This window comes from Synechococcus sp. CC9605 (genome assembly GCF_000012625.1).
Lineage (GTDB): Bacteria > Cyanobacteriota > Cyanobacteriia > PCC-6307 > Cyanobiaceae > Parasynechococcus.
Genome location: NC_007516.1, coordinates 2,232,839 through 2,286,892, shown reverse-complemented (window position 1 = coordinate 2,286,892; position 54,054 = coordinate 2,232,839). Strand labels below are relative to the sequence as shown.

58 protein-coding genes (2 of these 58 only partly in view) are annotated in these 54,054 nt (G+C 63.5%); 36 read left to right on the top strand and 22 right to left on the bottom strand.

The window, feature by feature from the left end:
• The 5 genes from SYNCC9605_RS12390 to SYNCC9605_RS12375 all read left to right on the top strand — a co-directional run.
• A protein-coding gene (locus SYNCC9605_RS12390; protein WP_011365408.1) for a GSCFA domain-containing protein crosses the window boundary here: on the top strand, window positions 1-554 show its 3' portion. It extends 505 nt beyond the left edge of the window; 554 of the gene's 1,059 nt are visible here — the last part of the coding sequence; its start codon lies off the left edge, out of view; its stop codon occupies window positions 552-554.
• The gene (locus SYNCC9605_RS14955; RefSeq protein WP_011365407.1) at window positions 551-1,348 is read left to right on the top strand and encodes a hypothetical protein; all 798 of its coding nucleotides are present in this window, start codon (window positions 551-553) and stop codon (window positions 1,346-1,348) included. Before SYNCC9605_RS12390 ends, SYNCC9605_RS14955 begins: the two co-directional genes overlap by 4 nt.
• Window positions 1,349-1,743: 395 nt before the next feature.
• Window positions 1,744-2,370 carry a hypothetical protein gene (locus tag SYNCC9605_RS12385; RefSeq protein WP_011365406.1) on the top strand — a complete coding sequence of 209 codons (627 nt, stop codon included), beginning with the start codon at window positions 1,744-1,746 and terminating at the stop codon, window positions 2,368-2,370.
• A gap of 45 nt (window positions 2,371-2,415) precedes the next feature.
• Window positions 2,416-2,727 carry a DUF6825 family protein gene (locus tag SYNCC9605_RS12380; protein ID WP_011365405.1) on the top strand — a complete coding sequence of 104 codons (312 nt, stop codon included), beginning with the start codon at window positions 2,416-2,418 and terminating at the stop codon, window positions 2,725-2,727.
• Window positions 2,727-4,379, top strand: coding sequence for an ABC1 kinase family protein (locus SYNCC9605_RS12375; RefSeq protein ID WP_011365404.1), 1,653 nt, complete (start codon window positions 2,727-2,729; stop codon window positions 4,377-4,379). The genes SYNCC9605_RS12380 and SYNCC9605_RS12375 overlap by 1 nt, the downstream gene beginning before the upstream one ends.
• A gap of 17 nt (window positions 4,380-4,396) precedes the next feature.
• Here SYNCC9605_RS12375 and eno read toward each other — a convergent pair whose 3' ends face one another.
• On the bottom strand, window positions 4,397-5,689 hold the full coding sequence (eno, locus tag SYNCC9605_RS12370; protein ID WP_011365403.1) for a phosphopyruvate hydratase: 1,293 nt from the start codon (window positions 5,687-5,689) through the stop codon (window positions 4,397-4,399).
• A 112-nt stretch (window positions 5,690-5,801) separates the two neighbouring features.
• Here eno and gloA point away from each other — a divergent pair, with 112 nt between their 5' ends.
• The 8 genes from gloA (at window position 5,802) to rplL (ending at window position 12,509) form a co-directional block, all read left to right on the top strand.
• The gene (gene gloA, locus SYNCC9605_RS12365) at window positions 5,802-6,200 is read left to right on the top strand and encodes a lactoylglutathione lyase (RefSeq protein ID WP_011365402.1); all 399 of its coding nucleotides are present in this window, start codon (window positions 5,802-5,804) and stop codon (window positions 6,198-6,200) included.
• Window positions 6,201-6,208: 8 nt separating this feature from the next.
• Complete coding sequence (locus tag SYNCC9605_RS12360; RefSeq protein ID WP_011365401.1) at window positions 6,209-8,983, top strand: ATP-dependent Clp protease ATP-binding subunit; 2,775 nt, start codon at window positions 6,209-6,211, stop codon at window positions 8,981-8,983.
• 70 nt (window positions 8,984-9,053) lie between these two features.
• A complete protein-coding gene (secE, locus tag SYNCC9605_RS12355) occupies window positions 9,054-9,296 on the top strand; it encodes a preprotein translocase subunit SecE (protein WP_041435259.1) in 243 nt (80 codons plus the stop codon).
• 21 nt (window positions 9,297-9,317) lie between these two features.
• Window positions 9,318-9,986: a transcription termination/antitermination protein NusG gene (gene nusG / locus SYNCC9605_RS12350; protein ID WP_011365399.1), complete on the top strand. Its 669-nt coding sequence runs from the start codon at window positions 9,318-9,320 to the stop codon at window positions 9,984-9,986.
• A gap of 109 nt (window positions 9,987-10,095) precedes the next feature.
• Window positions 10,096-10,521, top strand: coding sequence for a 50S ribosomal protein L11 (gene rplK, locus SYNCC9605_RS12345; RefSeq protein WP_011365398.1), 426 nt, complete (start codon window positions 10,096-10,098; stop codon window positions 10,519-10,521).
• A 71-nt stretch (window positions 10,522-10,592) separates the two neighbouring features.
• Window positions 10,593-11,300, top strand: coding sequence for a 50S ribosomal protein L1 (gene rplA, locus SYNCC9605_RS12340; protein ID WP_011365397.1), 708 nt, complete (start codon window positions 10,593-10,595; stop codon window positions 11,298-11,300).
• 237 nt (window positions 11,301-11,537) lie between these two features.
• Window positions 11,538-12,065, top strand: a complete 528-nt coding sequence (gene rplJ / locus SYNCC9605_RS12335; RefSeq protein WP_006851480.1) for a 50S ribosomal protein L10 — start codon at window positions 11,538-11,540, stop codon at window positions 12,063-12,065.
• Between the two features lie 54 nt (window positions 12,066-12,119).
• Entirely contained in the window at window positions 12,120-12,509 is a 390-nt protein-coding gene (rplL, locus tag SYNCC9605_RS12330) for a 50S ribosomal protein L7/L12 (protein WP_011365396.1), read from the top strand.
• 273 nt (window positions 12,510-12,782) lie between these two features.
• Here the strand turns inward: rplL and SYNCC9605_RS12325 are convergent, their stop codons facing one another.
• On the bottom strand, window positions 12,783-13,511 hold the full coding sequence (locus SYNCC9605_RS12325; RefSeq protein ID WP_011365395.1) for a DUF3747 domain-containing protein: 729 nt from the start codon (window positions 13,509-13,511) through the stop codon (window positions 12,783-12,785).
• 51 nt (window positions 13,512-13,562) lie between these two features.
• Between SYNCC9605_RS12325 and rnhA the strand changes: the two genes are divergently transcribed.
• From rnhA to SYNCC9605_RS12310, 3 genes are all read left to right on the top strand, one after another.
• A complete protein-coding gene (gene rnhA / locus SYNCC9605_RS12320) occupies window positions 13,563-14,321 on the top strand; it encodes a ribonuclease HI (RefSeq protein ID WP_011365394.1) in 759 nt (252 codons plus the stop codon).
• Between the two features lie 8 nt (window positions 14,322-14,329).
• Entirely contained in the window at window positions 14,330-15,511 is a 1,182-nt protein-coding gene (locus SYNCC9605_RS12315) for a quinone-dependent dihydroorotate dehydrogenase (RefSeq protein ID WP_011365393.1), read from the top strand.
• Window positions 15,512-15,586: 75 nt separating this feature from the next.
• The gene (locus SYNCC9605_RS12310; protein ID WP_011365392.1) at window positions 15,587-16,660 is read left to right on the top strand and encodes a threonine-phosphate decarboxylase; all 1,074 of its coding nucleotides are present in this window, start codon (window positions 15,587-15,589) and stop codon (window positions 16,658-16,660) included.
• A 1-nt stretch (window position 16,661) separates the two neighbouring features.
• Here SYNCC9605_RS12310 and SYNCC9605_RS12305 read toward each other — a convergent pair whose 3' ends face one another.
• Window positions 16,662-17,738: a UDP-N-acetylglucosamine--N-acetylmuramyl-(pentapeptide) pyrophosphoryl-undecaprenol N-acetylglucosamine transferase gene (locus tag SYNCC9605_RS12305; protein WP_011365391.1), complete on the bottom strand. Its 1,077-nt coding sequence runs from the start codon at window positions 17,736-17,738 to the stop codon at window positions 16,662-16,664.
• 58 nt (window positions 17,739-17,796) lie between these two features.
• On the opposite strand from SYNCC9605_RS12305, the gene SYNCC9605_RS12300 reads away from it, so the two are divergent.
• Window positions 17,797-18,534 carry a hypothetical protein gene (locus tag SYNCC9605_RS12300; protein ID WP_041435256.1) on the top strand — a complete coding sequence of 246 codons (738 nt, stop codon included), beginning with the start codon at window positions 17,797-17,799 and terminating at the stop codon, window positions 18,532-18,534.
• Here SYNCC9605_RS12300 and SYNCC9605_RS12295 read toward each other — a convergent pair.
• The gene (locus SYNCC9605_RS12295; protein WP_011365389.1) at window positions 18,531-19,418 is read right to left on the bottom strand and encodes an NAD(P)-dependent oxidoreductase; all 888 of its coding nucleotides are present in this window, start codon (window positions 19,416-19,418) and stop codon (window positions 18,531-18,533) included. The two genes, SYNCC9605_RS12300 and SYNCC9605_RS12295, sit on opposite strands and share 4 nt — an antisense overlap.
• A gap of 72 nt (window positions 19,419-19,490) precedes the next feature.
• Here SYNCC9605_RS12295 and SYNCC9605_RS12290 point away from each other — a divergent pair, with 72 nt between their 5' ends.
• Window positions 19,491-19,856: a hypothetical protein gene (locus tag SYNCC9605_RS12290; protein WP_198002456.1), complete on the top strand. Its 366-nt coding sequence runs from the start codon at window positions 19,491-19,493 to the stop codon at window positions 19,854-19,856.
• A gap of 8 nt (window positions 19,857-19,864) precedes the next feature.
• Here the strand turns inward: SYNCC9605_RS12290 and pgk are convergent, their stop codons facing one another.
• On the bottom strand, window positions 19,865-21,070 hold the full coding sequence (pgk, locus tag SYNCC9605_RS12285) for a phosphoglycerate kinase (protein WP_011365387.1): 1,206 nt from the start codon (window positions 21,068-21,070) through the stop codon (window positions 19,865-19,867).
• A 118-nt stretch (window positions 21,071-21,188) separates the two neighbouring features.
• Between pgk and ylqF the strand changes: the two genes are divergently transcribed.
• Window positions 21,189-22,055, top strand: a complete 867-nt coding sequence (ylqF, locus tag SYNCC9605_RS12280) for a ribosome biogenesis GTPase YlqF (protein ID WP_011365386.1) — start codon at window positions 21,189-21,191, stop codon at window positions 22,053-22,055.
• Complete coding sequence (locus tag SYNCC9605_RS12275) at window positions 22,052-23,053, top strand: RluA family pseudouridine synthase (protein WP_011365385.1); 1,002 nt, start codon at window positions 22,052-22,054, stop codon at window positions 23,051-23,053. Before ylqF ends, SYNCC9605_RS12275 begins: the two co-directional genes overlap by 4 nt.
• 4 nt (window positions 23,054-23,057) lie before the next feature.
• Here SYNCC9605_RS12275 and SYNCC9605_RS12270 read toward each other — a convergent pair whose 3' ends face one another.
• On the bottom strand, window positions 23,058-24,698 hold the full coding sequence (locus tag SYNCC9605_RS12270) for an ABC transporter ATP-binding protein (RefSeq protein WP_011365384.1): 1,641 nt from the start codon (window positions 24,696-24,698) through the stop codon (window positions 23,058-23,060).
• 20 nt (window positions 24,699-24,718) lie between these two features.
• Between SYNCC9605_RS12270 and SYNCC9605_RS12265 the strand changes: the two genes are divergently transcribed.
• The gene (locus SYNCC9605_RS12265; protein ID WP_041435861.1) at window positions 24,719-27,052 is read left to right on the top strand and encodes a RelA/SpoT family protein; all 2,334 of its coding nucleotides are present in this window, start codon (window positions 24,719-24,721) and stop codon (window positions 27,050-27,052) included.
• Here the strand turns inward: SYNCC9605_RS12265 and SYNCC9605_RS12260 are convergent.
• Window positions 27,049-27,522: a DUF2062 domain-containing protein gene (locus SYNCC9605_RS12260; RefSeq protein WP_049749503.1), complete on the bottom strand. Its 474-nt coding sequence runs from the start codon at window positions 27,520-27,522 to the stop codon at window positions 27,049-27,051. The genes SYNCC9605_RS12265 and SYNCC9605_RS12260 overlap by 4 nt on opposite strands.
• A 54-nt stretch (window positions 27,523-27,576) precedes the next feature.
• On the opposite strand from SYNCC9605_RS12260, the gene mnmE reads away from it, so the two are divergent.
• From mnmE to SYNCC9605_RS12235, 5 genes are read left to right on the top strand one after another with little or no spacing between them, the layout of a single operon-like run.
• Entirely contained in the window at window positions 27,577-28,929 is a 1,353-nt protein-coding gene (mnmE, locus tag SYNCC9605_RS12255) for a tRNA uridine-5-carboxymethylaminomethyl(34) synthesis GTPase MnmE (RefSeq protein ID WP_011365381.1), read from the top strand.
• A 23-nt stretch (window positions 28,930-28,952) separates the two neighbouring features.
• Window positions 28,953-29,792, top strand: a complete 840-nt coding sequence (gene nadC, locus SYNCC9605_RS12250) for a carboxylating nicotinate-nucleotide diphosphorylase (protein WP_011365380.1) — start codon at window positions 28,953-28,955, stop codon at window positions 29,790-29,792.
• Between the two features lie 43 nt (window positions 29,793-29,835).
• A complete protein-coding gene (gene argS / locus SYNCC9605_RS12245; protein ID WP_011365379.1) occupies window positions 29,836-31,608 on the top strand; it encodes an arginine--tRNA ligase in 1,773 nt (590 codons plus the stop codon).
• Window positions 31,605-32,723 (top strand): pyridoxal phosphate-dependent aminotransferase, encoded by a 1,119-nt coding sequence (locus SYNCC9605_RS12240; protein WP_011365378.1) that lies wholly within the window; start codon window positions 31,605-31,607, stop codon window positions 32,721-32,723. Before argS ends, SYNCC9605_RS12240 begins: the two co-directional genes overlap by 4 nt.
• Window positions 32,720-33,703 carry an asparaginase gene (locus tag SYNCC9605_RS12235; RefSeq protein ID WP_011365377.1) on the top strand — a complete coding sequence of 328 codons (984 nt, stop codon included), beginning with the start codon at window positions 32,720-32,722 and terminating at the stop codon, window positions 33,701-33,703. The genes SYNCC9605_RS12240 and SYNCC9605_RS12235 overlap by 4 nt, the downstream gene beginning before the upstream one ends.
• Here the strand turns inward: SYNCC9605_RS12235 and SYNCC9605_RS12230 are convergent.
• From SYNCC9605_RS12230 to prfB, 7 genes are all read right to left on the bottom strand, one after another.
• Window positions 33,687-34,409 (bottom strand): MBL fold metallo-hydrolase, encoded by a 723-nt coding sequence (locus tag SYNCC9605_RS12230; protein ID WP_011365376.1) that lies wholly within the window; start codon window positions 34,407-34,409, stop codon window positions 33,687-33,689. The two genes, SYNCC9605_RS12235 and SYNCC9605_RS12230, sit on opposite strands and share 17 nt — an antisense overlap.
• A 26-nt stretch (window positions 34,410-34,435) precedes the next feature.
• Window positions 34,436-35,506, bottom strand: a complete 1,071-nt coding sequence (locus SYNCC9605_RS12225; RefSeq protein WP_011365375.1) for a hypothetical protein — start codon at window positions 35,504-35,506, stop codon at window positions 34,436-34,438.
• A gap of 14 nt (window positions 35,507-35,520) precedes the next feature.
• Window positions 35,521-36,114 (bottom strand): anthranilate synthase component II, encoded by a 594-nt coding sequence (locus SYNCC9605_RS12220; RefSeq protein ID WP_011365374.1) that lies wholly within the window; start codon window positions 36,112-36,114, stop codon window positions 35,521-35,523.
• A gap of 14 nt (window positions 36,115-36,128) precedes the next feature.
• Entirely contained in the window at window positions 36,129-36,536 is a 408-nt protein-coding gene (locus SYNCC9605_RS12215) for a diacylglycerol kinase family protein (protein ID WP_257930035.1), read from the bottom strand.
• A gap of 122 nt (window positions 36,537-36,658) precedes the next feature.
• Entirely contained in the window at window positions 36,659-37,159 is a 501-nt protein-coding gene (gene ybeY / locus SYNCC9605_RS12210; RefSeq protein WP_011365372.1) for an rRNA maturation RNase YbeY, read from the bottom strand.
• A gap of 2 nt (window positions 37,160-37,161) precedes the next feature.
• Complete coding sequence (locus tag SYNCC9605_RS12205) at window positions 37,162-37,344, bottom strand: DUF3285 domain-containing protein (RefSeq protein ID WP_011365371.1); 183 nt, start codon at window positions 37,342-37,344, stop codon at window positions 37,162-37,164.
• A protein-coding gene (gene prfB, locus SYNCC9605_RS12200) for a peptide chain release factor 2 (protein WP_156783134.1) occupies window positions 37,331-38,459 on the bottom strand; the annotation gives its coding sequence in 2 pieces (ribosomal slippage) (window positions 37,331-38,383 and window positions 38,385-38,459; 1,128 coding nt in all). Before prfB ends, SYNCC9605_RS12205 begins: the two co-directional genes overlap by 14 nt.
• A 77-nt stretch (window positions 38,460-38,536) precedes the next feature.
• On the opposite strand from prfB, the gene grxC reads away from it, so the two are divergent.
• Both grxC and gshB read left to right on the top strand, forming a co-directional pair.
• Entirely contained in the window at window positions 38,537-38,794 is a 258-nt protein-coding gene (gene grxC, locus SYNCC9605_RS12195) for a glutaredoxin 3 (RefSeq protein ID WP_011365369.1), read from the top strand.
• Between the two features lie 3 nt (window positions 38,795-38,797).
• The gene (gene gshB, locus SYNCC9605_RS12190; RefSeq protein WP_011365368.1) at window positions 38,798-39,721 is read left to right on the top strand and encodes a glutathione synthase; all 924 of its coding nucleotides are present in this window, start codon (window positions 38,798-38,800) and stop codon (window positions 39,719-39,721) included.
• On the opposite strand, the gene SYNCC9605_RS12185 is transcribed toward gshB, so the two are convergent.
• Entirely contained in the window at window positions 39,688-41,094 is a 1,407-nt protein-coding gene (locus tag SYNCC9605_RS12185; protein WP_011365367.1) for an isochorismate synthase, read from the bottom strand. The genes gshB and SYNCC9605_RS12185 overlap by 34 nt on opposite strands.
• A gap of 70 nt (window positions 41,095-41,164) precedes the next feature.
• Between SYNCC9605_RS12185 and menA the strand changes: the two genes are divergently transcribed.
• The 3 genes from menA to SYNCC9605_RS12170 are packed head-to-tail and all read left to right on the top strand — an operon-like array spanning window position 41,165 to window position 44,237.
• Window positions 41,165-42,109 (top strand): 2-carboxy-1,4-naphthoquinone phytyltransferase, encoded by a 945-nt coding sequence (gene menA / locus SYNCC9605_RS12180; protein WP_011365366.1) that lies wholly within the window; start codon window positions 41,165-41,167, stop codon window positions 42,107-42,109.
• Window positions 42,106-43,074: an o-succinylbenzoate synthase gene (menC, locus tag SYNCC9605_RS12175; protein WP_011365365.1), complete on the top strand. Its 969-nt coding sequence runs from the start codon at window positions 42,106-42,108 to the stop codon at window positions 43,072-43,074. Before menA ends, menC begins: the two co-directional genes overlap by 4 nt.
• A complete protein-coding gene (locus SYNCC9605_RS12170) occupies window positions 43,071-44,237 on the top strand; it encodes an AMP-binding protein (RefSeq protein WP_011365364.1) in 1,167 nt (388 codons plus the stop codon). Before menC ends, SYNCC9605_RS12170 begins: the two co-directional genes overlap by 4 nt.
• Here the strand turns inward: SYNCC9605_RS12170 and SYNCC9605_RS12165 are convergent.
• The gene (locus SYNCC9605_RS12165; protein ID WP_011365363.1) at window positions 44,208-44,657 is read right to left on the bottom strand and encodes an acyl-CoA thioesterase; all 450 of its coding nucleotides are present in this window, start codon (window positions 44,655-44,657) and stop codon (window positions 44,208-44,210) included. The genes SYNCC9605_RS12170 and SYNCC9605_RS12165 overlap by 30 nt on opposite strands.
• A gap of 59 nt (window positions 44,658-44,716) precedes the next feature.
• On the opposite strand from SYNCC9605_RS12165, the gene SYNCC9605_RS12160 reads away from it, so the two are divergent.
• A complete protein-coding gene (locus SYNCC9605_RS12160; RefSeq protein ID WP_011365362.1) occupies window positions 44,717-45,394 on the top strand; it encodes a hypothetical protein in 678 nt (225 codons plus the stop codon).
• A gap of 4 nt (window positions 45,395-45,398) precedes the next feature.
• Here SYNCC9605_RS12160 and SYNCC9605_RS12155 read toward each other — a convergent pair whose 3' ends face one another.
• Entirely contained in the window at window positions 45,399-45,761 is a 363-nt protein-coding gene (locus SYNCC9605_RS12155; protein ID WP_011365361.1) for a DUF2752 domain-containing protein, read from the bottom strand.
• A 24-nt stretch (window positions 45,762-45,785) separates the two neighbouring features.
• Window positions 45,786-46,970: an NAD(P)H-quinone oxidoreductase subunit H gene (locus tag SYNCC9605_RS12150; protein WP_011365360.1), complete on the bottom strand. Its 1,185-nt coding sequence runs from the start codon at window positions 46,968-46,970 to the stop codon at window positions 45,786-45,788.
• A 54-nt stretch (window positions 46,971-47,024) separates the two neighbouring features.
• Here SYNCC9605_RS12150 and rsmH point away from each other — a divergent pair, with 54 nt between their 5' ends.
• Window positions 47,025-47,909 carry a 16S rRNA (cytosine(1402)-N(4))-methyltransferase RsmH gene (gene rsmH, locus SYNCC9605_RS12145; protein WP_011365359.1) on the top strand — a complete coding sequence of 295 codons (885 nt, stop codon included), beginning with the start codon at window positions 47,025-47,027 and terminating at the stop codon, window positions 47,907-47,909.
• Here rsmH and SYNCC9605_RS12140 read toward each other — a convergent pair.
• Entirely contained in the window at window positions 47,906-48,715 is an 810-nt protein-coding gene (locus tag SYNCC9605_RS12140; protein WP_011365358.1) for a hypothetical protein, read from the bottom strand. The genes rsmH and SYNCC9605_RS12140 overlap by 4 nt on opposite strands.
• A 33-nt stretch (window positions 48,716-48,748) precedes the next feature.
• Window positions 48,749-49,882, bottom strand: a complete 1,134-nt coding sequence (locus SYNCC9605_RS12135) for a cysteine desulfurase family protein (RefSeq protein ID WP_071813069.1) — start codon at window positions 49,880-49,882, stop codon at window positions 48,749-48,751.
• A 65-nt stretch (window positions 49,883-49,947) separates the two neighbouring features.
• Between SYNCC9605_RS12135 and SYNCC9605_RS12130 the strand changes: the two genes are divergently transcribed.
• Genes SYNCC9605_RS12130 through SYNCC9605_RS12120 form a run of 3 tightly spaced genes read left to right on the top strand, consistent with a single transcriptional unit; the run spans window position 49,948 to window position 52,169 of the window.
• Window positions 49,948-50,448, top strand: a complete 501-nt coding sequence (locus SYNCC9605_RS12130) for a hypothetical protein (protein WP_257929473.1) — start codon at window positions 49,948-49,950, stop codon at window positions 50,446-50,448.
• A 39-nt stretch (window positions 50,449-50,487) separates the two neighbouring features.
• Window positions 50,488-51,225: a response regulator transcription factor gene (locus SYNCC9605_RS12125; protein WP_011365355.1), complete on the top strand. Its 738-nt coding sequence runs from the start codon at window positions 50,488-50,490 to the stop codon at window positions 51,223-51,225.
• On the top strand, window positions 51,222-52,169 hold the full coding sequence (locus SYNCC9605_RS12120; protein ID WP_011365354.1) for a pseudouridine synthase family protein: 948 nt from the start codon (window positions 51,222-51,224) through the stop codon (window positions 52,167-52,169). Before SYNCC9605_RS12125 ends, SYNCC9605_RS12120 begins: the two co-directional genes overlap by 4 nt.
• Here the strand turns inward: SYNCC9605_RS12120 and bchM are convergent.
• On the bottom strand, window positions 52,133-52,846 hold the full coding sequence (bchM, locus tag SYNCC9605_RS12115) for a magnesium protoporphyrin IX methyltransferase (RefSeq protein ID WP_011365353.1): 714 nt from the start codon (window positions 52,844-52,846) through the stop codon (window positions 52,133-52,135). The genes SYNCC9605_RS12120 and bchM overlap by 37 nt on opposite strands.
• Window positions 52,847-52,873: 27 nt before the next feature.
• Window positions 52,874-54,054, bottom strand: the 3' portion of a protein-coding gene (locus SYNCC9605_RS12110; RefSeq protein ID WP_011365352.1) for an N-acetylglucosamine-6-phosphate deacetylase. 7 nt of this gene lie beyond the right edge of the window; only the last 1,181 of its 1,188 coding nucleotides appear in the window; the start codon falls outside the window, past its right edge; the stop codon is at window positions 52,874-52,876.

Below are 54,054 nucleotides of genomic sequence, written 5' to 3'. Positions count from 1 at the left end.
TTGGCCTCACTGAGATGTGGGTGGATAAAAAGTATGGGACTGTATACCCAACAGCTCCTGGGGTTATTGCTGGTCAATTCGATGAAGATAGTTTTGAGTTTCAAAATCCCAATTTTCGATCGATCAATCGTGATATGCGTGAGTTTGTGAAAGTCATGAAGCGTATTCGAAAAAACAAAGATTTTAAGATGATTTTGACAGTTTCTCCCGTGCCGTTGACTGCTACTGCGAGTGGTAATCATGTACTCTCATCTACTGTCTATTCGAAATCGGTTTTAAGGGCGATAGCGGGGTATTGGGCTGAAAAAGATTTTGTTGACTACTTCCCTTCTTATGAGATAGTGACAAATCCGAGAAACCACTCAACTGGATTCTCCGATAATTTGAGATCAGTGAGGAGTGAAACTGTTGATGTGGTTATGAGGCATTTCTTTGCTAGTCATTCAATTATTAAATCCTCAAAAAATTCATTTTTTGAAACAATGAATCTTGATAAAGCCCAGGATGATGGTGTTGAGTGTGAGGAGGAGTTGTTGGAGGTATTTGGGCCGTGAGCAATTTTCTCGCTATAGGATCCTCGCAATTAGCTGGTTTTCTAAAGGGATTTCGTCTCTTCGACAAGAAGTTGGCTGAAACCTTTGACTTTGCAGCTTTGTGGGAAACAGGTTTTGGATACTTGAATTTAGAGTTAGACGGTTTGATCCGTGCTCCCGATCTTGTGCCAAATGTTAACAATCGATATAAATATAATCTCCAAGATGTATGGTGTATAGCAGATTCTTGTGGTAATAAGTACAAGGGGAAAGTGCCTTGCATTCATGATTACCAGAAAATTTTTATCGTGGCTTCTCCGTGTAAATATTTTGCGCCATTTTATTACCCGAAGAATAGCACTCCTTTTTTGCTCTCTCCCTCTGTTGTTGAGTCGTGTTTCGATTCATGGCAGATTGATAGACAATTCGAGTCTATTAATCCTTGGCAATTTCGAGTATCTCCTGTTGTTAGACAACTCATTCGGAGTTGTCCCGATAAAGTAGTTTTTATTGGCGCTCCATTGCCGTTAGAGCATTTAGAGCCAGAATATTTTGAACCCTTGCGAGAGGTTTTAAAGAGTGACAGTGTTTTAAAAGACGTTCATTTTCAGAATGTCGAATCTATTCGTCTTCTATGTAATCGCTATCAAGCAGATTCACGGAATGCATGTGATGTGGTTTTGCCATCTGACGAGCTTTTGTGCGGCCTAAAATTAACTACACGATCGATCTATTCTGAGGGAACTGTGTGGCACGCGGGATCTGAGTACTGGCGTAAAATGATTGCGAAAATTATTGATCTTTACGTTTCCTGAATTTCTATATGTCAAAGTGTAGGTGTATTCTTAGTAAGAACTTCCATGATAATCGTACTTATTTTGAGTGCTATGGCTCTCTGTTGTTTGCGGCTAAAAATTCGGTTTGATTGCGGTTAATTTTTGCTGTTGATATTTTTTTAATGTCGCATTCGGCGCGTCTTTGTGGCTCGTGCAACCGAGTCAACGCCGTAAATTTTTTTGTCACCTCTTCCCTTTGACGAATTTAGTTTGTGAGAGGTTGTGTTGGGTTAAGGCTGCCCTATTGCGACGGCGGTTGGGTTGTTGATGCATGGCCATGCGAATAGGGTCAGGGTCTGTAAAACGGTTGCGATTGCATAGATTTCCTTGTCCTTAGATCTCTGTCACAATCCAAGTCTCCGTCAGACCCATTCGTGGACCAGACCAGCTCCCCTGACGCTCCTGAAGAAACCCAGTCCCGTTTCTGGGTGGCCCCCCTTGTGGCTGGTTGTTGTTTCGCCCTCGGTTACGGCATCACCGAGCGGGTGCTGACACTTCAGGCCAATGCTCAGGACCCTGTCCCCGAGGCCTTCACCCCGCTCGCGTTTCCAGGGGATTCTCTGCAGGAGATTCGGGACCGGTTAAATGACAACGATTCATCCCTGCAAGTGGATGTCACAGCCCTAGAGGCCGCCGAGGCTGCGAGCCGCCCGGCCCAGCCAGCGGTCAAGGAGACGCCCAAGCCCGATATGGCTCTGCAGACGCCCCAACCCCCGGTGTGGACGGCCCCAGCCTGGTCTGACCCCCAAACCATTGCCCCCGACCTTGAGGGAGACGACGGGGCCGCTCCCTCATCCGCCCAGGAGCCCGCACTTGAGCTTGATGAAGGCAATGCCGATTCCCTGGTGCTCCCTGAGGAGTCCATCGAGGTGATGCCTGCTGTGGTTGTTCCAGACGGTGAGTCACCGGTCTTGGTGGCTGAGCCGGAACCTTTTGTGCTTCCTCCTGGCGCGGAAGCCTTTTTCGAAGTCGTTGAGCCCGTGACCCCGCCCCAGCCTTGATCTCCTCTTGGATCTGCCACAGTTGAAGCTGTCTGCATTCGGTCCATGGGCTCGTCGGAGGCCTTGATTCGCGCCACGGTGAACCGCATCAGTGCGCGCCTTGGTCACGGCGTTGCGGACGCGGCAGCGGAGTTGGCGGTCTTGGCGAAAGACGCCCCGCAACGGCTGCGCCAGGAATGGGATCTGTTTCAGGACGAGGTGCGTGCCGAAGCGGAACGGATTGAACGGGGTGATCAGGCCACGGTTAATACCGATGTGGCGTCGTCGTCGGAACCATCGGACAACCCACAGGCGGTGATCGATCGTCTTCGGGCAAAGGTGGCTGATCTGAGCCAAGCGATCGAGGCACGCCCCTGATGCTCGGACTGCTGCGAGCGCTCCGCATCTGGCGCGCTGTCCTGACGCTGCTGCTGCTGCTTTGGTGGGATGGCCAGTCCTGGACCTACCGCGGTGGTGTCACCGCCGAGCGTCGTGCCCGCCGTCAGCAACATCGAGCCCGTTGGTTGACGGCTGAGCTGCTGTCTCTGGGCTCCGCCTTCATCAAGCTGGGGCAACTGCTCTCCGCACGCCCAGACATCCTTCCCGCGGGTTGGGTGGCCGAACTGGCGGCACTGCAGGACAGCGTTCCGGCCTTCAGTTTTGATCAGGTGCAGACCGTGCTTGAACAAGAGCTGGGTCCGCGCTGTGCCGAGGTGATCGACCTCGACCCCGAGCCCCTGGGTGCTGCCTCGCTGGCCCAGGTGCATCGCGCCAGCCTGCGCAGTGGCCGGCAGGTAGTGCTCAAGGTGCAGCGCCCTGGGCTCGATCGCCTGTTTCGCCTTGATCTGGAGGTGATGCAACAGGTGGCAGCTGTGCTGCAACGCAATCCCAGTTGGGGGCGTGGTCGTGATTGGCCGGCGATGGCACGAGAATGTCGCCGTGTGCTGCTGCGTGAGCTCGATTTCCGCGTTGAGGCGCAATACGCCGCTCGTTTTCGTCAGCAATTTCTGGATGATGAACGCATCAGGATCCCTGGTGTGATCTGGGAGTTGAGCACCCGCCGTGTGCTGTGCCTCGACTACCTGCCCGGCATCAAGGTCAACGACCGTGAGGCGTTGATCGAAGCCGGCGTTGATCCGGCCGCGGTGGCTGAGGTGGGTGCAGCCAGTTATCTCAAGCAGTTGGTGCGGTTTGGTTTCTTCCATGCCGACCCCCATCCCGGCAACCTCGCCGTGGCGAGTGATGGAGCGCTCATCTACTACGACTTCGGGATGATGGGGCTGTTGTCAGACAGCTTGCGTCGTCGTCTGGGAGCCATGGTCCGCGCCGCTGCTGCAAGGGATTCAGCGGCGTTGGTGGAGGAAATGCAGGCGGCTGGGGTGATCTCCGGTGGCATTGATGTGGGTCCAGTGCGCCGTCTCGTGCGGCTGATGCTGCAGGAGGCCCTCACCCCACCCTTCACGGCCAATGCGATCGACAAACTCTCCGGCGATCTCTACGACCTGGTCTATGGCCAGCCCTTTCGTCTGCCGGTTGAGCTGATCTTTGTGATGCGGGCGTTGTCCACCTTCGAGGGTGTTGGCCGCAGCCTCGATCCCGCTTTTAGCTTGGTGGCGATCGCCAAGCCTTATCTCCTTCCACTCATGACCTCCAGCGGCTCCGGCAGCAACGATCTGTTCAACGAACTCGGCCGTCAGGTCGGGGCCCTCAGCAGCCGTGCTGCGGCCTTCCCGCGGCGCTTGGACGAAAGCCTGGAACGTCTGGAGCAGGGAGATCTTCAGCTCCAGGTGCGGCTGGGTGAATCGGATCGTCAGTTCCGCCGGATGGCCCTGGCTCAGCAATCGATTGGCCAATCGGTGTTGCTCGGATGCCTGGCTTTGGCCACCGCCATTGTGGGTGCCAGTGCCCGCCCGCTCTGGTCGCTTCTCCCGGCTGCTGCTGCCTTGCCGGTGGGCTTGGGCTGGTTCCGAATGCAGGTCAAGATCCGTCGTGATCAACGGTTGGAGCAGTTGCCCGGTTCCAACCGTTGAACGTTTGTCGGGGGCGATCAGGCCTTGCCGCGAGGGCCCTGGCCAACTGCTCCGGCGTACACAGCCTGGCTGCCCAGCTCGTCCTCGATGCGCAGCAGCTGGTTGTACTTGGCAACCCGCTCGCTGCGGCTGAGGGAACCGGTCTTGATCTGTCCGGCGCGGGTGGCGACGGAGAGGTCGGCGATGGTGGTGTCTTCGGTTTCGCCACTGCGGTGGCTGATCACGCTGGTGTAGCCGGAGCGGCCTGCCAGGTCGATGGCCTGGAGGGTTTCGGTAAGCGAACCGATCTGGTTCACCTTGATCAGGATCGAGTTGGCCGTGGCACTGTCGATGCCCTGTTGAAGACGCTTGGTGTTGGTCACGAACAGGTCGTCACCCACCAGCTGCACCTTGCCGCCGAGGCGTTCGGTCAGCAGCTTCCAGCCATCCCAGTCGTCTTCAGCCAGACCGTCCTCGATCGAAACGATCGGGAATTTCTCCACCAGTTGCTCGAGTTGGCCCACCATCTCGGCGCTGGTGTAGCTGCCGCCATCGAAGGCATAGCGGCCGTTCTCGAAGAATTCGGTGCTGGCCACGTCCAGGGCTAGGGAGATCTGCTCGCCGGGCTTGTAGCCCGCCTTGCTGATCGCTTCCACCAGGATTTCGCCGGCTTCCACGTTGCCCAGATCGGGTGCGAAGCCGCCTTCATCGCCCACGGCTGTGCTCATGCCCTTGTCGCTGAGCAGTTTCTTGAGCGTGTGAAACACCTCGGTGCCCATCCGTAGGGCTTCGCGGAAGCTCGGAGCCCCGTGGGGCACCAGCATGAATTCCTGGAAGTCCAGGCTGTTGGCGGCATGGGCGCCACCGTTGATCACGTTCATCAATGGCACCGGCAACAGGTTGGCCATCGGCCCACCGAGATAGCGGTAGAGGGGTATGCCCAGCCCGTTGGCAGCAGCGCGGGCGGTGGCCATGCTCACCGCCAAGATCGCGTTGGCTCCCAGGTTGGATTTGTTGTCGCTTCCGTCCAGCTCCAACATGGCGGCGTCCACAGCCGCCTGATCCAGGGCGGAAAGGCCGCAGAGGGCCGTTGCGATCCGCTCTTCGATGTGGTTCACGGCCTGGCCCACGCCCTTGCCCATGTAGCGGTCGCCGCCGTCACGCAGTTCGTGGGCTTCGTGGGCACCAGTGCTGGCACCACTGGGAACGATGGCCCGTCCCATGGCACCTCCTTCGAGCAGCACCTCGGCTTCAACCGTGGGGTTGCCGCGGGAATCGAGCACCTCTCGGGCCACGATGGTGTCGATGACGAGGTCGAGGGAATCGATCACGTTGAGACGGACGCTTAACCTGGGGATCTTATGGGTCGCCCCTCTCTCTCGTGTTGTGACGGGTCATACCTGGCCAGAATGACGGCAGGTTCACGCTGCACGACGCTCAACCATGCGGATGCTTCACACCATGCTCCGGGTCGCTGATCTGGAGCGGTCTCTGGGCTTCTACACCGAGGTCCTGGGCATGCAGCTTCTGCGTCGAAAGGATTACCCCAGCGGCCGCTTCACCTTGGCCTTTGTTGGCTATGGCTCGGAGAAAGACCACACGGTCCTGGAACTCACCCACAACTGGGACACCGACAGCTACACCCTGGGTGATGCCTACGGCCACATCGCGCTGGGGGTGGAGGACATTCACAGCACCTGCGCTGGCATTGCCGACAAGGGTGGTCGTGTGGTGCGGGAGCCTGGTCCGATGAAGCACGGCACCACGGTCATCGCCTTTGTTGAAGATCCGGATGGCTACAAGGTGGAATTGATCGAGATGTCCTCCAAAGCCCACGCCTGAAGAACCGGATGACTTCATCGCCAGCGTTGAACGGCAGCCTCACTCATGAGCCGGATCGCTTCAGCGACGCGGCCTGGGATCTGCTGCTCAGTGGTCAGGACGTCGCCCGTCGCTGGCGTCATGAGCAGTTGGACGTGGAGCATCTGATCCAGGTGCTGTTCACCGATCCCGCGTGCCGCCGCCTGGTGGAGCGTTTGCCCCTCCCCATCGATGCGCTTTTGGATCGATTGGAGGATGAGCTGGCCGATCAGCCCTCGGGGCGAGGCGCTGAGCTCTTCATCGGTGATGACCTGGAACAGCTGCTCGATTCGGCTGATGCCATCCGTCGGCGCTGGAATGGTGACGTCATCGATCTGCCGGAGGTGCTGATGGCCATTGGTGCCGATCCTCGCATCGGTGCTGATCTGTTCGCCGGCTTTGGTTTGTCGGCCGATGCCCTGGAGCAGTTGATCCAACCGGGTATGGATGACCGGGTTCCTGGCGTGACCGTTCCACCCCAGGAGCGGTCGATGCCGCGGTCTCAGCCCGAGGTGCAGCAAGAAGCGCCCCGTCGTGAACGGATGGCGCGCGTTCCCTCCATCCCCGGTGCAGTGCGCGGGCCAGAGCCTGTCGCTCCTGTCACCCCCCAGTCGCCTGCTCCTGAGGCCCCCTTGCCGGAGCCCCCCACGGCCTTGGAGTCTTATGGACGGGATCTCACCGAAGAGGCGGAAGCAGGCAGCCTGGATCCGGTGATCGGTCGCAATTCTGAAATTCGCAACCTGATCAAGGTGCTCTCGCGCCGAAGCAAGAACAATCCGGTGCTTATCGGTGAACCCGGTGTTGGCAAAACAGCGATTGCGGAGCTGCTGGCGCAGCGGATGGTGGCGGGTGAAGTGCCGGAGTCGCTGCAGGGTCTGCGGCTGGTGGCGCTGGATCTCGGGGCTTTGATTGCCGGTGCCAAGTTCCGCGGTCAGTTCGAGGAACGCCTGCGCTCGGTGCTCGAGGAAGTGAGTGGTTCCGATTCCGGGGTGGTGTTGTTCATCGACGAGCTGCACACCATTGTCGGCAGTGATCGCAGCAGCACCGATGCCGGCAGCCTGTTGAAACCAGCCCTCGCCCGTGGCGATCTGCGCTGCATCGGTGCCACCACGCCAGAGGATTACCGGCTCACGGTGGAAAAGGATCCGGCCCTCAACCGCCGCTTCCAGCAGGTGGTGATCCGGGAGCCGGATCTGGAGCTGAGCCTCGAAATTCTGCGCGGCCTGAAGGAGCGCTACGAGCTGCACCACGGCGTCAACATCACCGATGAGGCCATTCAGACCGCCAACCGTCTCGCCGACCGCTACATCAGCGATCGCTGCCTGCCGGACAAAGCCATTGATCTGATCGATGAGGCGGCGGCGCAACTGAAGATGGAGGTCACCTCCAAGCCCCAGGTGGTGGAGGAGGCCGAGGCGGATCTGCGCCGCGTTGAACTGGCCTTGCTTGCCGCTGAGCAGGCCCCTGAAGCGGAGCGGATTCAGCTCCAACGCAACCGGCTTGAAGTGTCCACACGACTGGACGATCTGCGGCGGCGCTGGCAGGAGGAGCGCGGTCAGCTCGAGGAGCTCGGCCAGCTGCTCCAGCAGGACGAAGACCTGCGCCATGCCATCGCTGAGGCCGAGCGGGATGGTGACCTCGAAGAGGCGGCTCGCCTGCAGTACGACCAGCTGCATCGGGTGCAGCAGCGCCGGGATGAACTGGAGGCGTCCCAGGCGGAGGCCCAGTCCGCCGGAACAGGTCTGCTGCGCGAGCAGGTGGAGGCTGGTGACATCGCGGATCTGGTGGCCCGTTGGACCGGGATCCCCGTGCAGCGTCTGTTGGCAGGCGAGCGGCGCAAACTTCTGGATCTCGACGCCCATCTCGCGGAACGGGTGATTGGTCAGGGCGAGGCGGTGACGGCCGTTGCCGCTGCCATCCGCCGGGCCCGGGCCGGCATGAAGGATCCCCGTCGTCCGGTGGGATCGTTCTTGTTCCTGGGGCCGACCGGCGTCGGCAAGACCGAGCTGGCGAAGGCCTTGGCGGGGTCGCTGTTTGATGAAGAGGAAGCACTGGTTCGCCTCGACATGAGTGAGTTCATGGAGCGGAATGCCGTGGCTCGGCTCATCGGTGCTCCCCCCGGCTATGTCGGCTACGAGGAAGGGGGACAACTCACGGAGGCCGTGCGCCGTCGTCCCTACGCGGTGCTTCTCCTTGATGAAGTGGAGAAGGCCCATCCCGATGTTTTCAACCTGCTGCTGCAGGTGCTGGATGACGGCCGGCTCACCGATTCCCAGGGCCGCACCGTTGATTTCCGCCACACCGTGGTTGTGATGACCAGCAATCTGGCCAGCCCGGCGATCCTTGAACATGCCCGCTCAGGATCCACGGATGAGTCAGCCCTGCAACAGCAGGTGGATGCAGCGCTCTCCAGCCAGTTCCGGCCTGAATTCCTCAACCGCATCGATGAGGTGATTCGTTTCCGCCCCTTGGAGGTCTCTGATCTGGTGCGAATTGTTCAGTTGCAACTGAAGGATCTCGCTGCCCTGTTGGCCGAGCAGGGGCTTGCCCTTCAGGTGGAAGATGCTGTTGCCGAGGCCATGGCCCGTCAGGGCCACGAACCGGAGTACGGGGCGCGACCGCTGCGTCGGGTGTTGCGGCGCCAATTGGAAAATCCGCTCTCCACCCTGCTGCTTGAGGAGCGCTTTGCCGGAGCCAGTGGCGTGACGGTGCGGCTGGGGGAGGCCGGCACGGATGCTCTGGTGTTCGATCCAGTGGGGGTTTGAGGGCATCCGGTAAGGTGTCTGTTTGGCGAAGTGCCTACCGGCACCGTTGTCAACTTCCGGTCCCATCCCCGTGACCAGCCCCATCTCTGAGGACACCACCACAACTGACGGCTCCAAGGCCGCTGCCGATTCCACCAAATCCGGTGGTTTTCTTGCGGACACGGTTGATGAGCTGAAACTCGTGGTCTGGCCTAGCCGCCAGCAATTGTTCAGCGAATCCATCGCTGTGATCCTGATGGTCAGCCTTTCGGCCGCCACCATCGCGGCTGTCAGTCGCTTATTTGGGTGGGCTTCGTCCCAGGTGTTCCGCTGACTCGATATCACATTTCTCGCCGTGCCCGACGACCTGACCACACCGGATGCCCCTGAGGTGCTTGATCTGCCGGCCCCGAACGAGGGGGAAGACAGCACTTTGCCTGCGGCGGCTGTCGCCAACACGGCCATCGCCCGTTGGTACGCCGTTCAGGTGGCCTCCAGCTGCGAGAAGAAGGTCAAGGCCACCCTGGAGCAGCGGGCCGTCACCCTCGGGGTGAGCAACCGGATTCTTGAAATTGAGATTCCCCAGACCCCTGCCGTCAAGCTAAAGAAGGACGGCACCCGTCAGTCCACCGAGGAGAAGGTCTTCCCCGGTTATGTGCTGGTTCGGATGGTGCTCGATGAGGACACGATGATGGCGGTGCGGAGCACCCCGAACGTGATCAATTTCGTCGGTGCTGAAGACCGGCGCGCCACCGGTAAGGCCCGCGGCCACATCAAGCCTCGTCCCCTCAGCCGCTCTGAGGTGGATCGCATCTTCAAACGCGCTGCCGAGAAGAAGACCGTCGTCAAGGTGGATCTCACCGAAGGCGATCAGATCCTGGTGACTGCTGGTCCGTTCAAGGACTTCCAGGGCGAGGTGATCGAGGTGTCCGGCGAGCGCAACAAGCTCAAGGCCCTGCTCTCCATCTTCGGTCGCGAGACCCCGGTGGAACTGGAGTTCTCTCAGATCAGCAAACAGAACTGACCTGGCGGCGGCCGTCTCCCTGCGGAGGGCGGCCTTGGGAGTGGGCAACCATTCCGCCGCACCCGACTCGAGGGTCTGGTGATCCGCAGCTGTCCAAACCCCCCAGCCGATGGCCAAGAAAGTCGTAGCTGTGATCAAGCTGGCCCTAGATGCCGGCAAAGCCAACCCCGCGCCGCCGGTGGGCCCTGCCCTCGGTCAGCACGGTGTGAACATCATGATGTTCTGCAAGGAGTACAACGCTCGGACGCAGGACAAAGCCGGTTATGTGATTCCGGTGGAGATCTCGGTCTTCGAAGACCGCAGCTTCACCTTCATCACCAAGACGCCTCCGGCGTCGGTGTTGATCACCAAGGCCGCAAAGATCCAAAAGGGATCCGGTGAGTCCGCCAAGGGCAGTGTTGGATCGATCAGTCGGGCTCAGCTCGAGGAGATCGCCAAGACCAAGCTCCCCGACCTCAACTGCACCAGCATTGAGTCCGCCATGCGGATCATCGAAGGCACCGCCCGCAACATGGGCGTTTCCATCAGCGACTGACGTCGCTGCATCGCTTCTCCAACCCATACGGGGGAGGCATCCCTGATGTCGTCTGAACCCCAACTCTGAACATGCCCAAAATCTCCAAGCGTCTGGCCAGCCTGGCCGGCAAGATCGAGGACCGTGCTTACGCACCCCTCGAGGCGATTGCCCTGGTGAAGGACAACGCCAACGCGAAATTCGACGAGACGATGGAGGCACATGTGCGCCTCGGCATCGATCCGAAGTACACCGACCAGCAGCTGCGCACCACCGTGGCTCTGCCTAACGGCACCGGTCAGTCCGTGCGCATCGCTGTGGTGACCCGCGGTGAGAAGGTGGCTGAAGCCAAAGCCGCTGGTGCTGAACTCGCCGGTGAAGAAGACCTGGTGGAAAGCATCAGCAAGGGCGAAATGGATTTCGACCTGTTGATTGCCACCCCCGACATGATGCCCAAGGTGGCCAAGTTGGGTCGGGTTCTCGGCCCCCGTGGCTTGATGCCCAACCCCAAGGCAGGCACCGTCACCACGGACCTCGAGGCCGCGATCAAGGAATTCAAGGCCGGCAAACTTGAATTCCGTGCCGACCGCACCGGCATCGTCCACGTCCGCTTCGGCAAGGCCAGCTTTAGTGCCGATGCCCTGCTGCAGAACCTCAAGACCCTGCAGGAAACCATCGACCGCAACAAGCCCAGCGGTGCCAAAGGCCGCTACTGGAAGTCCCTGTATGTGACCTCCACCATGGGTCCTTCCGTTGAAGTCGATTTCTCTGCTCTGCAGGACATCGAGCAGGGGAGCTGATCCGGCTCTCCTCTACAATTAACTATTGGCGAAAGCCAAATCGGGCACGCGCCCGGCCAGAGACAGCAGGATGTCCCTGGGAGTGACGTCAGTCATTCCCGTTGATGTAATCCCTGCCGAGGCAGACGCGACACGGTTTTTCCCATTCGGGATTGGATCGGCACGCGGCCTCGTCTTCCTTTCGAAGACTCGATCGGCCGTGTGCCCAGCTTGTTCCTTTGATCCGATCCAATCCCTATGGGCCGCACGCTGGAGAACAAGCAGCAGATCGTCGGAGAGCTCAAAGAGCTCCTCGCCGACGCCGAACTGGCACTTGTCCTTGATTTCAAGGGCCTGTCCATCAAGGAAATGTCTGACCTGCGGGATCGTCTGCGGGCCAGCGACAGCGTTTGCAAGGTGACCAAAAACACCTTGATGCGCCGTGCCATTGATGGTGACAGCAACTGGGCCAGCCTCGACTCCCTGCTTACCGGAACCAACGCCTTCGTCCTGGTGAAGGGCGATGTTGGTGCCGGTGTGAAGGCCGTTCAGACCTTCCAGAAGGAACTCAAGAAGTCCGAGACCAAGGGTGGCCTTTTCGAAGGCAAGCTCCTGTCTCAGGACGAGATCAAAGCCATTGCCGATCTCCCCTCCAAGGAGCAGCTCATGGCTCAGATCGCCGGTGCCATCAACGCCGTGGCCACGAAGGTCGCTGTGGGCATCAACGAGGTTCCCTCTGGTATGGCCAGGGCGCTCAAGCAGCACGCCGAAGGCGGCGAAGGCTGATTCGGCCCTGCCGAGACCACTGTTCATTGATCTGTTGCTTCCCCTTTCAAAACCATGTCTGCAAAAACCGACGAAATTCTCGAATCGCTGAAATCCCTCTCCCTGCTTGAAGCTTCCGAGCTGGTTAAGCAGATCGAAGAGGCCTTCGGTGTGTCCGCCGCAGCATCTGCTGGTGTTGTGATGGCTGCCCCTGGCGCTGCTGGTGGCGGTGGCGAGGCCGCTGAAGAGAAGACCGAATTCGATGTGATCCTCGAAGGCTTCGAGGCCTCCGCCAAGATCAAAGTCCTCAAAGCTGTCCGCGAGGCCACTGGCCTGGGTCTGGGCGACGCCAAGGCTCTGGTCGAGGCTGCTCCCAAGGCCTTCAAGGAAGGTGTCTCCAAGGAAGACGCCGAGGCTGCCAAGAAGGCCATCGAAGAAGCAGGCGGCAAGGTCACCCTCAAGTGATCGCCTTGGGAGAGGGCTTGTCCCTCTCCCCCTGTTCTCTTTCAGATGCCGGTTCTGTTGAGAGCTGGTTTTTTTTTGTGTTTTTGTCTGAGCAACAAAAAAGCCCCGCCAAAGGCGGAGCTTTTGTCGAGAGGAACACGTTCAGGAGTCTGTCCTTGTTTCGACCCTGAAGTAGCGTTCAGCACTCCTCACACAAGATCAAATTAAGGGCGGAGATTCCATTATCAGCCCCTGTCTGTGCGCTCTCCCAACTGGCACTGTGACGGTTTGTCCTCAGCGGCGGTAAGGAATCACCTGCAGCCGGATCGGAGCAGTGCTGGCGAGGCGTGTGGTTCGTCGGCGTGATGCTGGTGCAGCGGGCAACAGCGGTGGAGTGATCGGCGCCATCGGGGCTCCCAGTCGGCTTAAGCGTGAGCGATGGCCGCGGCTGCTTGCGATGGCTAGCAGCCGGTTCACCGGTTCCTGGTGGGCGAAATACAGGTGGTTCAACGGGCGTCCCTGGTAAACCCGACGTTCCAAAGCCCAGCCCGGTTCCAGCCTCAAGGCCACGAACCCGTTGGGATCGCGGCGAGCTGGTGCGGCAGCCTGACCCACCAGCAGTGGTGCCCGTTGCTGGGGGTCCAGCGCCTCAAGCTTCAGCGATGTGCCGGATCGCTTGAGCCGGAAGCGGAAGCGGGTTCCAAGGTCTTGGCCCCCGCTGCGCAGCGAGTAGCCATTGCTGTCCAGGTAGCGCTTGCAGATGCCGCTGAAGTTGAAGCGATTCAGGCTGGGCTCCACCAGTCCGTCCTGCCGTGCCCTCCAGCAGCGCGGTTGGACCTTGATCTGTTCCAGCACCAGCAGTTTCCACTGGGCCCTGCCTATCGGTTGGGCCAGCACAGCAAAGTGCTTCTCTGGCATTGCAGCACTGTCAAACAAGGCCCGTGCTGCGGCCTCCTGCGACAAGCCTGCGGCCAGAAGCCCTACGGCAGTCAGGCCGGCAGCCCGCAGGTAGGTTCGGCTCATCCACGGTGACGCCAGAAACCGTGTTGTACCGAACAGTGTTGGGACCGATCAATGGCGGAAGGACGGGGACGGGTCGTGGCTGCAGCAACGGATGGTGCCTGCAGCGGCAATCCAGGTCCGGGGGGTTGGGGCGCGTTGTTGCGTTTCGAAGATGGCAGCGTTGAGGAATTCGGTGGCCATGCGCCCGACACTACCAACAACCGCATGGAACTGCAGGCGGCATTGGAGGTGCTGCAACGGCTGGAGCAGCTGCCCCGTCATCCGGATCTCACCCTGCGCACTGACAGCAAATATCTGATCGATGGCCTGGGCTCCTGGATCAAAGGCTGGAAGCGCAAAGGTTGGAAAACGGCTGCTGGCAAGCCCGTGCTCAACCAGGACCTCTGGAAGGCCCTGGATGCTGCCCGTCTGGATGACGTCCCCCTGAGCTACGTCAAAGGCCACAGCGGTGATCCCGACAACGAACGGGTGGATCGCATCGCCGTGGCGTACTCCCATAACGCTCAGCCGCCCTTGGCTCTGAAGCAGGGATCGTCGGAGCTGCCCTCCTCCAAGGCCGCACCAGGCGCATCATCTGAGGTCGCCCCCAAGCCACTGCTGCAGCTGTTGTCGCGCTTGGAGCTTGCCGATCGCTTGGCACAGGGTGGTTACAGCCTGTCGCTGCTGGAGCTGGCGCAATTGGTGGAAAAGCCGCTCAAACAGCTGGAAACCAAGGCTGAGAGCTGGATCTGGAGGGATTGGACCATCGAGCCCCAGGCGGAGGGGCGCTGGACCCTGCAGCGTCGCGAGGCAGGATCAGAACAGTCCTGAGCCAGCGCATGTCGCCGTCCTCTTCGGCCGGACCGCTCAGCAGCGGTGCCTTCTATCAGCGTTGGCTTGGCCCGGTCCTGGCGCGGGACGACGGTCTGGATGCGGAACAGCTGTCGCGCACTGCGCTTACGGCTCTAGGTCAGGCCAGCCTGCGGCGGCGCTGGCCCGGGGTGTCCACGGTGCTGGATGGTGTGGCGGCGGATCTGCAACGGCGTGATCTGCGCTTGGAACAGGTGTTGTTTGGCTGCCGCTTCCCCAACCCGGTGGGTTTGGCGGCGGGATTCGACAAGAACGGTGTGGCGGCTGGCATCTGGGATCGCTTCGGCTTTGGCTTCGCCGAAGTGGGCACCGTCACCTGGCATGGCCAGCCGGGCAACCCCAAACCACGCCTGTTCCGTTTGGCTGAGGAGCAGGCCGCGTTGAACCGGATGGGATTCAACAACGATGGCGCCAAGGCACTATTGAAAACGCTGGAGCGTCAACGCCTGGACCCGCCCGGCCGGCGGCCAGCGGTGCTTGGGATCAACGTTGGCAAATCCAAGATTACGGCTCTGGAGCAGGCACCGGACGACTACGCGGCTTCTCTGGAGTTGTTGTCCTCCTTGGCGGACTATGCGGTGATCAACGTCAGTTCCCCCAACACCCCCGGTCTGCGGGATCTGCAGGACACAGCCCAGTTGCGGCGTCTGGTTGAGCGGCTGCGAAGGCTGCCGGCTTGCCCGCCGTTACTCGTGAAAATCGCACCGGATCTTGATGATGAGTCGATTGATGCCGTGGCCCGTTTGGCCTTTGAAGAGGGCCTGGCCGGTGTGATTGCGGTCAACACCAGTCTCAATCGGTTGGGCCTTGAGCAACGGCATCTGCCGCAGACCGGGCGCACCCTGGCGGAGGAGGCTGGTGGTCTCAGCGGTGCCCCCCTGCGCCATCGGGCCCAGGAGGTGATCCGTCGCTTGCGGGCCAGTGCTGGTCCGGCGCTGCCGTTAATCGGTGTGGGTGGGATTGATTCTCCTCAAGTTGCCTGGGAGCGCATCACCGCAGGTGCCTCCCTGGTGCAGCTTTATACGGGCTGGATTTTTCAGGGGCCGGATCTGGTGCCGCGGATTCTGGAAGGCTTGCTGCTGCAGTTGGATCGCTATGGCCTGCGCACGATTGCGGAGGCGTCAGGAAGTGGCTTGCCCTGGCAGGACTGAACGTGTTGCTTCAAAGGAACCTCATCTGCTCGATGTTGCGCCCTTAAATGTCCCTGCGTTTTATCGGGAGTCGGGATGGGCGTCGACCTGCGCCATGGCGGTAACCGCGACGCAACCGCCGCCAGATTGAACTGCAGGCCATCGCAGTTGCTGGATGCCAGTGCCTCCCTGGCTCCCTGGAGCCCGAACTGCTCCCGTATCTCCCTAGTTGCTATCCGCGATTATCCCGATCGCGGCCAAGCGTCCCTGCGTCAGGCGATGGCGGGCTTGCACGGTTTGGATCCTGATTCTGTGTTGCCCGGCAACGGTGCGGCTGAGTTGTTCACCTGGGCGGCGCGCGACGCGGCCGCCATAGGGGTTAGTGGGCTTATCTCTCCTGGGTTTGCCGACTACCGGCGGGCTTTGCAGTGCTGGAACGCTCCGTGGATTGACGAGCCCTTGGCGTTGACCTGGCATCACGCTGGCCCGCTGGTCCATCCCCCCCTGCAGGCATCAGTGGCCTGGATCTGTAATCCCCACAACCCCACGGGGCAGCTCTGGAGTCGTGCGTCGTTGGAGCCTCTGCTCGCGACTCATGGGTTGGTGATCTGCGATGAGGCCTTCCTGCCTTTGGTGCCTGATGGGGAGGAGCAATCGATGATTCCGCTGGTCGAGCACCACCCCAATCTTGTGGTGATTCGCAGCCTCACCAAGTTGTTTGGGGTGGCGGGTTTACGCGTTGGGTATGCCATTGCGCACCCGGATCGCCTCAAGCGTTGGCGGGACTGGCGGGACCCTTGGCCAGTCAATGGCATTGCTGCAGCGCTGACTGAGAGGTTGCTGGTTTCTCCGAGGCGGTATGAGCGTTGGTGCCGCCGAGTGCAGCACTGGACCGCCACCGAGGGGGCTTGGATGCAAAGGCGCTTGGCGGGTTTGCCGGGGTTATGCCCTATGCCCTCCAGCGCCAATTTCCTCTTGATCTTCGGTGCGGGTTCGCTGGTCCCTTTGCAGAAAGCTCTGGAACGAAACCATCACATTCTTTTGAGGGATTGCCGCAGTTTTCAGGGGCTCGGCGAGAACTGGCTCCGGATCGGATTGCAATCGCGCCGCAACAACCGCCGCATCGTGAGGGCGTTGCGTGAGGAGTTGAAGCGCAGCCCTCTGGCTTGATTCACTTCACCAGCGTCTGAAGCAAGGCCGCCAGCTGCCGTTCGGCATCCCTTTCCGCCAGGGCCTGCATGCCTTCACGCATCTGAGCGAGCGGGTCGGATGCTGAATCGGGCTGCTCCAGCTTCACGGCCAGGAGCCTTTGCACGGTGGACAGCAACACGGGTTGCTCCGGCTCGTGTTGATGCACGATCACGGCCGCACCGAGGGATGCCGCACAGGCGGCATTGGCCTCCTGGTGCTGGTCTGCCGCCTGCGGGAATGGCACCAGCACGGCTGGGGTGCAGCAGACCGCCAGTTCACTGATGCTGCCGGCCCCGGCGCGGCTGATGGCCAGGTCAGCATGTTGCAGCAGCCCGGGAATCTCATCGCTGAAGCGGCGTTCCACCAATTGTGGGTGTTGCAGCTGCTCGATGTCGGGGTCGTTGTCGCCGGTGAGGTGCACCACGCGGCAGCCCTGCTGCAACAGGGTCGGCACCGCCGCACGCACCATCCGGTTGAGGCCAACGGCGCCTTGACTGCCGCCCATCACCACCAGGAGCGGCCCGGCGCCATGGGGGACCCAGCTCGGCAGGGGTTGTGGGGTCAGAAAGCTGGAACGCACCGGTGTTCCCGTCAGCACTGGCTGGCTGCCTGGGATGCGCTTGGCGGCTGCGGGGAGGCCGATGGCCACGGCGCTGCAGAAGCGACCCAGCAATCGGGTGACCCGCCCCGGGATGGCATTGGATTCATGCAGCACCACGGGAATGCAGCACCAACGCGCCGCCAGGATCGCTGGGGCGGCGATGTAACCGCCTGTTGTGAAAACCGCGTCGATCGCGTTTCGCCGGATCGCTCGCCGCACGCTGACGCTGGCGAGCAGCAGCCGCAGCAGCTGCAGCAGCTTTTTGAGCCCGCGACCCTGCAGCCCACCGGCGTTCACACACACCAAACCAAAGCGTTCTGGCACCAGTTGTGTTTCGAGGCGATCGGGCACGCCAACCCAGCTCACAAGCCACAGGTCTTCAACGGCTTCAGCAACTGCTAGAGCGGGGAAGAGATGGCCGCCGGTGCCGCTGGCGGCGATCAGAAGCCGGGTCATTGCGTCGGCCGTCACCGCTCACCAGGCCTAACTTAATTGGGTTGTCGCGTTCCGGCCCGTGCGTCGTTTCCTGGGAGTCACGCTCGTCTCGGCCATGGCGATGCTGTTGTCGCCAACCCATTCCGTCGCGCAGTCCGCTCGCGAAGGAAGTGCCTTGGAACGTTTCAGTGATCGCCTGCAAACAGCCTTGAACAGTGGCAGTGCGTCAGCGCTCGACACGCTGACCAGCGTTGATCTGCAGCCGGTGCTGACCGAGCGCTTTGCACGATTCCAGCAGGATTTCCCCGAGGTCACCTGGCAAGTGAAACCCGCAGCGCCCACGCCGGATGGCCGCCCGACCCTGAGCCTGCGGGTGCGGGGTGTCGCTGAATCCGAGGGGCTGACTTATGCCCTGGAGGCCAGCGAAGAGATAGCGATTCGTCTGGACAATGGTCAGCTGGTGGAACAGGAACTGTTGGCCCAGGAGTCGTTGCTGCGCAGCGGTGAACGCCCCTTGGCCGTCAAGGTCGCCATCCCCGATGTAGTGCTCACTGGCAGTCGCTACGACGTCGACTTGATTGTTGAAGAGCCGCTGGGCCAGGCCTTGGTGGCGGGTGGCTTGATCAACCTCACTGATGAGCAGCTGTTGGCTCAGATGCGCCCCAATCTGACGCTGGCGCCCCAGGGTGGTGGTGGGTTGTTCAAGAGCGTTCAGGCACCGCAGCAACCAGGTTCGCAGTCCTGGGCCCTGATGTTGGTGCATCCCGATGGGGTGGTGACGGCCACCAAGAGGGTGAGGGTGGTCAGCAGCAACTAGCTCTCCTGCCTCGTTTGGTTCCAGCGGTGCAGGGCGGACACGTCCTCATCACCATGGCCATTGGTGATCAGATCGAGTTCCAGCTGTTCCACCAGCGTGGTGACGGGCAGATCCAGTTGGACGGCCTTGGCTGCATCAAGGGCAATCCCGAGATCCTTGCGATGCAGGCTGAGTCGGAAGCCTAGGGGGTAGCTGCCGTTCAGCATGGCGGTGCTTCGATGTTCGAGGGCCCAGGAGCCGGCGGCGCCGGTTTTGAGGGCATCGATCACCTGTGGCATCGGTAGATCGAGCTGCTGGCCCAGGGCCACCGCCTCGGCGACGGCGGCATAGCTGCCGGCCACCAGCACCTGGTTCACGGCCTTCACTTGCTGCCCCCGCCCCACGCCGCCGAAGTGATGAATGGAGCCTCCAATTACCTCGAGGATGGGCTGAACTCGTTCCAGAAGCTCGCTGGCTCCTCCCACCAGGACCGTGAGGCTGCCGCGTTTGGCGCCTTCCGTGCCACCGGTGACGGGGGCATCCAGGTAATGGACGTTCTGGCCTGCCAGGCGTTCCCCACAGCGTTGGGCTGTGGCGGGAGCAATGGTGGAGCAATCCAGCACCACACTGCCATCGCTCAGCTGTGATGCGGCACCGTTGGGGCCGAACAACACCTCTTCAACGGCTGCATCGTCGCTGACGCAGAGCAGCAGCACATCCACGCCAGTACTGGCGTCGGCTGGGCTGGAACACCGAATCGCACCCTCGAGCCCCGCGCTGGTTTCGGCGTTACGGCTGCGGGTGTGCACGCGTAGTGGAAACCCTGCGCGGTGCAGGTTGATCGCCATGGGCAAGCCAAGAGCCCCCAACCCCACGAAGCCCAGGCTCAGGTCACATCTGGTCATGACTCACGGCGAAGCAATCAGATCCTGATTGACGGATCACTCCAGAATGGATCTATCCCGATGGTCTGAATGATGCGCATCTCCACGGCTTCCCTCGCTTTCGCTGCCCTGTTGGCGGCCCCGGTGATCACGATCGCTCCATCGGATGCGGCCGGTCGTGACGAGTCTCCCGCGCAGGCCGAAGTGCTGTTCCAGGCCCGCAAGACCTGGTTCAAGGACAACTACCAGCGTCGACTTGATCTGCTGCAGAGCCATCAGATCTGCGTTGATGCGGCCTCATCACTGGATGAGTTCAAGATGTGCCGCAAGGACAAGAAAAAAGCCCGGAAGTCCCTCAAGCAGGACTACCGGGCATACATGAACAAAGTGCGGAATCAGCTGGGGCTTCCGGCGCGCGCCGGAAAACCCGCTGCCAACGGCCGCAGGCTCGAGGCCTGAGCCGCTGATCAGGCGGCGTCAAGGGCAGCCACGCCGGGCAGCACTTTGCCTTCCAGCAGTTCGAGGCTGGCGCCGCCGCCGGTGGAGATGTGGGACATCTTCTCGGCCAGTCCTGCCTTCTCGACGGCTGCCACGGAGTCACCGCCACCGATGATCGTGCAGCAGCCCTTGCCGCTCAGGTCGGCCAGGGTGGTGGCGATGGAGTTAGTGCCAGTAGCGAACTTGTCGAACTCGAACACGCCCATGGGGCCGTTCCAGATCACGGTCTGACAGTCGGCCAGGGCCTCCTGGAACACCTTGATCGAGTCGGGGCCGATGTCGAGGCCCATCCAGCCATCGGGGATGGCGTTGATGTCAGCGGTCTGGCTGTTGGCATCGGGGGCGAAGTTGTCGGCCAGCACCACGTCGGTGGGCAGCAGCAGTTGCACGCCGTTGGCCTTGGCCTTGGCTTCCAGCTCCTTGGCCAGTTCCAGCTTGTCCTCTTCCACCAGGCTCTTGCCCACCGAGAGGCCGCGGGCCTTGTAGAAGGTGAAGATCATGCCGCCGCCGATCAGCACCTTGTCGCACTTGTCGATCAGGGTGTCGAGCACGCCAATCTTGGAGCTCACCTTGGAGCCGCCGACGATGGCAGCCAGGGGACGCTTGGGCTCATCCACGGCACCCTGCAGGTACTGAAGTTCCTTCTCCATCAGGAAGCCGGCGACGGAGGGCTTGAGGAACTTGGTCACGCCCTCGGTGGAGGCGTGGGCACGGTGGGCGGCGCCGAAGGCGTCGTTCACGTACACCTCAGCCAGGCCTGCGAGTTTCTCAGCGAAACCGGCTTCGTTCTTCTCCTCTTCAGCGAAGAAACGCACGTTCTCCAGCAGCACCACATCGCCGTTGGCCATGGCGCCCACCTTGGCTTCGGCGTCGGGGCCAATGCAGCTGTCGGTCTTGGCCACGGGCTTGCCCAGCAGTTCGCTCAGGCGAGCGGCCACGGGGGTGAGACGCATGGCGTCATTCACCTGGCCCTTGGGACGGCCGAAGTGAGCGGACAGGATCACCTTGGCGCCTTTGCCGATTAGGTCGTTGATCGTGGGCAGGGCGGCACGGATGCGGGTGTCGTCGGTGATCGCACCGGTGTCGTTCAGGGGCACGTTGAAGTCAACCCGCACGAGAACGCGTTTGCCGCTCAGGTCGCCGGCGTTGAGGCTGGCCAGGGAACGCTTCGCCATAGGGTTGTGTCGTGCGGTAAGAAAACGGGGTGAGATTAACCCGTGTGAATGGCAATGGCGCCAGCGCGTTCAAAGTGAATCTGTTCCGGCTGGCCGTCTGTTCTGTGCGTTTGCGTTCGTGAGCACCCCAACGATCCAGTGGTACCCCGGCCACATCGCCAAGGCGGAGCAGCAGCTCAAACGCCATCTCGACAAGGTTGATCTGGTGATTGAGGTGCGTGATGCCCGCATCCCTCTCGCCACGGGGCATCCCCATCTCAATCGTTGGTTGAAGGGCAAACAGCATCTGTTGGTCATCAACCGGCGCGACATGGTCACCGCGGCGGCCAAGGAGGCCTGGGAGGCCTGGTTCAAGGCTCAGGGTCAGAAGACGGTTTGGTGTGATGCCAAGGCCGGAACCGGCGTGAAGCAGGTGCAGCAGGCCGCGATTCGTGCCGGCGACCAGCTCAACGAACGCCGCCGCAACCGGGGCATGCGGCCCAGGCCGGTGCGAGCCCTCACTCTGGGATTCCCCAACGTGGGTAAGTCGGCCCTGATCAACCGTCTTGTGCGGCAGAAGGTGGTGGCCAGTGCCCGGCGGGCAGGGGTGACGCGCACCCTGCGCTGGGTGCGTCTGGGACAAGACCTCGATCTCCTGGATGCCCCTGGCGTGCTGCCGCCTCGGCTCGATGACCAGCAGGCGGCCCTGCGGCTGGCCCTTTGCGACGACATCGGCCAGGCCGCCTACGACGGTGAGCTGGTGGCCCAGGCCTTCCTGCAGTTGCTGCTGGATGTGGAATCCCAGGCTGCAGCTGGCGTGACGATTCCGCTGCTGCAGGAGCGCTACGGCATTCCCCTTAGCGGTGAAACGGCCGACCCCGCCTTTTGGCTGGATGCCGCAGCAGCCCGCCACACCTCCGGTGAGACAGCGCGCATGGCCCAGCGGTTGCTGGATGATTTCCGTAAATCCGCCCTCGGCAGCATCGCCCTGGAGCTGCCGGCATGAGCCCGCATTGGAAACGTCCTCCGCTGCCGGAGGAGACCTTCACGGATCGCTTTGGCGAAGGGGAGGGCGAGCTGTTGACGCTGGCCTATCCCAAGCCGTTGCCGATGCGGCTGGACCGCTGGCTGGTAAGCCAGCGCACCGAGCAGAGCCGCGCCCGGATTCAGAAGTTCATCGACGCGGGCTATGTGCGCGTCAACGGCAAGACCGGCAAGGCCAAAACACCCCTGCGCCAGGGCGATGAGGTGCAGCTCTGGATGCCGCCACCGGAACCGCTGCCGTACCTCAAGCCGGAGCCGATGGATCTGGATGTGTTGTTTGAGGACGACCATCTGATCGTGCTCAACAAGCCAGCCGGACTGACGGTGCATCCGGCGCCAGGCAACAAGGACGGCACACTGGTGAATGGCCTGCTGCATCACTGCCCCGACCTGCCCGGCATCAGCGGCAAGCTGCGGCCTGGGATCGTGCACCGCCTTGATAAAGACACCACCGGCTGCATCGTGATTGCCAAGAGCCAGGAGGCCCTGGTGCGGCTGCAGGTTCAGATCCAGAAACGAATCGCCTCCCGCGAGTATTTCGCGGTCGTTCATGGCGTGCCCGGCGGTGATTCCGGCACGATCGTCGGCGCCATTGGCCGTCATCCGGCGGATCGCAAGAAGTACGCGGTGGTGAGCAGCGAAAACGGTCGGTATGCATGCACCCACTGGACCCTGGTGGAGCGTCTTGGCGACTACTCCCTGTTGCGCTTCAAGCTCGACACCGGACGGACCCATCAGATCCGGGTTCACTGCGCCCACATGAATCACCCCGTGGTTGGGGACCCCACCTACAGCCGCTGTCGCAAATTGCCGATCGAGCTGCCTGGTCAGGCCCTGCATGCCGTGCAGTTGGGGCTCGACCATCCGATCACCCGAGAGCGGATGATGTTTGAAGCCCCCCTGCCGCCGGTGATGGAGAAGTTGCTGGGAGTGTTGAGACGTCGCGCCGCGTCGGGCTGACGGCTTACCGCGGCAGCCTTGGACAGGCCTCCACGAGAGTTCGGCTGATCGGCGCCTGAGGTGCGCTGAAGATTCGGTCTCCAGGGCCCTCTTCAACCACTTTTCCTTTGTCCAGCACCATCACCCGGTGACAGAAGCCACTGGCCACCGAGAGGTCGTGGGTGATGAACACGATTGCGAGCCCCAACTCCTTCTGCAGCTCCCGCAGTAGCGCCAGCACATCCGCCTGCACTTCTGCATCGAGCATGCTGACGCTCTCATCGCAGATCAGCACCTTGGGTTTCAACGCCAGGGCGCGGGCGATGGCCACCCGCTGCTGCTGGCCGCCGGAAAGCTGCTTCGGCAGGCGATCTTGAAACTGCTCGGCCGGGCTGAGGCCAACCCGCTCCAGCAGGCGCCGGGCCTCCTCTCGGGCTGCGGCCTTGGAGCAGAGGCTATGGATCAGCAACGGATCGGCGATGGCATCCGCCACCTGCAGGGCCGGATTCAGGCAGGCCAGTGGGTCCTGAAACACCATCTGGAGGGCTCGCCGGGCCGTTCGCAGTGCTTCTCCGCGCAGGTTCAGCAGGTCTTGGCCCAGCAGGTCGACCCGTCCGCCGCGGATGGTGTTGAGCCCCATCAGGGCCCTGCAGAGAGTGCTTTTCCCACAGCCGGAGGCCCCCACCACCCCCAGGCTTTCCCCGGCCCTGAGCTCGAAACTCACCCCGTCCACCGCCTTCAGCCAGAGGGGCGCCCAAGGTGCGCCACCCACGGCATGCCAGCAGCGCATCTCCTCCACCCGCAGCACGTTGCTGTTGTCGGGACGTTCCGGAGAGCGTCCCCCTTCCCGGGCCTGGGCGGAGGCCACCAGCCGTTGCCCGACGGATGACTGCGGCCGGGTGAGCAGCTGGTGGCTGGGGCCGTCTTCCACCTTGCGTCCACCGTCGAGCATGGCCATGCGGTCGCACCAGCGAGCGGCCATGGCAAGGTCGTGGCTGATCAGCAGCAGGGCACTGCCCAGTTCCTGGCAGAGGCCGCTGAGCTCCGCCATCACCTGCCCGGCCACCGCCACATCCAGGCTGGTGGTGGGTTCGTCGGCGATCAGCAGCGGTGGTTCCAGGGCAATCGCCAAGGCAATGGCCAGGCGCTGTCGCATCCCACCGCTGAGCTCATGGGGGTAAGCGCGGAAGCGGTTGGCCCCGATGCCCACCCGCTCCAGCAGCTCCCGGGCCCGTTCCCGGTGCCCCGCGGTGCTGGTTTGAGGCCGGTGGGCTTTGAGGGTGTCGATCAGATGGCCGCCCACGCTCATCAGCGGATTCATCCGCGTCATCGGGTCCTGAAACACCAGACCCACGGTCTTGCTCCGCAGCTGCCGCAACTGCGGTCGCCTGAGTTGGCGTGGATCCTGGCCGGTCAAAGCCAGCCGTCCTTCACAGAGCGTTCCCTGGGGCAGCAGCTGCATCACGGCCCGCGCCACCGTGCTTTTGCCGCAGCCCGAAGATCCCACCAAGGCGAGGGTCTCCCCCGGTTCAAGGCTCAGATTCAGTCCATCCAGCGTCCACGACTCGCTGCCGGGGTAGCGCAAGCGCAGCTGTTCGAGTTCCAGAACAGGCCGGCCCATGAACAGTGCAACAGGAGCGACAGGGGGTCCTGCACTGAATACCATGGATTGACCCGATGGGTCGGATGCTCAACGCTGCCTCCACACCCAAAGAACCCCGAACCAGCACGGGTTCGGCCACGGTGGGCTGCGCGTTGCCCGAAGTCAGGCGTCATCCGATCCGTCATCCAGACGACTACGGCATCGCTCTGCCTGAGTGGTTGAGGGAGTGCATCGCCAATGTGCCCCCCGGCATTGGCCAGAGCTGCCCCACCGATGCCGAGGCGTTGCTGGTGTCGGCCTTTGATTTCGGCTTTCAGCTCCACGAGGGACAGTTCAGGGCCAGTGGAGACCCCTACATCGTCCATCCGGTGGCGGTGGCTGATCTGTTGCGTGACATCGGTGCCAGTGCTCCGGTCATCGCTGCGGGGTTCCTCCATGACGTGGTCGAAGACACCGACGTCACCCCCGATCAGATCGAGCTGCACTTCGGTTCCGAGGTGCGTGAACTGGTGGAGGGGGTCACCAAGCTCGGCGGTATCCACTTCAACGACCGCACGGAAGCTCAGGCGGAGAATCTGCGGCGAATGTTCCTGGCGATGGCCAGCGACATCCGTGTGGTGTTGGTGAAGCTGGCCGACCGCTTGCACAACATGCGCACCCTGGGTGCGTTGAAGGAAGAGAAGCGTCAGCGGATCGCCCGCGAAACCCGCGAGATCTATGCCCCCCTCGCCAACCGCCTCGGCATCGGCCGCTTCAAGTGGGAGCTTGAGGATCTGGCCTTCAAATTGCTGGAACCGGAGGCCTTCCGCGAGATTCAGGAGGAGGTGGCCACCAAGCGCAGCGAGCGTGAGCAACGCCTTGGCGTCACGGTGGGGCTGCTGAACGAGCGGCTGGAACGGGCTGGCCTAGACCACTGTGAGGTGAGTGGTCGCCCCAAACATCTGTTTGGCATCTGGAGCAAGATGCAGCGCCAGCAGAAGGAGTTCCACGAGATCTACGACGTGGCGGCGTTGCGGATCCTTACCCCCAATGTCGAGAGCTGCTACCGCGCCCTCGCGGTGGTTCACGACACCTTCCGCCCGATTCCCGGTCGCTTCAAGGACTACATCGGGTTGCCGAAACCCAACGGCTATCAATCCCTGCACACGGCGGTGATCGGTCGGCATCGCCCGATCGAGGTGCAGATCCGCACGCTTGAGATGCATCATGTGGCCGAATTCGGGATTGCGGCCCACTGGAAATACAAGGAAGGCGGCTCACCGGCCAGCAGCAGCAGTGATGCGGAGCGGTTCAACTGGCTGCGGCAGCTGGTGGATTGGCAACAGGAAGGCGGAAACGACGATCACAACGACTACCTCTCCTCGATCAAGGAAGACCTCTTCGACGAAGAGGTGTTTGTGTTCACCCCAAAAGGTGATGTGCTCGGTTTGCGCAAGGGGGCAACCGCCGTCGACTTCGCTTATCGCATCCACTCCGAGGTGGGCAACCACTGCCATGGCGTTCGCATCAACGATCGGCTGTGTCCGCTGCCGACGCCGCTGCAGAACGGTGATTTCGTTCGGGTGCTCACCAGCAAGACGGCCCACCCCAGCCTCGATTGGCTGAACTTCGTCGCCACGCCGACGGCCCGCAATCGCATTCGCCAGTGGTACAAGCGCAGCCATCGAGACGAAACGATTGAACGGGGTAAGGATCTGCTGGAGCGGGAGCTGGGCCGTGATGGTTTCGATGCCTTGCTGAATAGTGAGGCGATGCAGCGGGTGGCGCAGCGCTGCAATGTGCCAACCACCGAAGACCTTCTGGCGTCATTGGGATTTGGAGACGTCACGCTGCAGCAGGCGCTCAACCGTTTGCGCGAGGAGATGCGTCTGCTGGCGGAGCAGCAGCAGGCCCCTCCCAGCAACGAAGACGTGGCCGCGGCGTTGGTGCCATCGCGGGATCCGGCGGCGGACCGTTCCGTTGGCGCAGGGGCGATTCTAGGGCTGGAGGGCTTGGACTACCGCCTTGGTGGCTGCTGCAGTCCGTTGCCGGGTGAGTTGATCGTGGGCACTGTTGCCCTCGGTAACCATGGCATCACCATTCACCGGCAGGACTGCTCCAACGTAGAGACGATTCCGCGGGAACGGCGGCTTCCCGTGCGCTGGAACACCGCCCACGCCGAACAGGAGAAACAGCGTTTCCCGGTGCAGCTGCGAATCGAGGTGATCGATCGCGTTGGCATCCTCAAAGACATTCTGCTGCGTCTCTCCGATGGGGCCATCAACGTCAGTGATGCTCGGGTGACCACCGCCGCTGGCAAGCCGGCCCGCATTGATCTCCGGGTTGAGTTGGAGGGTGCCGATCAGCTCAGCCGCACCATGGATCAGATCCGCTCGATGGCGGATGTGATCGGGATTGCCCGGGTGGGCACGAGCTAGTTGCCTCTGCTCATCACGGCACGGGCTTCACGCCGCAGAAACAGGCGGTAGGCCATCCAGCCGCTGGCCATAGCTAGCACCATCCCCACAACGGTGGAGCCGAGCAGGATGCGCTGACTGAACTCCCAGCCCTGGGCCCAAAGGCTGCTGCGATTGAGCTCCGACAGGTTGATCCCGCCTTGGCCGGGGCCCAGCAGCCGACAGCCCACCAGGTAGTTGAACCAGTAGAGGGGCAGATAGGTGAGGGGGTTGCTCACCAAGGTGCCTGCGGCGGCGAGCAGGTGGTTGCCACGCACCACGCTGGCCACACCCACGCTGAGAAAGATCTGCAGCCCGAAGAAGGGGTAGCAGCCGCAGAACACGCCAGCGGCCAGGCCGCGGGCCCGCTGGCCTGGAGTTCCGTCCTGTCTCCACAACCAGAGGACCCCGCGGCGCATCCGGATGCGACTGAGGCGGAGCAACCGGCGCATGAACCCAGCAGAAGTCGGCCGGATCCTAGGTATGGATCACCAGCGGCGACTGCTGTGCCCAGCACCGACACGATTGCGGCAGTGGCCACCGCCGTGGCCCCAGGCCAGGGCGGGATCGCGGTGATTCGTCTCTCCGGGCCGGCTGCGGAAGCGACGGGGCGCAGCGTGGTGCATTGCCCGGGCCGACAGGAGTGGGGATCGCACCGGGTGGTGTACGGCCATGTGATCGATAGCGAGGGCCGCCGTCTCGATGAGGTGCTGCTGCTGCTGATGCGCGGGCCCCGCAGCTTCACCGGTGAGGACGTGGTGGAGATCCACTGCCACGGCGGGGTGATCGCCGTGCAGCGGGTGCTCGAAAAGGTGCTGCGGCAGCCGGGGGTGCGCCGGGCCCAGCCGGGCGAGTTCAGCCAGCGGGCCGTGCTCAACGGCCGGCTCGATCTCACCCGCGCCGAGGCGGTGAGTGAGCTGGTGGCGGCCCGCAGCCGCCGGGCGGCCGAGTTGGCCATGGCGGGCCTCGATGGCGGCATTCAGGCCGAGATCACGGTGCTGCGGGAACGGCTGCTCGATCAGCTCACCGAACTGGAGGCTCGGGTGGATTTCGAGGAGGACCTGCCGCCCCTCGATGGCGAGGCCCTGCTGCAGCAGCTGCAAGCCGTGCGTCTGGAGCTTCAGCAGTTGGTGCGCGATGGCGAGCGGGGCGATGCCCTGCGCCAGGGCCTGCGGGTGGCCCTGGTGGGTCGCCCCAACGTGGGAAAAAGTTCCCTGCTCAATCGGCTCAGCCGCCGTGAGCGGGCGATCGTGACCGATCTGCCGGGCACCACGCGGGATCTGCTGGAGAGCGAGATCGTGCTGGAGGGGGTGCCGATCACCCTGCTCGACACCGCCGGCATCCGCAGCACTGATGATGCGGTGGAGCAGCTGGGGATTGCCCGCAGCGAGCAAGCGCTGGCCACCGCGGATGTGGTGCTGTTGGTGCTCGATGGCCATGCGGGCTGGACCGCCGAAGACGCCGCCTTGCTGGCGCGCATCCCCGCGCAGATCCCCAGGATCCTGGTGGCCAACAAGGCCGATCTCCCTGCAGGGGCGTTCCCTCAGCCGGTGGATGTTCAGCTGTCGGCGTTGGAGGGCATGGGGGAGGCCGACCTGGTGCAGGCCCTGCTGGAGCGTTGCGGCGCTGCAGGCACCGACGGCATGTTGGTGGCGCTGAACCAACGCCAACGCGATCTGGCGGCCAGGGCGGCCGAGGCCCTGGCCCGCAGCCAGGAGGTGGCGGCCCAGCAGCTGCCCTGGGACTTCTGGACCATCGACCTGCGGGAGGCGATCCGCGCGCTGGGGGAGATCACCGGGGAAGAACTCACCGAAGCGGTGCTCGATCGGGTGTTTTCGCGCTTCTGCATCGGAAAATAGGTTCAGCGGACGTCTGGAACGGTTTGGACTGGCAATCCCCGGCACTCACCGCTGCCTTGGAGGCCTGGCTGGCGGAAGACATCGGCCGCGGCGATCTTACGGCGGCTGCCTTGCAGGGCCAGCAAGGTCAGGCCCATTGGGTCGCCAAACAGCCGGGTCGGTTTTGTGGTGGGCCATTGGTGCAGCGCTTGTTTCAGCGGCTGGATCCCGCGGTGAGCCTTCGGTTGCTGCGGCAGGATGGTGACGCCGTTGAGGCCGGTGACTGCCTGCTGGAGCTGCAGGGGCCGGCCACGGCTTTGGTGGCCGGGGAACGCACCGCCTTGAACCTGGCCATGCGGCTCTCGGGCATTGCAACCGCCACCGCCGCATTGGTGGCCCAGCTTGAGGGCAGCGGTGTGCGGCTGGCCGACACCCGCAAGACCACCCCTGGGCTTCGTCTGCTGGAGAAATACGCGGTGCGCTGCGGCGGCGGCATCAACCACCGCATGGGGCTGGATGACGCGGCCATGCTCAAAGAGAACCACATCGCCTGGGCGGGGGGCATCACGGCGGCCATCGCGGCTGTGCGTGAGCAGGCCCCCTGGCCCACGGCCGTGATTGTGGAAGCGGAGAGTGAGGCTCAGGCGCTGGAGGCGGTGCAGGCGGGCGCCAATGGAGTGCTGCTGGATGAATTCAGCCCTGAACAGCTCACGCAGCTCGTGCCGCGCCTGCGGGACTGCAGCAGTCGCGGGGTGGTGCTGGAGGCCTCCGGCATTCAGCCCGAGCAGTTGCAGGCCTACGCCTCCACCGGCATCGATCTGATCTCCACCAGCGCGCCGGTCACCCGCAGCCGCTGGTTGGACCTGAGCATGCGTTTCACCTGAAGAGGGATGATCAGAGCCGGATTCCCCCGGCCACGCACTGCCCATGCTCAGCCTGTCCCAGTCCCTGGATGCCCAGCTGCGGGCGGCGATGCAACGGGCCTTCCCGGAGGCCGATGCGGGGCTGGACCCCCAACTGGCTTCCGCCAGCAAGCAGGAATTTGGCGACTTTCAGGCCAATGGTGCGCTGCCCCTGGCCAAGCCCTTGAAGCAGGCCCCTCGGCAGATCGCCACGGCGATTGTTGAGCAGCTGCAGGCCGACCCTGCATTCACAGACCTCTGCCTGGAGCCCCAGATCGCGGGGCCTGGTTTCATCAACCTCACGATTCGCCCGGAGCGGCTGGCAGCAGAGGTGTCGGCACGGCTGGGGGACGAGCGGCTCGGCGTGCCGGCGGTCAGCAACGCGGCGCCGGTGGTGGTGGATTTTTCCAGCCCCAACATCGCCAAGGAGATGCATGTGGGGCATCTGCGCTCCACGATCATTGGCGACTCGCTGGCGCGGGTGCTGGAGTTCCGCGGCCATCCGGTGCTGCGCCTCAATCACGTGGGCGACTGGGGCACCCAGTTCGGCATGCTCATTACCCATCTCAAGCAGGTGGCGCCAGAAGCCCTGGACACCGCCGATGCGGTGGATCTGGGAGACCTCGTGGCCTTCTATCGCGAGGCCAAGAAGCGCTTCGATGACGATGAAGCCTTCCAGTCCACCTCCCGCGATGAGGTGGTGAAGCTGCAGGGGGGCGATCCGGTGTCGCTCAAGGCCTGGGGCTTGCTCTGCGATCAGTCTCGGCGTGAGTTCCAGAAGATCTACGACCGGCTCGACATTCTCTTAAGCGAACGCGGCGAGTCGTTTTACAACCCCTTTCTGCCGGCGGTGATTGATGGCTTGAAGGCCGCCGAGCTGCTGGTCACCGATGACGGTGCCCAGTGCGTGTTCCTTGAGGGTGTGCAGGGCAAGGACGGTAAGCCTCTGCCGGTGATCGTGCAGAAGAGCGACGGTGGCTTCAACTACGCCACCACTGATCTAGCGGCGATTCGCTACCGCTTTGGTGCGGCCCCGGAGGGGGATGGGGCCCGCCGCGTGGTGTACGTCACCGATGCCGGCCAGGCGAACCATTTCGCTGGGGTGTTCCAGGTGGCCGAACGGGCCGGTTGGATCCCAGACGGTGCGCGCCTCGAGCACGTGCCCTTTGGCCTGGTGCAGGGGGAGGACGGCAAGAAGCTCAAGACCCGCGCCGGCGACACCGTGCGTCTGCGGGATCTGCTCGATGAAGCCGTCGAGCGCGCCGAAACCGATCTGCGCTCACGCCTGAAGGAGGAGGAACGCAGCGAGTCGGAAGAGTTCATCCAGCATGTGGCGGGCACCGTGGGTTTGGCAGCGGTGAAATACGCCGACCTCAGCCAGAACCGGATCACCAATTACCAGTTCTCCTTCGATCGGATGCTGGCGTTGCAGGGCAACACGGCGCCCTATCTGCTCTATGCCGTGGTGCGCATTGCTGGCATCGCCCGCAAGGGGGGCGACCTTGCGGCCACCAATGCCCAACTGCAGTTCAGCGAGCCCCAGGAGTGGGCCCTGGTGCGGGAGCTGCTCAAGTTCGATGCCGTGATCGCTGAGGTGGAGGAGGAGCTGCTGCCCAACCGGTTGTGCAGCTATCTGTTTGAGCTCAGCCAGGTGTTCAACCGCTTCTACGACCAGGTGCCGGTGCTCAAGGCCGATCCTGAAGCGCTGGCATCCCGCCTCGCCCTCTGCCGTTTAACGGCCGACACCCTCAGACTGGGGCTCGGACTGCTGGGCATCGCCACCCTGGACCGCATGTGAGCGACAACACTCAACCGTTCACACCCGGTGGTGCTCCCGCGGCTCGCGCTGCCGTGGAGCGGCTCAAGGCCTACAGCGCGCCGCTAGAGGGCCGCCGCCAGATGCTGCGGCTGGATTTCAACGAGAACACGATTGGCCCGAGCCCCCTCGTGGCCCAGGCCCTGCGCAACTTCAGCACCGAAGAGATTGCCGTTTATCCCGAGTACGACGGCCTGCGGGTCGCGTTGCTTCAGAACCTGCTGGAAACCGGCTGCCGGCCAGGGTTGAAGCACGATCAGGTGGGCTTGTTCAACGGAGTGGATGCCGCCATTCATGCGGTGTTTCAGGCCTATGGCGATGCCGGTGAGACGTTGCTCACCACAGCGCCCACCTTTGGCTACTACAGCCCCTGCGCCGGCATGCAGGGCATGACGATCGAGGCGATCCCCTACGAAGGGGAGTTGTTCGACTTCCCATTGGCGGCCATTCAAAAGGCATTGGCGGCCCGACCGCCGCGGTTGCTGCTGATCTGCAACCCCAATAACCCCACCGGCACGCGCTTGGCGGCAGATCAGGTGATTGCTTTGGCGGCCTCAGCCCCGGGCACCTTGGTGGTGGTGGATGAGCTCTATGAGGCCTTCACCGGAGACAGCGTGCTGCTGAGTGCAGATTTCACGGCCACACCGAATCTGCTGGTGTTCCGCTCCCTGGCCAAAACGGCCGGTTTGGCGGGGCTGCGCATCGGCTTTGCGATCGGTCATGCCGATGTGGTCGATCGGGTGAGCCGCGTCACGGGGCCCTACGACGTCAACAGCGTGGCCGTGGCCGCGGCGTTTGCTGCCTTAGCAGATCAGTCGTACGTGGATGCCTATGTGGCCGAGGTGCTGCGGGCTCGCGACTGGACCCTGCAGGCGTTGCGGGACGCGGGGGTTCGGCATCACTGCGATGGCGGCAACTATCTGCTGATTTGGCCCCAGCGCCCGGTGGCGGAGGTGGATGCAACGTTGCGCGAGGTGGGAATCCTGGTGCGTTCGATGGTGGGCAAGCCCCTGATTGATGGGTGCTTCAGGGTGAGCATCGGCACCACCAGCCAGATGCAGCGCTTCATGGAGGCGTTCCTCCCCCTGGAGCAATGAAGCGCCTGCTGCTGCTGGCCACCGGCGGCACCATTGCTGGCTGTGCGGAGAACAGCGCAATGCTGAACGATTACACCGCGGGCGTGCTGGGGGGCGACGCCCTGCTGGCGGCGGTGCCGCAGCTGCAGGACCTGGCCACGATCAGCGTTGAGCAGATCGCCAATGTCGACAGCGCCGACCTATTGTTTGTCCATTGGCGAGCGCTGGTGGGGCGCATTCGCGATGCCTTTGCGGCAGATCCAGAGCTGGCCGGGGTGGTGATCACCCATGGCACCAACACCCTGGAGGAAACCGCCTGGTTGCTGCAGTTGTTGATCGACGATCCCCGGCCGGTGGTGCTGGTGGGGGCGATGCGGCCGGCCACGGCCCTCAGTGCCGATGGGCCGCTCAACCTTTTTCAAGGCGTGCAGGTGGCGTTGAGCCCCGAAGCGCGCGGCCAGGGCGCGTTGGTGGTGATGGATGGACAGATCCATGCCGCCGAGCGGGTTACCAAGCTGGCCACCCAGGGGGTGGGGGCCTTTGCTAGCCCCCTTAGCGGGCCCTTGGGCTGGGTGGACGACGTTGGCGTTCATCTGTCAACAGCGCGCGGACTTCGGCAGGTGCCCTTCGCTGATCTCGCTTTACCGGAGCAATGGCCCCAGGTGCCGATCGTCTACGGCTGTGTGGAGCCTGAGCCGCTTCTGCTAAGTGCTTGTCTCAAGGCCGGTGTTGCGGGCCTGGTGTTCACCGGCACGGGTGCCGGCCAGTTGTCGGTGGCTGAGCGTTCGGCGCTTCAGGCTTGGCCAGGGAAGCGACCGTTGATGCTGCGGGCCAACCGCTGTGGGTCGGGGTCCGTGCATTGCGATTCCGAGGATCAACGGCTTGGTCTGCTGTCAGCAGGCAGCCTCAATCCCCAGAAAGCCAGGGTGGTGCTTTTGATGGCTTTGCTGGCGGGTTGGGACCGAGATCAGCTGGATGCGCTGATCACTGCATCACCGTGATCACTGTGGTGTCGTCGAGGCGGCCAGGCAGGGTTTGGCTCCGGCCCAACCGGCGCACGGCGGTGCCACCCATGGCATCGAGGAAAGGTTGAACACCCTCTTGGTCGCAGCCTTCCGGCGCGTCGCCGTTGACGTACTGCACCGGAATCACGCGCTTGGGATTCAATTGATTCACCACTGCCGCGGCTTCTTCGGCGGTGTAGATCTTGCTGCCGCCGCCCACGCCGATGATCAGCACATCGGGGTTGCCCAGCAGCACCCTGTCGGCAGGTGCGAGCTCACCAGCGGTGGCACCGAGGTGGGCAAAGTTGAGGCCCCCCTGCTGCCAGCGCCAGAGGGTGGCGTTGCCAAAGCGGCGTCCGCCCACGCGGTCGTGGGGATTGGCAAAGCCCTCCAGGCTCAGGCCACCAATCCGGTACGACCCGGGTTGGGCCAGAAAGCGGCCGCCGGCCACGTCGCGGGCTCCTTCATCCGCCAGTTCGGAGTTGGCCAGAACAACGCCGGCCGTCAGCCGGGGCTCAGGCAGCCCTGCTGCACAACCCACTGCTTTGTAAGGGTTGAGCAGCACTGACTGGCCGCCCCCCTGGATCAGCAATGCCCGTTGCCCGTAGCTGCTGATCGATACCCCACCGCCCGCAATGGCCGGCGACGTGAGGCTGAGTGCCAGGCCTGCAGCGGCGGTCACAGCGGAACGCAGGACGGACATGGGATAGGAAGATCGTGCTTTGGACGCTAACAGCGTTCTTTCTTGCTGCCGATGGCACTGCCCAGTCGCTGCAGCCAGGCCCTGATGCGCTGTAAACGTGGAATCAACCGCCGACGGATTCGCTGGGTGGCCTGATCAATCGCTTTTTGTTCGGCCGCGTTAGGGGCAGGGCTCTCCGCCGCAGCTGAGGGTCTGAAGATCTGATCCCATGGGCATCCCCAGATCCGATGGGAAAAGCGGTTGTTCGCTGTTGCGAAGTGGGCCCGGATGCGCTGGTTGAGCTCTGGATCAACGCCCATATAGGGCGTTTCCATCCAGTTGCGCCGCTCGGCTTCCTGGCAGAGCAGGGTGCGCGCCCGCTTGGCCCTTTTGCCCAGACGAACGCCCTCGCGTTGGAGCTCCTGGCTGAGCTGCAACGCGGTGCGGATGGCCAGATCACCCGGCTGGGAGTTCTGGTTGGCCACCAACTTGAACCGCACGTTGTCCGGAATTCCCAGGCAGTGGATCACCTGAGCGAAGGGTTCCTTGGGGCCATCTCCAAGAGATGGCGGTGGGGTGATGGAGCGGCCATAGGGAAAGAACACCGCATGGACGGATGGTTGCTTGTCGAGCCAGCCGAACAGCTGTTCCGGATCGCAGGTGCGTTTGCCAATCGATGGCTTCATCGCTTTGGCGGCGTAGGCCTCCAGCGACTGCGCCGTGGCGAAGCGCTTGACGTGCTGGGTGTAGTGAGAGTTGAGGTAGCTGGGTTGATCCCGCACAAAGCCAATCACGGTCACATCGACGCCGGCTTGGTTCAATTTCTTCAGCAGCCAATCACCGAGGCAGCGGTTGTCCTTGGCAGACCGGGGCCGACAAAGGATGTGTGAGAACGCCTCATGGGACACGATCGGGGTGAATCCTTGCGTTTGGGCCTGACGAATCAGCTTTCGCCAGGGTTTGAAGTTCTTCTTTCGAACGGCCTTGAGCAGCGTCTTCCGTTCCTTGGAGGCGTAGCGAAAGCCGAAATCCTGGAGTTTTGGATTGTTGGCTTTCAACCGTCTCTGAATCGTTGTGGATGCCGTTTTGTGCATCCCGATGTGCAAGATGAGCCTCATGATGCTCGGCTGGATCAGCCTTCCGCTTCCAGCAGAAAGTTGGCCAGCAGTTGGTGGCCTTGATCGGTGAGCACGCTTTCAGGGTGGAACTGCACCCCCTGCAGGTGCGGATGCTCCCGGTGCCTCAGGCCCATAATCGTGCCGTCTTCGAGCCAGGCGGTCACCTCGAGGCAGTCCGGCAGGGTGTCGCGTTCGGCGATCAGAGAGTGGTAGCGGGTGGCCGTCAGCGGTTGGGGCAGTCCCGCGAACACGCCGTCACCTTTGTGCAGAACGGGTGAGGTCTTGCCGTGCATCTGCTGCTGGGCGCGCACCACCCGGCCGCCGTACACCTGGGCGATGGCCTGATGGCCCAGGCACACCCCCAGGGTGGGCACCGTTGCGGAAAGTTCTTTGAGGATGTCGAGGCAGACGCCCGATTGATCCGGGTCCCCAGGGCCTGGAGAGAGCAGGATCGCGTCGGGCTTCAGGGCGCGGATCTGCTCCAGGCTGATGGCGTCGTTGCGATGCACCTGCAGATCCGCTGCCAAAGGATGCTGGGCGGCGAGCTCACCGAAGTACTGCACCAGGTTGAAGGTGAAGCTGTCGTAGTTGTCGATGACCAGCAGCATCTGAGAATCGGGAGTCAGAGCCCCAGGCGGAGCAAGAGCGGCGGAAGCAGGAGAAACAGAGCGATCAGCAAGGAGCTGATGGCGGCCGTCAGCACGGCGGCAGCAGCACAGTCTTTGGCGATGCGGGCCAAGGGGTGATAGCGCCGGCCAATGGCCAGATCCACCACCGCTTCTACCGCTGTGTTCAGCAGCTCCAACACCAGAACGGCAGCCACCGTAAGCACCAGCACGGCCAGGCGGATCAGATCCAGTTGCAGCCAGGTGGCCAGGCCAAACACCACCAGCCCCGTCACCACATGGATGCGGAAGTTGCGCTGGGTGAGGAAGGCGTAGCCAAGGCCCTGGGCGGCGTAGCGAAAACTTGCCGGCAGATCGCCGGCGATGCGCCAGCTGCCCCGTCGCCGCATGGCGTTGGGCACCATGGCCACCTCCTCTGAAGCTGCGTCTGCGGAGGCTGTCCGGGTTGATTTAGTGGTCATCGGAACGCAACTCCAACTCCGCAGGGCACATGACCGCTGCTCGAAGATTACCCGGACTGTTCAGGTCACCCATCCCCAAGAAGCCTCTCCTGCAGGGCAAGCATCGTGGCAAGGCTTTTCTCATCGGGATGGTCCCAGCCCAGCAGGTGCAGCAGGCCATGGCTCACCAGCCAGCGCAATTCCTGTTGCAGGCTGTGCCCCTGCTCCTGGGCCTGACGCCGGGCCGTCTCCAGAGAAACGACGATGTCTCCCAGTTCGATGCTGGGGCCCTCCATCCAGTCGCCGGCGTCGTCGAGGGCGGCAAACGACAACACATCCGTGGGACCTGTCTTCTGGCGCCAGGTGCTGTTCAAATCCGCGATGGTGGCGTCATCGATGAAGCGCAGCCCCAGGCTCAACTCCTCCGCCGAACGCACCAGCGTTGGGCAGTCGAGGCTCTCATCCCCGCAAACGATCTGCAGCCAATGCTCCAACTGCTGAAGCCAGACCGTTTCATCGAGCAAATCGCCGATTTCCGAGGCTTGCAGAGCCCCTTCCTCCCGATCCAGTGCGAGGTCGAGCTCCATGCCTAGCCCGGCAGGGTTGGACGCCCCAGCCAAGCCACGAGGGTGATGAAGCCAAGGAATCCCATGGCGGTGAGGCCGAAGTGAAACAGGCTCTTGCTGCCCTTGCGCACCATGTTGCGCATGGCCTGTTTGACGAAGCTCGGCTGTGGAGTGCTCTCGCTGGCCATGGGATCAGGAATCGGCATCGGCGCCCGGACTCTCTACACCCTGGCGCAAAGAGGCGTCGATGAACGGGTCGAGGGCCCCATCCATCACCGCTTGCACATCGTTGGTTTCTTCATTGGTGCGCAGGTCTTTCACCATTTGGTATGGCTGAAAAACGTAGTTGCGGATCTGGTTGCCCCAGGCCGCTTCAACGATGTCGCCGCGGATGTCGGCGATTTCGGCCGCCCGTTGCTCCTGGGCGATCACCAGCAGCTTGGCCATCAGCAACGCCATCGCTTTCTCCTTGTTCTGGAGCTGGGAGCGCTCCTGGGTGCAGCGCACAAACAGCCCGGTTGGGATGTGCAGGATGCGCACAGCCGTTTCCACCTTGTTCACGTTCTGGCCACCCGCGCCGCCCGAGCGGCTGGTGGTGATCTCCAGGTCCTTTTCAGGAATATCGAGCTTGACCTCCTCCTCGATCTTGGGCATCACCTCCACACCGGCAAAGCTGGTCTGGCGCTTGTCATTGGCGTTGAACGGTGAGATGCGCACCAAGCGGTGGGTGCCCTTTTCGTTGCGCAGGTAGCCGTAGGCGTAGCGACCTTCGATCTCGATCGTGCAGCTCTTGATCCCGGCTTCCTCCCCTTCGGAGAGTTCGTCCACGGTCACCTTCATGCCGTGGTCTTCTGCCCAGCGGGTGTACATGCGCAGCAGCATCTGGGCCCAGTCCTGGGCATCCGTTCCGCCGGCCCCTGCATTGATGCTGAGCACGGCACCCTCTTTGTCGTATTCGCCGCTGAGCAGGCGCTCCAGCTCCCAACGGTCCAGCCCCTGACGCAGCTGATTCAACCCGTTCTGAGCCTCCTGCAGTAGGTCCTCATCCGGCTCTAGCTCGTAAAGCTCAAGGGTGGCCTGGGCGTCGTCGACAGCACCGCGCCATCCGCCCAGCTGAGACAGCTGGGCCTTCACCTCATCCAGACGCCGCATCTGCTTCTGGGCGTTCTGCTGGTCATCCCAGAAATCGGGCTGGGCCGCGAGTTGTTCGAGATCTTGTTGCCTGGCGTTCAGTGCAGGAACGTCAAAGACAGTCCTGGGCATTGCCCAGGCGGTCAGTGAGCTCGGAGAGGTCGCGTTTGAAGTCGGTGAGATCCAGCAAGGACTCGGTCCTGATCAGCCTCTGACGCTATCAGCGCAGTTGCTGCATAGGATCCGACCACTGGCATCACCAACGCAATGGCCAAGGTTGAGATCTACACCTGGCGCACCTGCCCGTTCTGCGTCCGCGCCAAGGGGCTCTTGGATCGCAAGGGAGTGAGCTACACCGAACACAGCGTGGATGGGGATGAGCCCGCTCGGGATGCCATGGCGGCCCGGGGTGATGGTCGCCGCAGCGTTCCGCAGGTGTACATCGACGATCGCCACATTGGCGGTTGCGATGACCTCCACGCCCTGGATCGTGGCGGTGAGCTTGATGCGCTGCTGAAGGCCTGATCAATGCGCCAGCTGTTCGTTCTGGATCCGCTGGGGCAGATCAATCCAGCCAAGGATTCCTCCGCTGCACTAATGCAGGCCGCCCATCGCGCTGGCGATGAGGTGTGGGCCTGCACGCCCTCCGATCTGATTGCGCGGGGCGATGAACCCCTTGCGATTGCCTTGCCGGTGACCCCGGAGCCATGGATCACGGTTGGGGTGGCGGAGCGTCAGGCCCTGGCTGGATTTGACGTGATCTGGATGCGGAAGGACCCGCCTGTGGATGAGGCGTATCTCTACGCCACCCATCTGTTGGAGGTTGCCGAGCGCGCTGGAGTCCGGGTGCTCAATCGCCCCAGTGCGCTGCGCAGCTGGAACGAAAAGCTGGGGGCCTTGCGCTTCAGCCGTTGGATGGCTCCCACGCTTGTGGCAGGGCGGGTGTCTGAGCTGCTGTTGTTTGCCCAGGAGCAGCAGGAGATCGTGCTCAAACCCCTGGGGGGTCGTGCAGGCCTGGGGGTGATTCGGGTTAACGGACAGTCGCCGGGCTTGAAGGCCCTGCTGGAACTGGTGACCGAGCAGGAACGCCTGCCGGTGATGGCCCAGGCCTTTCTGCCGTCCGTGAGCGAAGGTGACAAGCGCATCCTGCTGGTGGATGGTGACCCCCTCGGGGCGATCAACCGGCGTCCTTCAGCCGGAGAATTCCGCAGCAATCTGGCGGTGGGTGGCCAGGCGGAAGCCACAGAACTCACCGAGCGGGAACGTCAGATCTGCGCTGCCCTTGCCCCGGCGCTGCGGGCGGAGGGGCTGTTCTTCGTCGGCATCGACGTGATCGGGGGCATGCTCAGCGAAATCAACGTCACCAGCCCCACGGGGGTGCGCGAAGTGGAGCGGTTGATGAACCAGCCGCTGGCGGATCAGACGATCGAGCGGTTGCGCGCGCTGGTCTGAAGTTCCAGCTGGTCCGCCAGCACCGCCAGCTTCAGCCCCACTTCCTGCAGCTCCCGCTCGGCAACGGACCCCCGCACCAGGCCGGCGCCGGCGGTGAGGTCCAGCTCGCAGCCGCGGGCATGACCGCAGCGGATCGCCACCCGTAGTTCCGCATCGCCGGCGCTGTCGATCCAGCCGATCGGCGCCGCATAACTGCCCCGTTCAAACGGTTCGAGGGTTCGCAGCCAGGCCATTGCGTCGCGGCGCGGCAACCCGGCAACGGCGGGGGTGGGATGCAGCTGTTCGGCCAGTGCCAGCACGGGCTGACCATGGGTTTCCGCTGTGATCGGGGTGTGCAGGTGGGTGAGGTTGCCGTGGCGGGCCAGTTGGGGTTGGCGGCGGCGGCGGGGGGTCAACCCGTTGCAGCGCAGTTGGTCGGTGATGGTTTCCACCACCAGTTCGTGTTCGCGGCGGTCCTTGTCGGAGCGCAGCAGTTGCGCCCCGGAATCCCCCTGACCCGCCGTGCCGGCCAGGGCATCACTGCGCAGCCATCCGGCGCGCAGGCTGAGCAGCCGTTCCGGCGACGCACCGAAGAAGGCATCTCCGGCATGGCGCTGCCAGAGGAAGCGGCAGCTGCCGGCTTGCTGCCGCCGCAGCCGTTTCAACAGTGGTAAGGGGTCGAAGGTGTCGGCCAGAACGATGCGGTGCCGTACCGCCAGCACCAGTTTGTGCAGGTCGCCGCTGTTGACCAGATCAATCCCGCGGGTGAGGGCTGTGGCATAGCGCTGCCGCCAGGTTTCCGGTTCTGACGCCGCCACCAGCGCCTGGGGCGTGAGCCGGGTTGGCGTGGCCGGCGTCTTGAGCAGTTGTTCGTGCTTGAGCCAGAGCTGTTCCGCCAGCTCGCGGCAGTCCGCTGCACTGCTCACGACCCCATTCAGCCGCAGCCAGCCCCGGCGTCCCTGACGGCTGAGCTGCCAACGGGGCAGCACCGCCTGCACCGATGGCACCACCGCTTCACTGCGGCGTCGCTCACTCACCTGATCAAAGAAGCGGAAGCGCAGCAGCACCCGAGGCCGTGCATGGGCTGGGCTGTCCGGTGCTGTGTCGTGCAGGCGGCTGAGGCAGAGGTCGGCGAAGCGCTGGGCCTGCTCAAAGCGACGGCTGCCCGCTAGCTCCAGTTCCTGGCAGGGCCCTGCAGCGGCCAGGCACAAACCCGGGGCGCTGTCCCACAGCACCCGCAGGCTTTCCTGATCCGCCAGCTGTGGCAAGGCCAGCAGCGGGTCGATCCCTTCAATTGGCAGGGCCAGGCTGAGCAGCGCTTCATCGCCGTCACAGGCCATCCATCCCCGCTGGGCTGCGGAGAGGAGGGTGCTGAAACAACAATCAGCCGACATCCGCGGCGTTTCCGGCCAGGGTTACTGCTCAAATGTATGGGTCTTCGCCCTGCGGGAACGGGTTCTGTTCATGTCTGACCCACAGGCTGTCGCATCCCGTTACGCCGATCGGCGCCGTTTGTGGAAGGCAGCGATCAAGTGGCCGATGTATTCCGTCGCGGTGATGCCCGTACTGCTGGCCGCTGGATGGCAGCTTGGGGTGGCGGGCTCGCTGAGATGGCTGCAGCTGGGGGGCTTTGTGCTGGCGGCCATCCTGCTGCTGCTCTGGGAAAACCTCAGTAACGATGTTTTTGATGCAGCCACGGGTGTGGATGCCACCGGCAAGCCCCATTCCGTGGTCAACCTCACCGGCCGCCGGGACCGTGTCGCCCAGGGGTCGACTGCCGCGCTGGGGCTGGGGTTGCTGGTGATGGCCGGGTTGGCCTGGAACAGCAGCGGTTCGGTGCTGGCCCTGGTGCTGGTGTGCTGCGGTCTGGGTTACGTGTACCAGGGCCCTCCATTCCGTCTGGGCTACCGCGGCCTGGGTGAGCCCCTGTGCTGGTTGGCCTTTGGGCCCTTCGCCACCGCAGCGGCCCTGGTGGTGTTGCAACCAAGAGGCACGGCGTCAATTCCTTGGGGCACCGCCTTGATCTTGGGGGCAGGTCCCGCCCTGGCGACCACCCTGGTGTTGTTCTGCTCCCACTTCCACCAGGTGGAGGAGGACGCCGCCCACGGCAAACGGTCGCCGGTGGTGCGTCTGGGCACGGCCCGGGCAGCGGTCTTGGTGCCCTGGTTTGTGGCCTTGACGCTGGCGCTGGAGTGGGTGCCCGTGCTGTGTAGGGACTGGCCTCCGACGGTGTTGTTGAGCGCTCTCGGCCTTCCTGCCGGTGTGCAATTGATGCGTCTGCTCCAGCGCCACCACGACCGGCCGGAGTTGATCAGCGGCAGCAAATTTCTGGCCTTGCGTTTCCAGGGCTGGAATGGTCTGGGGCTGAGTGCGGGCCTGGCGCTGGCTCGTGTCTGGACCGGCGGATGACCTTCCGGCTGCAGCGTCGCCGCTTTCGCTTTGCCCTGCTGCAGCCGCTGCGCACGGCATCCGGCGAGCTGCGGGAGCGCTGTGGCTGGTTGCTGCGGCTGGAGAACGATCAGGGGGCCGTGGGCTGGGGCGAAGTGGCTCCGCTTCAGCAGCAGCAGTTCACGGCCTGCGAGCAGGCTCTCGCCGCGCTGCCGGACGAGGTTCTTCAGGCTCAGCTGGAGGCTGTGTTGCGGGAGGCCCCAGGGCCGGTGGGTTTTGGCCTTGGGGCGGCTTTGGCGGAGCTGCAGGGTGTGGTGGGCGTTGCTTCGCCCCAGGACTGGCTGAAGGCCCCTGCCCCGGCGCTGTTGCTGCCGGCTGGCGAGGCGATGCTTTTGGCCCTGGAGGCTGCTGCGGCATCGATGGGTGGCCTGGAGCGCTGCACCTTCAAGTGGAAGGTGGCTACAGCGCCGGATGTTCTGGAGCGTCAGCTGCTCGAGCAGCTGCTCCAGCGGTTGCCGCCTACGGCCCGGTTGCGTCTGGATGCCAATGGCGGCTGGGACCGCAGCACGGCTGAGGCCTGGATGCAGCGGTTGCGCGATGACCCGCACCTGGATTGGTTGGAGCAACCGCTGCCGGTGGAGGATCAAGCCGGCCTGGAGCAATTGGCGGCGCTGGGGCCGGTGGCCCTCGATGAATCGCTCGACCAGCACCCAGAGCTGCGCCGCAGCTGGAGCGGCTGGCAGGTGCGGCGGCCCGCGTTGGAGGGTGATCCACGCCTGCTGTTGCGGGAGCTGCAGGTGGGGCTGCCCCAACGCATGCTGAGCACGGCGTTTGAAACCGGCATCGGTCGGCGCTGGCTGGAGCATCTGGCCGGGCTTCAGGCCCAGGGGCCGACGCCGGCGGCACCGGGCCTGGCCCCCGGTTGGACGCCAGCGGGGCCGATGTTCTCCAACGATCCAGAGCAGGTCTGGGCCGCGGCGGCATGAGCGAGCTCGAGCGGCTGGAGCAGGGGCTGGCGGCAGGGCAGTGGGTGTCCCTTTCGCCCGAGGCGGAAGCGGCCCCCATCGCTCAATTGCCGCCGGGGCCAGGGGTGGTGGTGCGCAGTGGTGGCAGCAGTGGCGGTAGCCGTTGCTGTGCCCAGCCGTCGCTGCATCTGGACCGTTCGGCCGCCGCCACCGCCCATTGGTTGACGGAGATTGGCGTTGACCCTGCCTCCACCCTGCTGCTCAATCCACTGCCGCTGGCCCATGTGAGTGGTCTGATGCCTTGGTGGCGCTCCCGCTGCTGGGGCGTGGGGCATCAGCAGCTGCCGTCAGGGTTGATGAAAACCCCCACCGAATTGCTTGCGTTTTGCCAGGGCCTGTCCGCTTGGGGCAAGAACCCTGCAGTGCTGTCCTTGGTGCCCACGCAGCTGGCGCGTCTGCTGGCCCATCCCGATGGGGTGGCCTTTCTGCAGCAGCTGCAGTTGATCTGGATCGGTGGCGCTGCTCTCCCGGCTCCGTTGGCGGAGCAGGCACGTGCGTTGCAGTTGCCGCTGGCGCCCTGTTATGGCTCAACGGAGACGGCGGCGATGGTGGCGGCGCTGCCTCCGGAGCGTTTTTTGGCTGGCGAGCCTGGGTGTGGGGACCCGCTGATGGATGTGGAACTGCGGCTCGCCACGGATGGGGCGCTGCAAGTGCGCACCGATCGCTTGGCCCTGGGTCGTTGGTGGGCGGATCAGCCGGATCGGTGGGAATCGCTCAGGGATGCCGATGGCTGGTGGCGCTCGGGGGATCTGGCCGCGTTGACCCCTGGTCTCCAGATTGCGGGGCGCATCGATGGCGCCATTCACTCCGGTGGCGAAACCGTGTTCCCCGAGCAGCTGGAGCAGCGCTTGATGGCGGCGCTGCAGGCGGCATCGCTCCCGGTGAACGCCGTGCTACTCCTTGGTGTGGACGATCCGGAGTGGGGGCAGCGGCTGGTGGCCCTGGTGGGCAGCTCTGACGCTGCGGTGCTGCAGCGCCTTGAGCTGCTGACGCGGCCCTGGCCAGCGGCGGAAACGCCGCGGCGCTGGTTGTTGTGTCCCGACCTGGCCCCCAATGCGCTTGGGAAATGGCAGCGCCAGTGCTGGCGGGAGTGGTTAGAGCGGTTGGATACGGCCGAGGCTTGATGCTTCCAGCCAACGGTCCACCCCATCGGGCAGGGCACAACGGCGCCGGCTGTTGGCGTCGATGGCCACATGGCGCAGGCAGCCTGAGGCGACCAGCTGCTCGTTCAGCAGCACCTGGCTGTTCACCACAAAACTGCTGGGATCGAGCCGTTCCGGTTTCAGGCGGATCAGCAGCTTGTCGCCCACCTGCACCGGGGCGCGGTAATCGGCATGGCAGTGCACGATCGGCAACGCCACGCTCGGTTGCTCTCTGCGGCCGCCGGGAAAAACCGATCCCGCCGTTAAGCCATAGCGTTCCAGGCTTTCCTCCCAGGCCTGGTGGCACCAGCCCAGCAGCTGCTGAAAGTGCATTACGCCGGCGGCGTCGGTGTCGCTGAAGCGCACGGTTCGGCTCAGCTCCAGCCAGGGGGCAGAGGTCATGGCGATGTGTTGTTCGAGCCGGTGCCGACTGTCACCCTGACAGAAATCCCGCCTGAAGCATGGCCGCGCCGATTGCTCATGAGCCCCCTTCCATTCAGAAGGCCTGGCAGGCCTTCCTGCAGCACATTCCCGTGGTGCTGGTGAGCTGGGTGGGCTCCATCGTGCTGTCGCTGTTGGCTGTTCTGGTCTACGGCCTCACCCTCGTTGTGATGTCCGCGATCCTCGGCAGCAGCGATGCGGCAGTAGGGCTCGGGGCGGTGCTCGCCCAACTTGTTCAGCTGCCTCTCTCGATCCTCGCCAGCCTGCTGTCGGTGTTGTTGGTGGCTGTCCCTGCCCTCTACTACGAACGCGGGGAGGTCGTGACGATTTCAGTGGCTGCTCAGCTGCTCAGCGGCCGTTGGTGGCGTTACGTCCTGGCGGGGCTGTTCTTTTCGCTGGTCACCACCATTGGCTTTCTGCTCTGCATCCTTCCCGGGCTTGCGATGGCTTTGGTCACGCCGGTGTTCGTCAATCGCATCTTCGTCACCGAGATGAGCATCGGTGAAGCCTTTGCTAACTCGTTCCAGGTGGTCTACCGCTCGCAGAACGGCTTGAGCTTTGTGGGCCTAGAGGTTTTGGTGGGCATCGTTGTGGGGCTGCTGGCTCTGCTGACCTGTGGTCTGGGCGGCTTTGTGGTGATTCCCATGGCCAGCTTCTTCCTTCAAAACGTCGCCTATGAGCGCGGCCTGTTGCGCTGAGCGCTCAGCCGCTGGGCCAACCGTTGGTGCTCAGGCGCAGCAGCCAGTAGCTGATCAACCCTCCACCAACAAGCGGAAGGGGCCAAAGGGGCATGCCCCTGGGGATGAGGCGTCGTTGCCGGAGGGCCACCACACTCCAGAGCACCAGCACAACGGCAACCACTGGGCCGAAGAGATGCCATTGCAGTGATCCGCTCAGATCACCGGTAAGAGCTGCCGCAGTTGCACGGGTGAGAAAGCAGGTGGGGCAGGGCACGCCAGTGAGGGCCCTCAGCGGACAGCCCAGGCCTGGAAGGCCTGGATGCAAGCCCTTGAGCCATAACGCGCCAGTCAGGGTCGCGGGGATCAGGTAGCCCGCGCGTTGCAACCGCCGCAGAAAACGATTCAGAGATCAGCGATCCACCGATCCCATGATCACGTCGATGGAACCGAGGATGGCCATGATGTCGGCCACCTTGTGTCCCTTGAGGATGTGGGGAAGGATCTGCAGGTTGTTGCTGTCGGCAGCGCGGATCTTGAAGCGCCAGGGGGTGACGTCGTTGTTGCCCTGGATGAACACGCCGATCTCGCCCTTGCCCGACTCCAGCCGGGTGTACAGCTCGCCGTTGGGGATCTTGAAGGTGGGCGCCACCTTCTTGGCCACGTACTGGAAGTCGAAACCGGCGGCGTCGCTGCCCTTGCCTTCGTTGAGACGCTTGGCCTCGAGGTTTTCGGTCGGGCCGCCGGGGATCATGTCGCAGGCCTGGCGCAGGATCTTGAGCGACTGGCGCATTTCTTCGATGCGCACGCGATAGCGGGCGTAGCAGTCGCCTTCCTTCTCCCAGGCCACCTGCCAGTCGAAGTCGTCGTAGCACTCGTAGTGATCCACCTTGCGCAGATCCCAGGGCACACCGGAGGCGCGCAGCATCGGGCCGGAGAGGCTCCAGTTGATGGCGTCTTCCTTCTCGATCCTTCCCAGTCCTTCAATCCGGCGCCGGAAAATCGGGTTGTTGGTGATCAGCTTTTCGTATTCATCAATCTTGGGGCCGAACCAGTCGCAGAAATCGCGGCACTTTTCCAGCCAGCCCCATGGCAGGTCCGCGGCGACGCCGCCGATGCGGAAATAGTTGTTGTTGATCAGCCGCTGGCCGGTGGCGGCTTCCCAGAGGTCGTAGATCATCTCCCGCTCGCGGAAGATGTAGAAGAACGGTGTCTGGGCGCCCACGTCAGCGAGGAAGGGTCCAAGCCAGAGCAGGTGATTGGCGATGCGGTTGAGTTCCAGCATCAGCACCCGGATGTAGCTCGCCCGCTTGGGCACTGGGATGTTCGCCAGTTTTTCCGGGGCGTTCACCACGATCGCCTCGTAGAACATCCCCGCCGCGTAGTCCATGCGGCTCACGTAGGGCACGAACATCACGTTCGTGCGGTTCTCGGCGATCTTCTCCATGCCGCGATGGAGGTAACCGATCACCGGTTCGCAGTCGACCACGTCCTCACCATCGAGGGTGACCACGAGCCGCAGCACCCCGTGCATGGAGGGGTGGTGGGGCCCGAAGTTCACCACCATGGGCTCCGTGCGCGTTTCCAGCTGCGTCATGGGAGCGGTGGTCCGATTGATGTGTAGATCTTAAGGAGTCTTCGCCTGTGGCTTGTGCCCCCCTTCAGCCATGTGCCCGTGCTGGCCGATGCGGTGCTGGATGCAGCCCGGCGGATTCCCCGTCCGGATGGCCTGTTGATCGATGCCACTCTCGGTGGCGGTGGCCACAGCGCCCTGTTGCTGGAACAGCATCCCGGCTTGCGATTGATCGGTTTGGACCAGGACGCCACGGCCCGGGCCGCGGCGGCGGAGCGTCTGGCCTCCTTCGGCGATCGCGTCTCGATCGTGGCCACCAACTTTGCCGATTACGTGCCGCCAGAGCCCGCTGTGATGGTGCTGGCGGATCTGGGGGTGAGCAGCCCGCAGCTGGATGTGGCGGAGCGCGGCTTCAGTTTTCGCCTGGATGGTCCCTTGGACATGCGGATGAATGCTGGAGGTGAAGGGGAGACTGCGGCTGAGCTGATTGATCGCCTGGAGGAGAACGAGCTCGCGGATCTGATCTATGGCTACGGGGAGGAGCGGCTGTCCCGCCGCATCGCTCGGCGGATCAAAGCCGATCTCAAAGACAGGGGTTCCTATGACGGCACCGCGGCCTTGGCCTACGCCGTGGCCGGTTGCTATCCCCCCAAGTCGCGGCGGGGGCGGATTCATCCCGCCACCCGCACTTTTCAGGCCCTGCGGATTGCCGTGAACGATGAGTTGGGGGTGCTCGATCGTCTACTCCAGCAAGCCCCTGACTGGCTCGAGCCCGATGGTCTTCTGGGAATCATTAGCTTCCATTCCTTGGAAGACCGCCGCGTCAAAACCGCCTTTCTGCGCGATGAGCGCTTGCAACGGATCACCCGCAAGCCGGTGGTGGCCACCGAGCAGGAGGAGGAGGCCAATCCCCGCACCCGCAGTGCCAAGTGGCGCGTGGCCCAGCGTCTGGCCGCTGCTTAGCGGTCGCTCATGAACCCGGCGGCATCGTCATCGCCTAACAACTGGCGATAGGCGGAAGCAGTGAGGCCAGACACCACAGGAACGGCCGCCAGCAGGCCGAATCCGCAGGCCACAAAGCCCAGCGCCAAAACCCCCAGCTGCAGCACCAGCAGGCCAAACACCGTCCACCAGTGCTGCTGAACCGTGGTGAAGCCCGCTTGCAGGGCCTGGATGGGGCCGAGGCCCTTCATCACGGCCAGGTAGCCCAGAAAAGCCTGTTTCACCTGGATGTACAGGCTCAAGACACTGCCGAGCAATAGGAGCAGCATCGCGACGGGGCTGCTCAGCAGCTGCAATCCCAAAGCCTGGAGCGCAGCCAGCAACACCGGCAGTTGGCTGGGGTCTGACCCATCAGCTCTCACGCTCAGGCTCACCAGGTCCTCCACCAAGGGGCTCGCCTGCGCTGCATTCACCGCCAAGGCGAACGCTGCGCCGCTGATCAGTGTCAGCAACAGCCCCAGAACAAACTGACGGCTGAACAGGCGCCATGTCGCTCCTGGATTAAGTTTGATCAGATCGCCAAAGGTCGGTTGTTTGCCCTGCAAGCCGAGCCAGACCCCGCGCATCAATCCGATCGAGACCCAGAGATTGATCAAACCGCTGGTCAGTCTGTTGGCGGGGGCGGGCAGCCAGTCGAGCGCCAGGTTGCAGCCGAAGCTGAGCAGCACAAAGCCCACAAATGGCCAAGGGCTGCGCTGGAACACCTGCCAACCGTCCTGCAGGGCTTGCCCTAAGGAAAGTCCTGTCTGGGAGGGGGTGCTGGCCATGGCGTCCAGGCAGCTGCGCGGACGTTAGGGAGCTCAAGCTTTGGTGGCAGCAACGGCGTCGGTGATTGCGGCGATGGCCTGATCCACGTCGGTGGCTGTGGTGTCGCGCCCCAGGCTCAACCGCAAAGAGGCTTCGGCTTCAGCGCGCGAGCGGCCGATCGCTTGCAGCACGTGGGATGGGGCGCCGTTGCTGCAGGCGGAGCCACTGCTGCAGGCCAGGTGGGGGCGCAGGGCCCGGTGCAGGCGGCTGCCGTTCACCCCGGGCAGGCTGATGTTGAGGTTGTGGGGAAGACGCGGCTGCAGGGCTCCATTGAGCAGCACCCCCGGGAGGCGCCGCTGCAGGCCTTCCCAGAGCTGATCGCGCAGCTTCTGAAGCCGGCTGTTGCGCTGATCCTGCTCCTGCAGAGCCAGGCGGGCGGCGGCGGCAAAGCCCACGATCAAGGCGGTGGGCAGGGTGCCGGCCCGGAGTCCCGCCTCCTGGCCGCCCCCCCACTGCAGCGGTTCGATCGCGATGCCTTCCCGCAGCACCAGGGCGCCGATGCCCTTGGGTCCGTAGATCTTGTGGGCACTCAGGCTGAGCAGATCAACCCCCACGGCATCGGGGTTGAGTGGCCACGTCCCGAAGGCCTGGGCCCCATCGCTGTGCAGGGTGATGCCATGGCTGCGGCAAACAGCTCCCAGCTGCTCGAGCGGCTGAAGCACGCCGATTTCGTTGTTGGCTGCCATCACGCTCACCAGCCGCGTCTCGGGGGTGATCGCCGCCTCCAGCTGCTCGGGGCTGATCAGTCCATAGGGGCCTGGGGTCAGCAGGGTGACGCTGAACCCTTCCCGTTGCAGCTGCTGGAGCGGATCGAGCACGGCGTGGTGTTCGGTGGCCACGCTGATCAGATGCGCCTTGCCCAGGGCGCGGGCATGGCCCAGCAGCGCCAGGTTGTTGGCTTCGGTGGCGCCACTGGTGAACACCAGCCGTTCCGGGTTCACCCCCAACGTCTCCGCCAACTGGCGCCGCGCCAGCTTCACCGCTGCAGAGGCGCTGAGGCCGAGCCGATGCTGCCGGCTGGAGGGATTGCCCCAGTCCGCACTCCAGAAGGGTGCCATCGCCTCCACCACCTCAGCCGCACAGGGGGTGGTGGCCTGGAAATCAAAGGCGAGAGCGGAGCCGTTCAGGACGATTCAGGCAGATGTTGCGATCATGGTGCTGCATTGCGAACAGTGCTGGTATGGGTCTGCGGATGCCGATGGCTCTCCTGGGTTTGGGGGGGCTGATTTGGGCGCAGCCCGTGAGTGGTTTCGATCGTGAGCAGGTGCTGGAGCAGATGCGGCAATCGCGGCCATCCGATCTCAAGGTGCTGATCGAACGCCCAGCTCCCGTCGGCACCCTGTCGCTCGGCATCTATGGAGTCAAGCCAGCGCCGTCGAATCCCGACACCCGCAGTTATCAGCTGTGGGAGGAGTCGGCGTCGGATCTGAACGTCTATGTGGAGAGCGTCAACTGCTCCACCGAGAAGCCCTTGCGGGTGAAACGCACGCCATCGGCGGTCTACGTGCGCACCCTCAATCCCGGCGGGCCGATCACTGACGTGAACCGGGAGGATCACCTGGTGTGGTGGGCGGCCTGTGTGCCTGAGGTGACGGGAACCGACCCTGCCACGTTGCGTCAGAAAGCACTGGATCTGGGCTTTTCCACCCTGATACCCGAACAGCAGGAGCAGTTACCCGCACTGGCCCGCTGAGCGCGCGCTCCATACATTGCGACCAGAGCGATTCCAGCCATGAGCGACGCGCCCACCCCCACCGCTGAATCCGCCGAGGCCGTGGCGCCCGCTCCGCGCCTGTTGCTGGTGGACGACGAGCCGGGCCTGCGCGCGGCGGTGCAGGCCTACCTGGAAGACGAAGGCTTTGAGGTGACCACCGCGGTGGATGGGGAAGAAGGCTTCGCCAAGGCGCAGCAGATGTTGCCGGATGTGGTGATCAGCGACGTGATGATGCCGCGGCTGGATGGCTACGGCCTGCTGCAGAAGCTGCGCGCCGATGAACGGCTCGGAGGCACTCCGGTGATCTTCCTCACTGCCAAGGGGATGACGGCGGACCGCACCCAGGGCTATCTGGCCGGCGTGGACGACTACATCCCCAAGCCCTTCGATCCCGATGAGCTGGTGGCGCGGGTGCGCAACGTGGCCCAGCGCCAGCAACGGCTGCTGCAGGAAGCGGCGCGCTTTGCCGATACGGATATGGGCCAGATGGCCAAGCAGATCACTGAGATCCGCTCGCTGCTGGCCCAGGCCGAAGCGCTGCCTTCCACCGAGCCGGTGGTGCACAGCTTCACGCCGCGGGAGGCGAGTGTGCTCCAGCTGGTGGCGGAAGGCCTGATGAACAAGGAGATTGCCCGCCAGTTGGAGACCTCGATTCGCAACGTCGAGAAGTACGTGAGCCGGTTGTTCAACAAGACGGGCACCTCCAGCCGCACGGAACTGGTGCGCTATGCCCTGGAGCACCGTCTCGTGACTTGAAGCCGGCAGCGCTCAACGACGGCTGGACCTATCACGATCATGTGCCGCGGGCCGCTGCCGGCAACTTGGTGAGCGATTGGTTGGCGGATCGCTATCGCCACTCCGATGCGGCGGTGTGGCAGCAACGGATTGCGGCGGGTGAGTTGGATTGGAACGGCGCACTGCTCTGCAGCGATCGAGCCTTGCAGGGCGGTGAGGCTCTCTGTTGGCGGCGTCCGCCCTGGCTGGAGGAGGCGATCCCGGATCAATGGGATACGATCCACGACGACGGCGACCTGTTGGTGATCAACAAGCCCTCTGGCTTGCCGGTGATGCCCGGCGGTGGTTTTCTCCGCCACACGCTCATGGCCCTGCTCGAACCCACCGGTGCTCGGCCGGTGCACCGCCTGGGACGCTTCACCTCCGGTTTGCAGGTGTGTGCCTGCACCCCGCAAACCCGTGCCCTCTGGTCGAAGCAGTTCCGGCCCGACGGCGGTTGCCGCAAGGTGTATCAGGCCTGGAGCCAGCGGGTGCCCGGCTTGGAGTTGGGGCAGTGCCTGACGGTGAGCAGTGATGTGGTGGAACGGCTGCACCCACTCTTGGGCTGGATCTGGGGGCCCGAACCGCTGAACGATGCGCCGATCCGCAAACGCCTCTCAGCTCACTCCGAATTTGAGCTGTTGGAGCGCACGGCTGAGGGCGATCGCTTGCAGGTGACGATCACCACAGGCCGGCCCCATCAGATCCGTATTCATCTGGCGCAGCTGGGCAGTCCCTTGCTGGGGGATCCGCTGTATCTCCCGGATCGCGAGATTTCAGCAAGCGCAACCCCCGGTGATGGCGGCTATCGGCTGCATGCCTGGCGGCTTTCGGGTCTCCCTCACTTGGGGGATAAAACGTTCCAGGTGAATCCCCCAAGTGAGGGAGATCAGGCTTTGCGGAACTCGATCAAGCGGGAGAAATAGAAGGGGGCCTTGTTCAGGCTGCGGCGCACCAGCTTGAAGCCGCAGGCTTCGGCAGCTTTCACGATCCCGTCTTCCTTGAGGGTGTAGGCCCGGGTTGTTTTGCTGGGGCCGGGAAACAACTGGCCGATGCCCTTCAGCAGCGCCAGCAGCGGCGTGTAAGGCGCAAAGCTCACGATCAGGCGCCCTTCGGTGAGGCTGCAGAGGTGCTTCACCATCTCCTCGGCCGGTTGCTGGGGGTAGTGGATGAACACATCCAGGCAGCACACCGTGTGGAAGGAGCCGCTCAGGCTTTCCAGGTCGCTGGCGAAGAAGTTCAGCTTGGCCATGTCGAGGCCGGCTTCGCGTGCACGGCGCTCCGCTTCCTGGGCCATGGCTTCGGAAATGTCGCTGGCGCTGATCGAGCCGGCCCCCATCGCCGCCAGCGGCAGGCTCAGGCTGCCCACCCCGCAGCCCGCATCACAGAAACTCACGCCGCTGAGTTCATCGCTCTCCTTGATCCAGGCCAGCACTTCATCCACGGTCTTCTGGTGACCGATGCGGATGTTGCGCTGCACCTTGTTCACGTCATCGCTGTCGCTGTAGATGCGGTTCCAGCGGTCGAAACCCGTGGTTTCGAAGTAGCCCTTCACCTCCTTCTTCTCGGCCTGTTTCTGCTCCAGCAGCTGATCGATGGCCATGGCGGAAGGGTTTGCGTCGGCGGGATCCTAAGCAGCGCAGGCCCAGTGCAGCTCACCCTCTTTCTGGTGCCAGCGCAGCAGCTGCGTCAGCGGCCGTCCCACCAGGGCGTCCACGCATCCCGTTGCATCGCCAATCACCCGCCTCGGTACCACCGTGGCGCTCCAGATCGCCGAACTGGGGGCGTCACTCCAGTGGGCCAGCCGTTTGACTCCCTCCAGTTGCGGCAGGGTCACCCCCGCCAGGGTGCCGTCCTCGAGGCGACAGGTGCCGTTCTCCACCAGCAACACCCGCTCATCCCAGCGGTGCTCTCCGTCGGCCAGGCCGTAGGGGGCCAGTGCATCGCTCACCAGCACCGTCTGCTCCGGTGCCAGCCGTTGCAGCAGCACCGCCATCGTGGGGTGCACGTGCACGCCATCGGCGATCAGTCCCAAGGCCACCCCTCCGCGCCTGCAAGCTTCCCCTAGTGGCCCCGGTGCTCGGTGGTGTAACCCCGGCATGGCGTTGAAGGCGTGGGTCAGCATGGCCACCCCCTGATCGAAACCGGTGCTGGCCTGTTCGGCCGTGGCGGCGCTGTGGCCCAGGGCCACGCTGATGCCCAGCTCCCGCAGCCTCCCGATCACCGCAGCGGCTCCCTTCAGTTCGGGGGCCAGGGTCACCAGGGCAATCTCCGTTTCGAAGCCGCCGATTCGTTCCTCGAGAGCCTCCAGGCTGGGGCTGGCCAGGTGTTCACGGGGATGGGCACCGCGGCGGGCTTCGGCCAGAAAGGGACCCTCCAGATGGGCCCCCAGCAGCCGGCAACGGCCGAGTCGGTGTTGCTGCCGCGCCTGCCGCAGCACGGCCATGGCCTGGCGCAGCGGAGCGATGCCGCAGGTCACCAGGGTCGGGGCGATCGCTTCGACCCCATCGCGCCACAACAGCTCAAGGAGTTGCTCCAGCCGGGGCAGATCTCTCTCGCTTAGTTCCGGGAAGGCCAGTCCCAACCCGCCGTTGATCTGCAGGTCAACACCCCGAGGGCTGAGCCAGTCGCCCTTCCAGTCCGCATCGGTTTCTTGAGCCTCTTGTTGCGCCTCGATGCCCATCGCGTCGATGCGGCAGATCAGCCCTTGGTCGTCGAGGTCGACGGCATAGCGCTGGTCTCCCGCCCCGGGCAGGGGGCCAGGCAAACGAACGTTGGTGATCCGGTGCATCAACGCAACACTGGCCGCGG

What these genes read in the sequence shown, in the direction of transcription:
- SYNCC9605_RS12380 (WP_011365405.1), top strand. Translation starts at nt 2,416, where the DNA reads ATGGGCTCGTCGGAGGCCTTGATTCGCGCCACGGTGAACCGCATCAGT.
- SYNCC9605_RS12375 (WP_011365404.1), top strand. Translation starts at nt 2,727, where the DNA reads ATGCTCGGACTGCTGCGAGCGCTCCGCATCTGGCGCGCTGTCCTGACG.
- gloA (WP_011365402.1), top strand. Translation starts at nt 5,802, where the DNA reads ATGCGGATGCTTCACACCATGCTCCGGGTCGCTGATCTGGAGCGGTCT.
- SYNCC9605_RS12360 (WP_011365401.1), top strand. Translation starts at nt 6,209, where the DNA reads ATGACTTCATCGCCAGCGTTGAACGGCAGCCTCACTCATGAGCCGGAT.
- rplK (WP_011365398.1), top strand. Translation starts at nt 10,096, where the DNA reads ATGGCCAAGAAAGTCGTAGCTGTGATCAAGCTGGCCCTAGATGCCGGC.
- rplA (WP_011365397.1), top strand. Translation starts at nt 10,593, where the DNA reads ATGCCCAAAATCTCCAAGCGTCTGGCCAGCCTGGCCGGCAAGATCGAG.
- rplJ (WP_006851480.1), top strand. Translation starts at nt 11,538, where the DNA reads ATGGGCCGCACGCTGGAGAACAAGCAGCAGATCGTCGGAGAGCTCAAA.
- rplL (WP_011365396.1), top strand. Translation starts at nt 12,120, where the DNA reads ATGTCTGCAAAAACCGACGAAATTCTCGAATCGCTGAAATCCCTCTCC.
- SYNCC9605_RS12325 (WP_011365395.1), bottom strand. Translation starts at nt 13,511, where the DNA reads ATGAGCCGAACCTACCTGCGGGCTGCCGGCCTGACTGCCGTAGGGCTT.
- rnhA (WP_011365394.1), top strand. Translation starts at nt 13,563, where the DNA reads ATGGCGGAAGGACGGGGACGGGTCGTGGCTGCAGCAACGGATGGTGCC.
- SYNCC9605_RS12315 (WP_011365393.1), top strand. Translation starts at nt 14,330, where the DNA reads ATGTCGCCGTCCTCTTCGGCCGGACCGCTCAGCAGCGGTGCCTTCTAT.
- SYNCC9605_RS12310 (WP_011365392.1), top strand. Translation starts at nt 15,587, where the DNA reads ATGGGCGTCGACCTGCGCCATGGCGGTAACCGCGACGCAACCGCCGCC.
- SYNCC9605_RS12305 (WP_011365391.1), bottom strand. Translation starts at nt 17,738, where the DNA reads ATGACCCGGCTTCTGATCGCCGCCAGCGGCACCGGCGGCCATCTCTTC.
- SYNCC9605_RS12295 (WP_011365389.1), bottom strand. Translation starts at nt 19,418, where the DNA reads ATGACCAGATGTGACCTGAGCCTGGGCTTCGTGGGGTTGGGGGCTCTT.
- SYNCC9605_RS12290 (WP_198002456.1), top strand. Translation starts at nt 19,491, where the DNA reads ATGCGCATCTCCACGGCTTCCCTCGCTTTCGCTGCCCTGTTGGCGGCC.
- pgk (WP_011365387.1), bottom strand. Translation starts at nt 21,070, where the DNA reads ATGGCGAAGCGTTCCCTGGCCAGCCTCAACGCCGGCGACCTGAGCGGC.
- SYNCC9605_RS12275 (WP_011365385.1), top strand. Translation starts at nt 22,052, where the DNA reads ATGAGCCCGCATTGGAAACGTCCTCCGCTGCCGGAGGAGACCTTCACG.
- SYNCC9605_RS12270 (WP_011365384.1), bottom strand. Translation starts at nt 24,698, where the DNA reads ATGGTATTCAGTGCAGGACCCCCTGTCGCTCCTGTTGCACTGTTCATG.
- SYNCC9605_RS12265 (WP_041435861.1), top strand. Translation starts at nt 24,719, where the DNA reads ATGCTCAACGCTGCCTCCACACCCAAAGAACCCCGAACCAGCACGGGT.
- SYNCC9605_RS12260 (WP_049749503.1), bottom strand. Translation starts at nt 27,522, where the DNA reads ATGCGCCGGTTGCTCCGCCTCAGTCGCATCCGGATGCGCCGCGGGGTC.
- argS (WP_011365379.1), top strand. Translation starts at nt 29,836, where the DNA reads ATGCTCAGCCTGTCCCAGTCCCTGGATGCCCAGCTGCGGGCGGCGATG.
- SYNCC9605_RS12235 (WP_011365377.1), top strand. Translation starts at nt 32,720, where the DNA reads ATGAAGCGCCTGCTGCTGCTGGCCACCGGCGGCACCATTGCTGGCTGT.
- SYNCC9605_RS12230 (WP_011365376.1), bottom strand. Translation starts at nt 34,409, where the DNA reads ATGTCCGTCCTGCGTTCCGCTGTGACCGCCGCTGCAGGCCTGGCACTC.
- SYNCC9605_RS12225 (WP_011365375.1), bottom strand. Translation starts at nt 35,506, where the DNA reads ATGAGGCTCATCTTGCACATCGGGATGCACAAAACGGCATCCACAACG.
- SYNCC9605_RS12220 (WP_011365374.1), bottom strand. Translation starts at nt 36,114, where the DNA reads ATGCTGCTGGTCATCGACAACTACGACAGCTTCACCTTCAACCTGGTG.
- SYNCC9605_RS12215 (WP_257930035.1), bottom strand. Translation starts at nt 36,536, where the DNA reads ATGGTGCCCAACGCCATGCGGCGACGGGGCAGCTGGCGCATCGCCGGC.
- ybeY (WP_011365372.1), bottom strand. Translation starts at nt 37,159, where the DNA reads ATGGAGCTCGACCTCGCACTGGATCGGGAGGAAGGGGCTCTGCAAGCC.
- SYNCC9605_RS12205 (WP_011365371.1), bottom strand. Translation starts at nt 37,344, where the DNA reads ATGCCGATTCCTGATCCCATGGCCAGCGAGAGCACTCCACAGCCGAGC.
- grxC (WP_011365369.1), top strand. Translation starts at nt 38,537, where the DNA reads ATGGCCAAGGTTGAGATCTACACCTGGCGCACCTGCCCGTTCTGCGTC.
- gshB (WP_011365368.1), top strand. Translation starts at nt 38,798, where the DNA reads ATGCGCCAGCTGTTCGTTCTGGATCCGCTGGGGCAGATCAATCCAGCC.
- SYNCC9605_RS12185 (WP_011365367.1), bottom strand. Translation starts at nt 41,094, where the DNA reads ATGTCGGCTGATTGTTGTTTCAGCACCCTCCTCTCCGCAGCCCAGCGG.
- menA (WP_011365366.1), top strand. Translation starts at nt 41,165, where the DNA reads ATGTCTGACCCACAGGCTGTCGCATCCCGTTACGCCGATCGGCGCCGT.
- menC (WP_011365365.1), top strand. Translation starts at nt 42,106, where the DNA reads ATGACCTTCCGGCTGCAGCGTCGCCGCTTTCGCTTTGCCCTGCTGCAG.
- SYNCC9605_RS12170 (WP_011365364.1), top strand. Translation starts at nt 43,071, where the DNA reads ATGAGCGAGCTCGAGCGGCTGGAGCAGGGGCTGGCGGCAGGGCAGTGG.
- SYNCC9605_RS12165 (WP_011365363.1), bottom strand. Translation starts at nt 44,657, where the DNA reads ATGACCTCTGCCCCCTGGCTGGAGCTGAGCCGAACCGTGCGCTTCAGC.
- SYNCC9605_RS12160 (WP_011365362.1), top strand. Translation starts at nt 44,717, where the DNA reads ATGGCCGCGCCGATTGCTCATGAGCCCCCTTCCATTCAGAAGGCCTGG.
- SYNCC9605_RS12150 (WP_011365360.1), bottom strand. Translation starts at nt 46,970, where the DNA reads ATGACGCAGCTGGAAACGCGCACGGAGCCCATGGTGGTGAACTTCGGG.
- SYNCC9605_RS12140 (WP_011365358.1), bottom strand. Translation starts at nt 48,715, where the DNA reads ATGGCCAGCACCCCCTCCCAGACAGGACTTTCCTTAGGGCAAGCCCTG.
- SYNCC9605_RS12130 (WP_257929473.1), top strand. Translation starts at nt 49,948, where the DNA reads ATGCCGATGGCTCTCCTGGGTTTGGGGGGGCTGATTTGGGCGCAGCCC.
- SYNCC9605_RS12125 (WP_011365355.1), top strand. Translation starts at nt 50,488, where the DNA reads ATGAGCGACGCGCCCACCCCCACCGCTGAATCCGCCGAGGCCGTGGCG.
- bchM (WP_011365353.1), bottom strand. Translation starts at nt 52,846, where the DNA reads ATGGCCATCGATCAGCTGCTGGAGCAGAAACAGGCCGAGAAGAAGGAG.